Below are 57,671 nucleotides of genomic sequence, written 5' to 3'. Positions count from 1 at the left end.
CAATTGGTCTTCAGTAATGGTCGTATCAACCTTATCAGTCCACTTGGAATTAATATAGGGAGTCCAATCCAAAGAATACTTTCCTTCGTAATCGCCATGAACTAAATCAACAACCGCCTTACCTTTATCCAGCGTTTCTCTATAAGCATCAACTAACTTATCTACTTCTGTTTTAGTTAATAGATTGGCACCCACTAATTGTTCAGCATATTTCTCTCGTAAAGTAGGCATTGATTTAATTTTTTTATACATCGCCGGCTGGGTGACTGCGGGCTCATCTGCCTCATTGTGACCATGTCGTCTGTAACAAACAAGATCAATTACTATATCGCGTTTAAACTTCATTCTGAAATCAAACGCTATTTGGGTAGCGAAAACGACTGCTTCAGGATCATCTCCATTAACATGAATTACTGGTGCCTGAACCATTTTAGCAACATCAGTGCAATAGAGAGTTGAACGCGCATCCAGAGGATTACTCGTTGTAAATCCTATCTGGTTATTAATAACAATGTGAATTGTACCACCTGTACAGTAACCGCGTGCCTGAGAGAAATTAAAAGTTTCCATTACCACACCCTGACCAGCAAATGCTGCATCACCGTGGATAACTACGGGAACTACTTTATCTTTTTTGGCCAAATCATTGCGTCGACCCAATCGAGAACGTACAGAACCTTCAACTACAGGCCCAATAATTTCTAAATGAGATGGGTTGAACGCCAAAGCCAAATGCACAATAGCACCTGCTTCTGTTTTTATATCGGAAGAAAAACCCAGATGATACTTCACATCACCAGTTCGTTCGTATTTTATTTTTCCTTCGAACTCTTGAAACAACAGCCCGGGCTCCTTTCCTAGCACATTAACTAATACATTGAGGCGCCCTCTGTGTGCCATTCCTATTACAAGTTCTTTAACGTTCTCACTACCAGCTCTTCTAATGAGTTCTTTCATCATTGGGATTAAAGAATCTCCTCCTTCAAGAGAAAATCGCTTTTGACCAACATATCGTGTTCCAAGATAACGTTCCAAACCATCCGCTGCTATCAAATCCTTGAGTATATTTAGCTTTTCTTTAGCGCTGAATTCAGGACAACCACGAACGGACTCCATTCTATTCTGTAACCATTCTGTCACTTCAGTATCCGATATATGCATGTATTCTATACCTATACTACGACAGTATGTTTCACAAAGGGCAGTATATATTTCACCCAGAGTCATCTCTGGCCCATTAAGACTGGTACCAGCAAAAAAAGTACGGTTCACATCAACGTCTGCAAGATTATGATACGCTAACTCCAGGCGTGACACTGCCGGACGTTCGAGCATTTCCAATGGATCTAACTTTGCTGCAAGATGTCCTAATGCTCTGAAATCATTAATCAAACTCGCAACCTGATACTGCTGACTATCCGCTAACTGAATTACCTTATTGAGTTTTCTATCAGCATGCTGCAAAAAATAATTGCGAATGTCTCTATGAGATACTTCTTTAGGAGCCCCGTTTACTTTTGGCAAAGCTCTAAATACTTCTTTCCAATCCTCTGAAACTGAATCAGGGTCTGCGAGATAATCCTCATAAAGACTATCAACATACGCCATGCTTCCCCCAGACAAATAGGAAGAAGCCCATTCTTTTTGCAGATCAGAACTGCTCATTATCATTCTCTCCAAAGGGTTCACTCAGAAATTCTCTGAGTAACAAGAACTGATTTATCACGTTTCCTGCGTCAACATTTGCGTGCGAATCTTTGCAATCGCTTGCGTCGGATTGAGTCCCTTCGGGCATACATTCGTGCAATTCATAATAGTACGACAACGAAATACACTGAAAGGATCTTGTAATAAATCCAAACGATGCTGCGTTGCTTTATCACGACTGTCTGCTAAAAAACGCCTGGCTTGTAGAAGTCCAGCAGGGCCTACAAATTTATCAGGATTCCACCAAAATGAAGGGCATGAACTAGTACAACAAGCACATAAAATACACTCATATAATCCATCCAACTGTGCTCGCTCTTCAGGAGATTGCAGTCTCTCTCGAGCTGGTGCTACTTCATCATTCTGTAAATAAGGCTCAATGCGTTCATACTGTTGATAAAATTGCGTCATATCAACTACTAAATCACGAATCACCGGAAAACCAGGTAAAGGACGTATTACAATTTTATCAGTTTTTAACTGAGAAAGATGTGTAATACATGCTAAACCATTAGTTCCATTGATATTCATACCATCAGAACCACAAACTCCTTCTCGGCATGACCGCCTATAAGTAATAGAAGGGTCTTGCTCGGCCTTCAGACGCTCAAGCAAAGTCAGTAACATCGGATCACTTTTAGCCTGTATTTCTATCTCATAATCTTTCATGTAAGGTTTGGCATCCACCTCAGGATTATAGCGATAAATCGACAGGATCAAATTTTTACTATCAGCCATAAAATATCCTCTTTAGTAAATGCGTTCTTTCGGCTCAAAAGGCTCGACATGCTTAGGTGAGGTATTCACTGGACGATAATCGATTACCTCCCCCTCCTCAAAATACAATGTGTGTTTAATCCAGTTTGCATCATCCCGCTTTGGAAAATCCTCCCTGCTATGAGCTCCTCTGCTTTCAGTTCTCGCAATTGCAGATAAAGCCGTTGCATAAGCAGTCGCCATTAAATTATCCAACTCCAATGCTTCAACGCGTTCTGTATTAAAAATTTGACTTTTATCATCAAGTTTAGCATGAGCCAATCGGTCTCGAAGAGCTTGCAAACGTTTCAAGCCCGAAGCCATTACCTCACCAGTGCGGAATACTCCAAAATCTTCCTGCATTACTCTTTGCATTTCGTCTCGTATCACAGCATGGCTTTCACCATCTTTTGAGTTTTCCCAACGCTCATAACGAACCAAAGAGGCTGCTACCTCGTCTTCACCCACATAAGACATATCAGGTAATTGATTTGACTGCCATAATTCTTCAACATGTATCCCAGCAGCACGGCCAAACACAACCAAATCCAATAAGGAATTACCACCTAATCGATTGGCACCATGCACTGAAACGCAGGCACACTCCCCTACCGCATATAATCCTTCCACAATATGCTCTTTACCATTAGTTTTGGTTATAACCTGACCATGCATGTTGGTGGGTATTCCTCCCATGCTATAGTGGCATGTTGGAACAACTGGAATAGGCTCAACGATAGGGTCCACGCCAGCAAACTTCATTGATAATTCACGAATACCAGGCAAGCGTGACATGATCAAATCAGCCCCTAGATGATCAAGTTTTAATTTAACATGATCTACTCCTTTTGGATCAAATCCCTTACCGGCGCGAATTTCCAAAGCCATAGCGCGTGCTACCACATCACGAGATGCCAAATCCTTCACTCTGGGGGCATAACGCTCCATAAAGCGTTCACCATCTTTGTTAATTAAATAACCACCCTCACCTCGACAGCCCTCAGTAACCAAAACTCCTGCACCCGCTATACCAGTTGGATGAAATTGCCACATTTCCATATCTTGAAGAGGTATGCCTGCTCTTATAGCCATCCCAAAGCCATCGCCTGTATTGATAAAAGCGTTCGTTGTAGATTGAAAAATTCTACCTGCTCCCCCAGTCGCCAAAAGACAAACTCGGGTTTGAAAAAATACAATCTCGCCAGTCTCCATGCACATTGCAGTAACACCTGCAATTCTTCCTTGTGAGTTTTTTACCAGATCAAGAGCGTACCATTCACTAAATATATGAGTTTTAGCTTTTAAATTCTGTTGATAAAGAGTATGTAGCAAAGCATGCCCTGTTCTATCTGCCGCAGCACAAGTACGAGCAGCTTGTTCTCCACCAAAATGTTTTGACTGGCCACCAAACTGACGTTGATAAATTTTTCCATTATCCATTCGTGAAAAAGGGAGACCCATATGCTCAAGCTCATAAACTGCTTCAGGGCCAGTTTTACACAAATATTCAATACAATCCTGATCACCGATGTAATCAGCCCCTTTCACAGTATCATACATATGCCAGCGCCAATCGTCTTCGTCAGCATTTCCCAAGGCTGCAGTGATACCACCTTGAGCCGACACAGTATGCGAGCGGGTTGGAAATACTTTTGATAGCAACGCCACTTTTAAACCTGAATTTGTCATCTGGAGTGCAGCGCGCATTCCTGCACCGCCAGCGCCTATAATTACTGCATCAAATCTGTTACGTGCAACTGTCATGCTTATTGTCCCCAAATGATCGCAAGGCCCCAAATAAACTGGCCGAGGAGCCATAAAATAACTATTAACTGTACTGATAAACGAATAGCAGTACATTTCATATAATCTGTAGTTACCGTCCAAATACCTATCCAGGCATGTAATGTCAACGCAATAAGTCCAATTGCCGTTGCAATTTGAAAAATTGTGTTAGAAAACAAAGACTGCCATTGAGAAAAATTTAAATCGGGATTAGCAAGAATAAATCCAAACAAAAAAATTAAATAAGCTGCGAAATAGACGGCGGTAACTCTTTGAATTAACCAATCCTTTAACCCATTTCCTGTTAAACTGGTGACATTATTTACCATATCCAGATTCCTAGAAAAATTGTCAAAATAACTGCAAGAACTATAATTAAAACAGCTGACATACGACCAGCGTCAAGACTTTCACCAAATCCCATATCCATTATCAGGTGTCTTATTCCAGCGATCACATGATAAATCATAGAAGCGCCAAAAGCCCACAATACTAATTTATAGTAAGGATTAGTTAAAATCATTTTCGTCTGGGCAAAGGAATCTTCTGATTGCAAAGAATGGCTAAGAATAAATAATACGACAGGAAATAATAAAAATATAAGAACCCCTGAAATCCTATGTAATATAGACGCAATAGCCATAGGCGGGAATTTCAGACTACTTAAATCCAGATTTATCGGTCTTTTTTTGTTCACTATTAATTTCTTCCTCATAAGAAAATGTCATAAATATAGCTTCTTCTAAATAGAAATCTATTAAATTACTTCATCTTTGCCTTTCAGACTTATTTAGAAACTCAATTCTTAACTATTCTGCAACAACCGCTTTGAGAAATAAAAAATCAGGCCTCAAAAGAACTACTTAGAATGACTAAATTTCAATTCATGCCTGCAAAGTATAGCACTCTGTTTTTATCACGCAAAGTTCAGTTTATAAGGAAAATACATAGTCTATTAGCCAATTACAAAAACCCGTACTATGATTACATAATATGATTAAATGGAATACTTTATGATTGTCAAGAGACCAATATATAATCCTCAATTAAAATGCGTCGCCTTTGAAATATTATCATGTAACAATATAATGCTTAATGAAGAATTAACAAGCAAATTTTATGACCTTATCTATCATTCAGACACTCAATTACCTTTATTCATCCCTTTTACTTTAAAAAAATTACTGGAACAATTCCAAACTCCAATCAATAACCCAATTATTTTAAAACTATCAGCAGAAGACATTGAATCTACTTATTCTCTTGCTGAACTAGAAGAATCCATATTTTCGATCGCATTACTTATTAATACTCCTCAACAATTAGCCTGGTTAAATTTTGCCGAATACATCGGGCTAACAGAACAACTAATGAACCAATCTGATGTAACAAAAGTAGTAGAGTACAGTAAAGCAAAACACCGCAAGGTTATAGCTTACGGGCTTAACCAACAGGCCAGTTTTGAAAAATGTAAAACCATGACTATGGATTATTATTGCGGTGATTTCTTATTTAATTATATTGAAGAGGGGCAAACAGAAATTGCTGCAAATAAATTAAATGTGCTTCAACTTATCCAGGTTCTCCAAGAAGAAGATTGTGATTTAAATACAATTTCGCATATTATCCAATCCGATCCCTTACTAAGCTACCAGCTTCTGAAACTTGTAAATTCCGTTGGATTTTCTAACGGTCAATGCATAGAATCCATTGATCAGGCAGTAGCAAGACTTGGCATCATCAACCTAAAAAAATGGATTATGTTGTTTTCCATGAAAAACATTTCTAATAAACCCATAGAAATACTGGAATCAGGTCTCATTAGAGCTCATATGGCAGAAGAACTCGCCAAAAGCAGTTTAAATATTTATAGTCAAAGTGCCTATACTGCAGGATTGCTATCAATATTAGATTGTTTATTAAATAAGCCCATGCCCGAGTTGATCAAGCAAATTACCTTAGCTGATGAGATCAAAAACGCTCTGATAAATAAATCAGGACCTCTTGGACATCTGCTGTCTTTGGTAATTGCTTATGAAGAGGGGCATTGGGAAGAAGTTAACCAACATAACATTAACGGAATTGATTTAAGTAAATTATATATTGACAGCCTGGCTTTGGTAAGCCGAGGGACAAAAGCAATGCAAAGCTAATGACGCGTATGTTTAATCAAGATTCGTTTTATTTTTCTGTCTGTTAAGCATATATTTCTATTCGAGGAACAAAAAATTTATAATGTGTTTTCCTTAAATTATGGATATTCTGAATTTAGAATTCATAGTTGAAATTGGTATAAGGTAAATAAGAGTTATGTTTTTAATCAGATATATAGGCTCACTTATTTATGACTTAATCATTTTATTCATTTTATTTTTTGCCTACACCGCTGTACTTGTATTATTCACACATGGTAAAGCGATTCCACCAGCTACCCATTGGTATCAATTTTCGTTATTCAGTATTTCTTTTTTCTACTACTATAGGTCTATTCGAATTGCAGGGCAGACTATAGGGATGAGAGCCTGGCAATTAAAATTAACAACCGACTCTCAAAAAAAGCCATCAAAACAACAAATTATCGCTCGATTTTTTTATTTTATTCCTGCTAGCCTAATTGCCCCTTTTTGTTTAAAAGGGAACTATACGCTTTTACAGCAATGGACCAAAACCAGTTTAAAAATGAGCAGGCCAGGAGAATAACCAAATTATTTACTTCGCGCTGATGTCGAAGGTGTCATTGGAAAGTGTCTATAATTTTCTCTTGGAGACTCGGGGGGATACCCATAACCTTTCTCGGCCATTTGCTTCACATTTTGCAAATATTGTTCACCCCATGCACCAGGATCAAAATTAGTGATGACAACGTTATAAGATAAATTGATAATTGACTCAAAACCTTTTCTCTGTGCCAGTTCATGTCCAGCAAAAGCAACCTGAACTTCTGTTTCTTCACTCACGCCTCCTGATTTTAAACGGTCGATCAGGATATGAATCATTTTTTCGATAGTATAGAACAGCTTACACATTGACATACCGGCACTAAACATATCTTGACTTTTAGAGGTCGATAATTTATTGCCACTATCATGAATTGCATAAACAAATTCGCGCTCATTAGAACCTGCAAGAAGCTCTGGTTCAATGATTATTGCGGGAGTAATAGTATCAATATGTGGAGAAATAACATGAAGATGGAAATCAGCCCAATGCCACCATATGAGATATACTCGCTCTACTATCGATACTGGATTATTCAAATCGTCTAACATTGCCGATTTGCGATCTTCCAGGTTAGTTTCTACAATACCTGGTTTGCTTTCAATCTCAATTTCTGCCATTTGTATTGACCCAAATAGTAAGAATGTTACTGTTATATTAGCCCAAAATTAACAATTGAGCATTAATCATGTCTGAGACAAAAGTAAAAAAGCCGTAAAATCTCTATATAGTATAAAATTGACTTGGGTTGATTCATAAAAATCCAAGCTATCTCTATTGATATGGTTTATGTTAACTCATGTTAAAGAGCAGTTGTTTGCAAACCAAATATACGAACCAACAATAAATCGACGAATATACTAACTTCGAGTAAAATAAAGCAATGCACAGACTTGCAAAAAACCTCAAATTAATGGAATGAACTTTAAAACCAAAAACGGAGTGTAGCTCAGTTTGGTAGAGCACTGCCTTCGGGAGGCAGGGGTCGCAGGTTCAATTCCTGTCACTCCGACCATATAAATAAAGGGCTATAAGCATTTCTACAAGGGCGCATTCTAGATCCAAGTAATGAAAGGTCAGACAGTATCAGCCTAATTTAATGATTTGATATATCACCTTAACCAGCCGTTCATATTTCTTCATATAGTTTTCCTAAATAAAGGTTTTTAATCTGGTTTTTCAACAAGCAAAATAATCTGGATTCCCTGGTTCTTTAATGTGGTTGTTTATTTCAACTACTTGATCATATTATTTTCCAATAGTTAATATTTTGTTAATCTAGTGCGTAGTATATTAGTCCTGACCAAATAAACAATATTCATTGTTTTGCAGGTAGTGCGACCTATCTTCTCCCTAAGGATAGATGGAGGACTGGTGTCTTCACTTAGTTTTAATGACTAAACGGGTTCGTCGCTGAGGCAAAGAACAGATGAAATTGACCTCTTATAGGCTATTATTTTGTTTTAAAGCAAAGAGTAATCGTTTCGACGAGTAGTATGATTTACCATTAGTCCATCAGTACTACAGAAACTTTTACAATGCAGCTATAAAACAAAAATATAAGTCATACAAAGGTCTGATAAACACAAGATTCATTCTAGTGTAATTTCATGAGACTTTGATTCAGCGCAATCCTTTATTGCCAATCCCAGTCTCATATCTCTTCTGATCTAACGCCTCTATTTTAATCATCAAAGTGGTTATCAACTAATCTCCAAACAGTTGATGACTTTGTTACCTCATTTTGAATAAGGAGAATAATCGATGTATAGATTGAAATTATATCCATGGGATGACTGTGTTCTAAAATTAACTGCCATCAAAATTCCAGTGATTTCCCTTAATTTGGGATTAAATGGTTTGGGTAGAAAAGACAGTACTGAATTAACTCAGGCTTTTGCTGCCATCCCGATGAGTGTAGCTGAGCTTGATTTGAGATCAAATGGGTTATGTAGAAAAAACGGCGCTGAACTAGCTCAAGCTTTTTCTGCCCTCTCTACTAATATATTGTCACTTAATTTGCGCTGGAATAACTTGGGCAAAAGACGCGGCACTGAATTAGCCCAGGCTTTTTCCGCTATTCCTCTTAGTGTCACTATACTGGATTTGTGTGGTAATAACTTATATAAAAGAAACGGCAGTGAATTAACTGTAGCGTTTTCCGCTATCTCTGCCAACGTAACTTCTATTGATTTAAGCTTTAACAAATTATATAAATTATCAGTAAATCAATTAATTTTAATGAAAGATTCTCTCCAGCATGTGCAAACTATTCGTTTAGATTACAACTCGGTGAATTTAATGTCCACAGAGCAACGAGCTGCTTTGAAAAACGTATTTCCTAACGTGAAACAAATCATTTTAGTAGATAATTTTGGTAAAGAAGTAGCTCCAACAATAAAAACAACTAATATGGTAGGAGAATTAGGTGGAAAAACCGAGGTACCTTCCTTATTAAATCAATGCGCTTTTTTTGCCAGTAGAATAGGAATTAATCTGGCAGGAGCGAATATATCATCTGACCTGAAAGAACAAACTCAAGAGTTTTTAAAAACTACTGTTGGATAAAAAAATCCGTTGGCTGCTTATGCGGCCAACCACTTAACGCTGTATTCTTCAGCATTAGCATAGCAGCAACAAGAGTATCATAGCTTTTTAAAAATTCAATTGTTGTATTACCTTTTCCGAAAGATTGAGTGAACTAACAAGATTTTGTTTTACAGATAGAATAAATTGTTCATCACCAAAATTCATTTGTACATCATTAGGGGGAAACGAATCAACCACAGCTTGCAATATTCTTTCATTACTTATACGAGTATCCTCGAGTTCATTAATGATAGGAGGTAATAATCTATTGCCTAGATAACCAATACCAAAAGAAACAAGAGAGATTAGACTGACATAGCCCACACGCTCACTTATTACATTGAAATCATCTGAAAAAGTAGCAAAACGCAATACATCAAACAGTAAGTGAGTCAACCACGGTGAAGGTGACCCAAAAGAATAAATAAAAGAAAAAAATGCCCCAAAATAGGTTAAAGGATAGAGTAATGACACTTTAGGAAATACAGAAAAAAAAAGGTTGGTTGATTTTAAGATACGGGATTTGTATCTTAATGACATATTATTCATCCCATTGAGCCAGCCAAGTACATACTTGATATTAGCAATCTCGATATTACAGCTTATTACGGTAAGACGTCTTTGCAGTGAGTGAAGTAATTGAGTATTCCTTTCTGATATTGGCAAATTAGTTCTAACATATTCCATTAAATTTAACAAAAAATATCGAGTTATTTCTCGTTGAACAATGGTCTGATTAAATCCATTAACCACATCCATTCTTGTTTTACTTAGCATTTTCAAGGGATCTTTGATTTGCTCTTCATTGATTAAAAAGAAATAGCTAGATCTAATGACTTCGTCTTGTTTTAATTCGTTTATGCAACAAGATAATGCTTCAGTAAAAGACGCTTCTTCTTGAAGTGGTATTTTTTCTAAATAATTCAGTATTGTATCAAGTATTTTATAGACGGTTTTTAGCTGTAATTTTTTTTCTTTCTTATTTTTTGCCGTGCAAAAGTGGAAATTAAGGGCATTACGTATCAGTTCTTTATCTTCACTGCTTAAAAACATTATTTTTCTTCCAAAACTAAAGATTAGAAAGGCAGCCAAAGGACAGCAACGAAAATCGGGTTCGTTCCACTTCCACATGAATTATTTAGTTAATGTGAATTTTGATTCCAAATAATACTTTATAATCAAAATGTTGTCACCAATTATAAAAAAATGATAAGCTCTCGGCTACTAAAATTCTTTAACCCATTAAAGAATTTTAGTGAAAAAATTTATTACCTATTATTTAACTAAGGAATGAAACAATGCCCGGATTTTTTGGTAATTTAAGACAATATATTACTCTGAGAAATTTTTGTATCATATACAACGGCCTTACCAGTTTGGCAGTATTGTATGACTTGTGGAATAACCCAGATGCCGATCCTGCTGAATATTCTATTGATATCTCTATTCATGCACTTACTGCTGTCATTTTAATGTGTAAACAAGTACCTGAAACGGTTAAAACTGTTGTGACTGCACTAAATACTTATCGAGGATTTGATGCCTTATTTAAAGCCGTCACGTCACTTCCTTCCACAATTCCTGGTGCCGCAAATGGCATTGATGTTTTGAATCATTGGTTTAATCTAAAAGAGCTTGGGAAAGAAGAAAAAAGAGAATCAGAGGAAAACAGACAAGAAATACAATATTCAATGCAGTAAGTAATCATGAATGGATTCCTATGGATCCAATGTTTTAACTATAGAAAATAACTGTGAATACAGTTATTTTCTAAAATATTAATTAGCATGCAAATTGAACGGATAAGTTCCAATTTACTTAGAATGACTGTAGTGCTTTTTTGAATTTAGAGCGTGTTGACAATTCATCCCCCCGACAAATTAGGCTTAAAGTTATATGTCCTATGACACTCATTGCATTGCCTATCGGTATTGTTTTATTTACAATGATTACAAATTTATGATCGGTACGATTAGAGTTCCGCAACAGCACAAAGCCTTCAAAATTGCATCCAATAGCATAATGAGATTTTTCTAAAAGAAAAAATTAAGAAGATTATAAAATGAAAATTGTTATCAAAGTGGGGACCCAAAGCATATTGGCAGCGGATGGTAGCCCCATCGATTCCTTATTACTAAATCTTGTAGAACAAGTTACACACTTACAACGATCAGGACATCAGGTAATTATAGTCAGCTCAGGAGCTGTAGGTTCAGGTAGAAAGGTAGCAAGACATTTTTTGCAAAAAGAACACCGTAATACAGTGGGAGAAAAGCAGCTTTTAGCTTCTATAGGCCAACCTGAATTAATGAATATTTATTCCACTTTATTTAGAACTCAGAAAATTTTGGTTTCACAATTATTACTTACCAAACAAGATTTTCAAACAAGGCAACATTATTTGAATATTGCACGACTACTTCATGAATTATTAAAGCATTCTAATATTGTTCCAATTATTAATGAAAATGACTCTGTAGCTATTGAAGAATTAATGTTTACAGATAATGATGAGTTGGCAGGTCTCATAGCGGCACAAGTAAATGCTGATCGTCTGATTATTTTAACAAACGTGGATGGTGTATTTACAAGCCATCCAAATGATTCAGACTCAAAAATTATAAAAATAATTGACCCTAATAATGGCTGGCCAAGTGTGTCATCAGAAAAATCAGCGCTCGGTAGAGGTGGCATGCTTTCAAAACTGGCTACAGCACGTAAAATGTCTGATTTGGGTGTAGTAACGACTATTGCAAATATTAATATTCCTACTGTTATCATAGATATTATTAATAAAAAAGAAGTTGGAACAACTATTCTCGCACATAAGAAAAAATCGAATATCAAACGTTGGATTGCTTTTAATGGCAGTAAAAAATCAGGGTCAATTGCTATTAACGATAATTTGTTCTCTCTTTTAAAAGCTCAAAATCATGTTTTGAGTATCCTCCCGATTGGCATTGAGAAATTTGCTGGAGACTTTAAAAAAGGTGATTTAATAGATATCTTTAACTCAAAGAATGAAAAGGTAGGTATCGGTATTGCCAGATATGACTTTAAGAAATTGGATGAATACTTAGGCGAAAAAAACAAACCTGCTTTTATTCATTATGATCACTTACATGTTTTTTAGGAGTTAGAGCTAATGCATAACAAAATACTTTCTCATCTAAAACAAGTTAAAGAAGCGGCAAGAAACCTAAATTTTATAGAGGAAAATAAACGTTCTGCAATTTTAAAAGATCTTGCAATAAATCTGAGAAAACATTGTTCAGAATTAATCATGGAAAACCAGAAAGATTTAGATCTCATGGATGAAGGAGACCCAAGATATGATCGCCTATTACTAACTAAAGAAAGAATACATACGATTGCTGATGATGTCGAAAGTGTTGCTGATTTACCTAGTCCTTTAGGTAATATACTTTCTGAAAAAAAACAAACTAATGGATTGATTATTCAAAAAATTTCAGTTCCAATTGGTGTTGTTTCTGTAATCTATGAAGCAAGGCCCAATGTGACGGTCGATGTTTTTAGTTTGTGTTTTAAAACAGGAAATGCTTGTGTTTTAAAAGGTGGAAAAGAAGCTAATCAATCCAATCAATATTTAGTGTCTGTTATTCAAAATGTATTGAAATCACATAATTTAAATCCAGATATCATCTATTTATTACCGTCAGAACGAGAATTTACTTACACATTGCTTCAAGCAACAGATCTGGTCGATCTTTGTATTCCACGAGGTAGTCAAGCGCTTATTAATTTTGTAAGAAAGAATGCCCAAATTCCTGTTATAGAAACAGGCGCAGGCATTGTCCATACTTACTTTGATATAAGTGGAAACTTAGAGAAAGCCCGACTAATTGTAAATAATGCAAAGACAAGACGCGTGAGCGTGTGTAATGCACTGGACACTTTAATTATTCATCAAGCACGCTTAAGTGATTTACCAGAATTAGTTAAATTGCTGTCAGAAAAAAATGTGCAAATCTATGGTGATGAGTTGAGTTTTAATACTTTGAAAAACAATTATCCCGACTCTTTATTATTTCAAGCAAAACCAGAAAATTACGGGCAAGAATATCTTGATTATAAATTGTCGATTAAAACAGTTTCTTCGCTTGAAGAAGCAATTAAGCATATTCAATCTTTTACTTCTCATCACAGTGAGGCAATTATTGCGGAAGACCAAACCTCAATTGAAAGATTCCTAAAAGAAGTGGATGCTGCAGTTGTTTATGTCAATGCTTCAACAGCATTTACTGATGGCGGACAATTTGGTTTAGGAGCGGAAATTGGAATTAGTACACAAAAAATTCATGCCAGAGGTCCAATGGGATTGGATGCGCTAACTAGTTATAAATGGATTGTTCGTGGTGAAGGACAAATAAGAATTTAATATTATTTACAATTTCTTAGAGTAAAACGTCATCTGCCTTTTTGTTACAGGCTCTTTAATTAGGCAATTACAAACAGATAAATCTACTCAAAAGAATATGCCAGTTTTGATAAAGGATTATAAAAGAGGTTAGGCAGTTCATGGAAATTTACTAGGATATATAAGGGGAACAACAAGGCGGGATTGTGTTGGAACCGGGGGGCGACAAATGCGAATCCGATATTTCAACTATAGAAAATAGCTATTATTACAGCTATTTCCTTAAATATTAACAAATGGATAAGCTACAATATACTTGAAATTACTGATAGTACTTTGATTTGATTGATGTTCTACTATCTTCCCATTATGAGAAAAGGATTAAACTATGGATATCAGTATCCCGACTTTTATATACGGCACTGCCTGGAAAGAAGAGCGCACGAGTGAACTGGTAGAGCTTGCCTTAAGCTCTGGGTTTCGGGGTATAGATACTGCTAACCAAAGAAGACACTATTATGAAGAAGGTGTCGGATACGGCTTACAGCAAGCCTATAAAATGTTAGGAGTTTCGCGTGATGATATTTTTCTACAATCAAAATTCACCTATGCTCATGGACAGGATCATCGCAAGCCATATGACAATAAGGCAAACCTTAAGACTCAAGTAAAGCAATCCTTTGAAAGTAGCCTTGAACATTTAAAAACTGATTATTTGAATTCCTATATTTTGCATGGCCCTTATTATCAAAACCACTTTTCTGATGAAGATAAAGAAGTCTGGCACCAGATGGAAACTCTTTATAAAGAAGGAAAAGCCAAATACCTGGGCATATCTAATGTCAGCTATGAACAATTAACCGAACTCATCTCATTTGCTTCGATAATACCTAAATTTGTTCAAAACAGATGTTTTGCTCGGCAATTATGGGATAAACAAATTCGCACCTTTTGCCAATCCCATGGAATTATCTATCAAGGTTTCTCGTTATTAACAGCCAATCAATACGAATTGAAACATCCTCAACTTGAGAATATAAGTAATACACACAAGAAATCGATTGAGCAAATTATTTTTAGATTTTCTCAGCAAATCGGAATGCTCCCTTTAACAGGTACAACGAATGCCGACCATATGAAGAAAGATCTTACTACCAATGAATTCAGACTCACTGATGATGAAGTCAATTTCATTGAAAATATTGCCTTGATTTAATAAAACTATTTTTCAATGATTACTTTTAAATTAAGCTGTCTGTCTTAACTAAGGTATTTGTAACGTGATCTTTTGCAAGAATCGCATTTCCTAGCCAAAAAAAATGAACTTCATGAGGAATCCTTTCAGATGATTTTGATATTATCCAGTCTTGGACTTCCATAAATATTTCATTATTTAACTCCTGTTCATCCCTTTGCAAAAAAAATAAAATCAACCATTCAAACTCAATACTGTCTTTAGGTGGTAATTGAATAAATGTAGTTATTGACTCTTTTTGAAAGGGGATTTTCTGAGATAAAAGAACCGCTTCAACATCTTTTTCTGTGTAAAATTTCTCTGAATTATTCCCTATATAATCTTTAAATTGCGACTGAATTTCATAAATTCCAGTGCGCCCTCTAATTACAATTAAAGAAGAATCTCCTGCTTTATCAATTTGCTTAATCACTTGCGATAAATCGGGTGACCAATACAAGCATTGTGATGCAAAAATCCAGTCAAAACGTTCAAAACACGCTTCGAAATAATGTTCTGCAGTCCCAGAAAAGGTATTAACATGTACTGGAATTGAAAAATCAGTGTTGGCATACTCGCCAATTGCCTGTACGCTGGGATCCACTCCTGTAATAACGACGTCATCTGGCAGACGATCAGCATAAGTCGAAACAATTTTTTTCATCAATGCCCCATCATGACAACCCAAATCCAATATATTCATAGCATGAGAAGAAGGATGGAGCCGTTTGCCCAGCAAATCAATCAGAATGGGCTTCTCGCTTGCGCTTGAAAAATAGGTTTTGAAAAACTCGCTCTTATCGTACATAGACATTTATTTACCCCTCAATAATTCACTCAATTTAATGTTTAATATAAATACCGATTATTAGGATTTCTTAACCAGTTAGTCCCTGGATAATGAGTGGCATGCGTTTCAATAAATTGAAATGACAATGCCTTTCTTGAATAAGCAGAAGTATTGATTGGGCTGCAATGCACAAAATTACCGTGGAATAATAAAGCGTCTCCAGCCTTAATTTCTAACGGTGTATAACAATTATTTTCTGTAACAAAATCGGGAATATGTAATTCACTGATTTGCTCAAATTGACGAGTTTTGGCTTGATGATTTACCCTGGATACCCATTTCAATGGCCAATGATTACTGCCTAAAATTCCATACATGCACGCATTTTCAATTAATGCATCTTCCAGAGCCACCCACAAAACAACAACCGTTTGAGGTACTGTGTAGGCAAAAGTGGATTCCTGATGAGGTCTTACTTCACTCCCTGCCCCGTTAGGATATTTGGGAATATAAACACTGAGATGGCAAATTGGTTTTTTAAATCCAATCCCTTTTAACAATGCGATCAGTATTGGATTGTTATAAACAGCTTTCTGCATCATGGAATAACGATCGATGAGATGCATACCATGGCCTATTCGGTTCACTACCCGAATATTCTCTATCATTTCATAAAATACATGTGCTTTATCTCGGGAAGCTTGAAAATAAGGTTCGGTAACATATTCTTTATCATCCGGTTTCGTTCTCAAAGGGTTTTTGGAATAAAAATTAACCATTTGATTATTCCAGTTTGCAGACATGTCGTCTTCAGCATCTTGTTGAATTTTTACTAATTCATCAAGTAAACTTACCCTGCCTGATGGAGTAAGGTATTCATTAAGTCCAATAATGCCATTGTGTTTATAATACTCCAGTACTCCTCTCGGATTAGTGCGGATTTCACTCTCACTAAAAATGGTAAATTTTTTTTGATTCATTGAATTGATCATGACAACTCCAAATTGACAGAATAGTTAACTTGATTTTCAATTAGCAACAAAAGGGCAAATCACTTTAATCCCTAATTCAGGGTGAACTATTCGAAATACTGGATAAGTTAATGGAGTAATTGCAATTTCAATGGAAGCGCTTGCAAACGCATCTATGATATGGCCGCCAAAGACATTAAACTGATCATCTCCAATGGCAGCATGGATATGTAAAAAGCGATCTTCATTAGCAAAAGTAACATTTCCTGTCAGAGAGACCAATTCATAGGTACCACTGAATAATCGCTTACTGTGTTGTTGAGTATCACGATGAAAATATCCCATGGTAATATTAGACAACGCTCCTAAACCACTGAGAACCGCTGATTTTAAATTGGCTGCCTCAACGAATTGTAAAATGGCCTGGAATAAGTTATCGCCTTCTTGCAGACTTAAAATATAAGGGGAGTTTGATTTATCTAACATAGTAATGACCTCTTTAATTAAAGAATAAAGAAGTCATCACCAAAACCTAATGATGTGTTCGATCAGGATGACTAAAAGAGTATGGAACACTAAAGGATTTCTTGAGAAAAATTTACAAATATTTCTATTGTCTGTCAAGCCATTTTAGGTATCGCTGACTATACAAAAATGCGATACCTCTCCTCATTAATCTAAATGCAAATAGGTCATCAACATGGTTTTGGTATGTCAGGATCTGGCTCATCGTGTTCTGCTGCTTTTTTTTCTGATGGAGTATCTACAGGACCTGGATTTTTATCTTGAACTTTGGCTTCTCCCAAGGTATCAACCGGGCTACCTACCTGTGTATTGAGATACAGTTGTTTAATTTCTTCCTCAGTATCCACTGGATCATATTTATTCTCAAGTTTATTCTTAGCTTCAGATTGTTGTTTAATCTCATGCCATTTAGATTTTGGGGGTTGATTAGCCATAATAGATCCAAATAAAACCACTTAGTATAATTATAGATCACATTATTGTCGGAGGAAATAGCCTTGCGTATCGTTTCGTCTCACCGTTATTTTTCTTAAAAACATTCATGAGAATTTTTTGATGGTCTTGGTAAAGAATAAAGAATGATGTTTCGAAGTATTAGATCAATGCATCCACCTTCCCTGCAGGATTTAAGAAAAAATCCAATCTCTTCGTTAACAAAGTGTTTCGCAAATTTTGAGCTTTTGTATGAATTTATTAACTTTGTGCTAACTTTAAAATTTTTTTAACAAACTCGCTTTTCGCATTAGTATACTGTTCACGATCACAGGTATGTTGCTGAGCTAATTTGCTTTTTAACTGTTGATATTCTTCCGCTGCCTTTGGATGAGAAATCAAATAGTCTCTAAACAGTATTTTTCCTTGCCAATGTTTGGATGAAGTCTCAACCATATGGACATGGTGAGTTCTCTTTTCACCGAATGGTGGCATCCCCTTTACAAAGAACATGCGCTCCGGATCAGGATTATCCTCCCAATATTCGTAACCCAATTTCTGTAAGATAGGTACGGCAATCATTTTCATTTCTGCTAATGATTTGACTGCGATTTGAATATCAATGACAGGCTTTGATGACAAACCAGGTACTGCCGTACTGCCTACATGTTGAATATCAGTAATACTGCTTGAAGGAAGTGAGGCTCTCAATTTTGCGATTTCAGTCTCAGCCTGCTTTGGCCATTCTGAATTATAAGAAACGAGCACAATATGATCCTTTTCAAGTACATAACTATCATTTTTTATAAAATCTTCATACGTCATAGCCCAATGCTCATGACTTCGCCATTTTTCATTCACTCTTAGATAACGTGGAGAAAAACCCTCATAACGAAAACCATTTTTCTTTACAAACTGAATTGAACGGTTATTCTCAGGTTGGATGTTCGCTTCTAAACGATGCAATTCCATTTCTCTAAAAAACTTGGTTAATAGCAATTTCAAACCAGCACTCATATAACCTTTACCCGCATAATCAGCAACTGCATAAAAACCTAAATAGGCATTCTGAAAATAACCATGCACTATTTCGCTGATATTGAACACTCCGACGATATTATTGGACTGAAATACCAAATAGCTCTTTTGGTTTGGTTTTTGAGAGCGGTAAAAATATTCTTCAAATTCATCTGATGTTAAAGGAACATTAACCCAAGGGTGGTGTAATTTTTGGCTTCTTTTCACAGCAGAAAGAAAAGTTTCTTTATCTTCAAATTCTAATTCACGAAGGATGACTTCTCTCATTGGATTCTTAACTCCAAAATATTTTGTTAGTGATGGACCAACTTAGTCTTGATCATAACAGCAAGGGCTATCTATGACTTCCCTCTATATAGACTAATGAGAGCAAAATCATACTTTGACTACATAATGCAATATTTTTGTCATTCCTGCACATGCGGAAATGACAAAAATATGATCGAATCAGTGCATCATAACACCAATGCCATGCTCGAAATATTAACCTTATAGAGCAAATAAGGGCCAATTGCTCCCTTCATGATTTATTTTCAGGGAAGTTACCTAATTAAAAAAGTTCTCTTTTAGCATAAATAGTCATTGCTTCTATAATAAAATCAAGCAAATCCGGATGTAGGCTATCATAAAACCTTTTAAACTCTGGAGTATGATAAGTTTGACTTAAGGCAATGTAACCCTCATACGTAGGGTTCCAACCAACCCATCCATGGTGCCGTTTTATAATTGACTGGACTTCTAGAGAAGAAGGTTTAAACTTCTTTTTTATTGCGAGAATCAATGCCTCATTGATGTCTTGACCCTCCTGGATAAAGTTATCCTTGTCTTTCTGAGTCCATTGGTTTATTTTTACTTTATAACTGTCCATCCATTCTTGACTGACAACTCCCTCTTTTACTAATTCCTTTTCGTATTGTTTCTGTCTCTCTGAATCAAAACCGTAGTATAACTCTTCATTTTTCATTTTAGTTTTACCTTTTAAGTGCTCAATTGTTTTATCAATGGTCTTTAGTAACTGTTTTGTTTTTTCAAGACCTCCATTAAGAACATTCTTGTGAGAAATCAAAGCGTCCAATTTATCGAAATCATCACTCGTAATGATCCTTTGTATGTCACTGAGAGAGAAACCAAGCTCACGATAAAACAATATCTGCTGCAACATAAGAAGCTCTTCTTCTCCATAATAGCGATAGTGATTATCACCATAGTAAGCCGGTTTTAATAATCCAATCTCATCATAAAACCGAAGAGTACGAATACTAACCCCGGAGAGTTTTGCTAATTTTTTTACCGTATAAGCCATTTTCATTTCCTCTTGCGACTATTGACACAATAAGAGATTACGTTACGTGAGTGTCAAGACGTTCCCAAAAAAAACAAACCATCTTTTATCTGGTAATAGTTCTGCACATCTATTTTTTGTAAAAAATCTTCATCATGAGAAACAACAATCATTGCACCTGGATAATTTTTAAGGATACTTGTTACATATTGTAAAGACTCTAAATCCAGATTATTTGTGATTTCATCTAAAATTAATAATTTTGGTGTTTTTACTGCAATCAAAGCTAAAGATAGTCGGGCCTTCTCTCCTCCAGATAATTGACTGACCAGTGCTCCAACTTCTTCATTTTTACGAAATAAGAAATCATTCAAAAAAATTCTTATTTCAGCATACGATTGTCCAGGCATTAATTTAGCAATCGATTCATAAACGGTATCACTGTCTTTTAGAGTGCGATAATGTTGATCCAGATAGCCGATTTCCTCTGATTTTGGGACGTGCCAATGCCCAGTCCTGATAGTATTAGTATCCTGTAACAGAGCTTTAATAAAGGTTGATTTACCACTACCATTGACACCGTGGATGGCAACTCGCTCGGTTGCGTTTAAAGAAAAGCTAATCTTAGATAAGATAGAATTTTCCGCATTATACATCACCTCACCCGCAGTAATGGATACAACCATTTGGTTTCCAACTTCTGCTAAATTTATTGAAAATTTAGGAATTATGACTTCTGGAAGCTTTAATTCAGATAATTGTTCAAGAAGATTTTCTTTGTTATCCCGAATCGCCTTTTTCTTCCTGCCAGAGGTTCCAATTGCACGTCTTGCTTTTTCATCTGAAACTATCGTTGGCCATTTACGCTCACGTATTGATTTCTCCCCTCTTAAATTACTTTTTTTCGCTCTTTCCTGTTCTTTCATTAATGCTTTATGGATTTCTTTTGTTTGGCGATGCAATATTGATAGTTTCTGTTCCAGTTGATTTCTCTGCTTATAAGTTTCAGCGATGTAGTCATCATAGCTTCCACTAAACACATGAATTTTTCCATTCTCTATGTGCCAAAGAATATCTACTGAGCTACGCAATAGTTCAAGGTCATGCGAGGCAATGATGAGTGTTCCCGAGTATTTTTTGAGCATTCGCATTAAACTATTGCGGTTGTCTCTATCTAAATGATTTGTTGGCTCATCGAGAAGCAGAATGTTTGGATTTCGATTTAAGGCCGTGGTTAATGCTTTATTAAACCGTTGCCCACCGCTATAGGTATCATATGTTTCAATCACTTGAGGCACAGAGGCTAATCTCACATCGCCAGGACATTTGATTTCCCCACCGGTTGGCTCGCAGATCCCTTGTAGTATATTAAGTAATGTTGATTTTCCACTACCATTACGTCCAATGATACCAATACGGTTCGAATAGTGAACCTGGACACTAAATTCATCGAAGCAAATTTTATGTGGAAAAGAAAGGCTAAGGTGTTTAATTTGGATCGGCTTATGAGTCATAGGATATTTCTCTTAAAAGTATTTCAGGGCGATGTGTTTTAAACTCAAGGTCATTTACCTATCGTTTTCTGCCCTATTGACGGGCAACTTTTAAGAAGTAATATCCATGATTATGCGTAAACCTATATCAGTTAGTTTTAATATTAGTTAAAATTATCACATCGTCAATATGAATTTGTCAATGCTTTCCAAAACGAGCTCCTCAGAACCCTTTGCAACACAGCAATATAACAAAAGACACAGATTATACAAAAAGTCTATTGTGATGGTGCCTCATACTAAAATAATGTATTACATCGAGATAATATCCAAACCGCCCAAATAAGGCTTCAAAGCATCAGGTATATGGATATTCCCATGCTCATCCTGATAATTCTCCATTACAGCAACCAAAGTTCTTCCGACAGCCAGGCCTGAGCCATTTAGTGTATGTACTAATTTGATTTCATTGGTTTCTGGATCTCGAAATCGAGCTTTCATTCGACGAGCCTGAAAAGCTTCCATATTGGAACAAGAAGATATTTCCCGGTACGTGTTCTGACTAGGCAACCAAACTTCAAGATCATAAGTTTTAGCTGAGCCTGCGCCAATATCTCCAGTACACAAAGCAACCACTCGATAAGGTAAATTCAAACGTTGCAGAATCACTTCAGCATGTTGTGTAAGCTGTTCTAAGGCTTCATAAGAATTTTCCGGTTTAGTGATCCAAACTAACTCAACTTTCTCAAATTGGTGCTGCCTAATCATTCCTTTTGTATCTTTTCCGTAAGATCCAGCCTCACTGCGAAAGCAAGGAGAATGACAAACATGGCGAACAGGTAATTGATCAACTGATAATATCATTTCTCGAACGGTATTAGTCACTGGTATTTCTGACGTTGAAGTCAAATAGTACTCATTCTCTCCTGTTAATTTAAATAAATCAGCTTCGAACTTTGGCAGCTGCCCTGTTCCTAATAAACTATCTGAATTAACAATATAGGGTACATATATTTCTTGATAACCATGTTGTTGAGTATGGATATCCAGCATAAATTGGATTAAAGCTCGGTGTAGTCGTGCTAAATGTCCTTTCATCACTACAAAACGACTACCAGTAATTTTAGCGGCTAGTGCAAAATCCATTTGTCCGAGTGCTTCACCCAATTCATCATGAGACTTTACTGGGAAAGAAAAAGAAGGTACTTTTCCCCATGATCTGATTTCCTTATTGTCAAATTCGTCCTTACCCACAGGCACTGATTCATGAGGAATATTCGGCAATGATAAAGTAATTACCTCAATTTGCTTAAGAACCTCGTCAAGTTCTGCTTTTTGTTGCTCCAATTTTGCACCAAGTTTATTGACTTCCTCGCGCATAGGTTCTATGTTTTCGCCTCGTGATTTTGCTTCACCGATTGCTTTAGAGCGCAGATTTCTCTCGTTCTGCAGGGATTGTGTACTTACTTGCAATGCTTTGCGCTTTTCTTCCAACTTAGTGAAAGCAGCAATGTCAAATTGAAATCCACGCTTTAATAATTCCGATGCGACATATTGTGGATTCTCTCGAAGTAATTGATTATCTAACATAGGCAAACACTCTTACTTATTAATTTGGGTCCAAATACCCTAGCAATACGTACTTGGCAACTAACGATCCAATTAATACCATGGATAATGAACCAATATTATTAACTAATATATTTGTAATTAATTTCAACCAATAACCCTGTTCAAACATGAATAAGGATTCTGCAGCAAAACTCGAAAAAGTAGTAAAAGCACCTAAAAACCCGGTAAAAAGGAATAAACGGAATGACTCCTCGGCACTAAAACGACCAATCAATACAGTAAGAAAAAAACCAGCCAGGAAAGATCCTACTGTATTCACTATAAGAGTTCCATAAGGAAACTTTAATCCCCATATATTTTGAGTCATTATTATCACAACATAACGTGAAAATGCCCCCAAAGAGCCTCCAATAGCAACAGCTAAATATGGGGTAACAACCATTAATTACCTCACAATGCCTCGTGTTGATTGATTCAGGGCATCAATCATGGGAATAACTTCAGGGCACTCATTTTGAATTAGCTCTAGTTCAGTGACTGCTTGCTGAACTGTTAATCCTTTTCTGAAAATAATTTTATAAGCACGCCTCAAACAATCAATCGCTAACGAGGAAAATCCCCTCCTTCTTAAACCAACAGTATTGATTCCACAAGCAGAAGTAGTTTGTCCTGCAATCATCACATAAGGTAATACGTCTTTAGTGACATAAGTAGCCCGTGCAATAAAGGCATAAGCCCCCACTTGGCAAAATTGGTGTACTGCAGCGTAAGGACCAATAATAGCATAATCGTTAATAGTGACATGACCAGATAGAGCAGCGTAATTCACCATAATGATATAGTCTCCTACCATACAATCATGCCCTATATGTGAATAAGCCATTAAATAATTGTTATTTCCGATGCGGGTAACTCCTCCACCTTTCACAGTTCCTCGGCTAATCATGCAATATTCTCTAATTACATTATTATCACCCATTTCAAGACGAGTTGGTTCACCCTTATAAGTAATATCTTGTGGCTCATCTCCTACCGAAGCAAATTGAAATATTTTGTTGTTTTTTCCTATTACTGTGGGTCCCTCAATAACTACATGCGGGCCTATCCAAGTATTTTCACCAATCTCAACATCAGCACCTATCACTGTACCAGGGCCTACTGACACTCCATTTGCCAGCTTTGCCGATGGGTGAATCATTGCTCTTTCATCTATCACTTTTTAATTTCCTTTGATGCGCTTAATAAGTCTGCGGAACAAGCTAATTTATCTCCAACATAGGCTTCTCCGTGCATACGCCAAAAATCTCTTTTTTGCCCTGCCAGTTTCACTTCTAATCGTAATTGATCTCCAGGGGTAACAACTTGCTTAAATCGAGCATTATCAATACCAGCAAAAAAATGCAAAAACTCGTATCCTTCTTTAGGTTGTCGAGACAAATTTGCTAAAATACCACATGCCTGAGCCAGGGCTTCAAGCATTAATACTCCAGGCATAATGGGATTTCCTGGGAAATGCCCTGTAAAAAAATTCTCATTAATAGTCACATTTTTAACTGCTATCAAATATTCCATTACTTTATAATCTATTACTCTATCAACCAAAATAAATGGATAGCGGTGTGGTAACAAGTTAAAAATTTGATTTATTTCTATCGATTCGCTCATACCGTATTTCTCATTTAATCATCTAATTTATTAGAAAATGGTTCATTATCTTGCTTTAGCTCATTCTAATCAATTAGAAATTTCAAAAATATACTGTTTCAAGTTGGTGAAAGTATTTTATGAAAATATAATTAATTGTTATTATTCAATTTTTTCTCTATAGTTATCAGCTTTGTTATATAGTCATCCAAACGCTTAAATCGCGCTGTATTACGACGCCACCTGGAATGATCATGAACTGTTGTTCCTGAAGAATAAATTCCAGAACGAGTAATGGACTTTGTCACTGTGGACATCCCGCTTATTACTACATCATTAGTTAAATGAATATTAGCTGCAAGACAACTTGCTCCCCCTATAATGCAATCAGAGCCTATTTGCGCTAAGGCACCGATAGCAGCACAACCTGCAACGGCTGTATTTTTTCCTATATAAACATCATGTGCAATAAGCACTAAATTATCTACACACACTCCTTCGTCCAAATAAGTATCGCCAACAGAACCTCTATCAATTACTGTATTGGCACCAATTTGTGTTCCTTGGCAAATTACTACACCACCAATAACCAGTCCCTGTTGCCAGACACCATGATCCTTATAATGATTAAACGGAGCAGCACCAATAATACAACCAGAATCAATTATCACAGATTGACCTATCAGCGTTCCAGAATGAATTATCACACCAGATCCGATACGACTATTTTTACCAATACACACTGAAGACTCAATCGTTGTATTAGAACCGATTGTCACATCATCATTTAATTGTACCTTTTCGCCAATCACGCTATTAGCGCCCACAGAACTCCTCTGTCCTATTTGCACAGATCTGTGAATCTGAGCTGTAGGATGAATTCCAGTAGTATCGATATGATTAAGATTAGGTAAAAGCCTTGACACTTTAAACATTGCTTCTAACGGATCTGGGACGGCTATGCAGTTTACAGGACAACCGTTTACATGCTCTGATTTCAATAAAACAGCACCTGCTCTAGTGGAACTCAAAACAGACTGGAATAAAGGGTTATCAAAATAGGCAAGATCGTTCGAGGTAGCACGAGCCAAGGAAGATAAACTAAAAATGGCGTGATTGGCATTTCCATGCCAAACGCCATCTAGATGTTTCGCTAGTTCAACTAAGGTTAGCAACTCATTCGCCGAATTAATTAATCGCTTTAATAACTTTATCTGTTACATCAAGAGATTCGGTGCTGAAAGGTGTTGCATCTTTTTGAACAATAATATCGTACTTCTCATCTTTAGCAATTTTTGTAATTGCGGCTCGAACTTTATTATATAAACCTTCCATTGCTTCGTTATGAGCGGTACTCAATTCTTGTTGATATTGTTGTCCATCTCGTTCAAATTGTTGTTGTGCTGCAACAATTTTCTTTTCCAACTCTTTCTTTTGGCTGGCACTCAGGATAGCGCCATCACGCTTAAATTTTTCCATGTCGCTTTTCAAGCTTGATTCCATCGCGACTAACTTGTCTCGACGAGGTTTAAATTCTTTTTCCAATTTCTGTTGGATTTCTTTCATTTGACCAGATGTCTGCATGATTTTTTGCAAATCAACCACGCCTATCTTTGCCCAATCAGCAAATACTGTCGTGCCGAACAAACTAAAAACCAATGCGACCAGCACCGCACCCAAACGTTTCATAATTATCTCCTAAATTAAAGTTAGAAATGCTAGCACAATTCGAAAAAGGTTGCGATATGTACAGCATTTGTTTTTAACAATACCCAACCTACTCTGCTTAAAGCTTTCTTGTCCTCTCGATAAATTATCTAGAAACCTGAAGAAAGAGCAAATTGGAAAAATTGTGTTTCGTCTAATGGCTGTGGATTCAATGCTTTGGCGACGCTAAAGGCCAATGGACCAAAAGGGGAACGCCATTCTAATGAGACCCCAGCTGAATAGCGCATCGGGCCAGCAGGTGTTCCACGTAACGCAGGAGGTGTTCCTTGAGAAAATACATTCCCTGCATCAGCAAAAATGGTTGTTCTTACGCTGTCCCGACTTAATGGATAAGGTAATATAAGGCCAACACTACCATTGAGTAAGAAGTTGGCACCCATCGCATTTCCAAAATTATCCTGCGGTCCTAAAGAATAACTGTCATATCCACGCACCTGACCAGGTTGAGCAGTACCCCCGGCATAATAGTTTTCAAAAAATGGTAATCCTGTATTATTGAAAGCATTCCCATACCCTACATTCCCCAAGACAGAAAAAATCCAGCCGCGTGTTAGAGGATAATATAAATGCGCTTGATAAGAGCTCTTATAATAGGATAGAGATTGTGATGTTGCAGGCAAGGCCATCATTGCAATAGCTTGTTGATTAAATCCCTTATTAGGATAAGGCATTTGATCATAACTGTTTCTACTCCAACCAGAGGTCAATCTCACTTCCTGAAAATGATTTCCATTTAAAGCAACAAAATTGATAATTGGAAGTACCAAACCGACGGATCTGATGTTGACGTCTTGATAACCATATCCCAACTGAAAGCTGCTCTTTTCACCTAGAGGAAAGTTATAACTAATATCACCACCATAACGATTAGAACTATATGTACTGACATTTAAATTTTTAGGATCGATTCTGGAGTAGTATAAACTTGCCCCCCGACCTACACCAGTATCAGTATAAAATGGATTATAATAGTTGAATGAATAATCCTGTCCCCATTGGCTTGCATTAAAAGATGCCCCCATGGAACGGCCACTACCCATGAAATTGCGTTGGTTAACTGATGCATTAAATTGATAACCGTTTGTACCATATCCTACAGAAGCGCTTGCTTCTGCTGAAGGTGCTTCTTCCACATTCACATCCAGATCAACTTGATTGTTTGTTCCAGGCACTGGAGAAGTTTTAACATCAATGTTTTTTAAATAACCAAGCATGCGTAACTGGCGCTCAGATTCCTTTATATTATGTAGGGACAATAATCCCCCTTCATCCTGGCGAATAACATTTCGCAAAACGTAATCACCTGTCTTCGTATTACCATGAAAATTGATTCGTCGTACATAAACATGACGACCTGGTTGAACTATAAAAGTGATAAACACCGATTTATTATTTTCATCTATTCGAGGTTCAGCATTAATCGCAGGAAAACCATACCCCACATCTCCCAATGCTAAACCTATCGCAGAGATAGATTCAGTGACTTTCTTACGAGAAAAAACATCTCCTTTCTTAACTTGAATAAGTGAATCAACTTTTTCCCTTGGTATTACGGTTTTTCCAACCACATCGTAACCAGAAAAATGGTACTGAGGTCCTTCTTCTATATGAATATTAATATAGACATCTTTTCTATCGGGAGATAACAAGACTTGAGAAGAAACTACGTTAAATTTTAAGTATCCTCTGTCCAGATAAAATGAACGTAACGCTTCCAAAGAAGCATCCATCCCTGCTTTTGAGTATTGATCCTTTTTAGAAAAGTATGTAAACAAATTACTAGTACTTAACGCAAGCTCAGGCAGTAATTCATTAGCTTTAAAATCATTATTACCAATGATTTTTATTTCTTTAATCCTTGAGACCCGACCTTCGGACACTGTAATACTAATAGCTACTCTATTCTCCGTAAGGGAAGTAACTTTGGTTTCTATACGAGAATTATATTTTCCTCTAGCAGTATAGGCTTGTTTAAGTTCCTTCTCCAAACGCTCTAATGAGGACCTTTGAAATACTCTGCCTTTAACCAGACCCATTTCTTTAAGAAATGCCTTCATTTTATCAGAAGGAATTTCTTTGTTTCCTACAATGGTAACAGAGCCTATCGTTGCGCGTTCTATCACATTAACAATCAATATATTGCCTTGACGCTCAAGCGAAACTGACTGGAAAAATCCTGTGTCGTATAATGCACGGATAATTTGAGCTGTTGAGTTGGGACTTATTTCTTCGCCCACTTGAACAGGAATATAGTTTAATACTGTACCTGTCGAAACTCTCTGTAGCCCAGTCACTTTGATGCCTTTTACTACAAAGTTACTAGAAGAAAAAGATGGGGTTGACCAAGCTAAAAGAGTGGAGCAACAAACACCCAATATTAATTTATTACTGACTTTTTTCATTATTATTTTACGTCCAGTACTACGTGCACTTCTGAAATTAAAAAAATATTCAATTGTACAAAAAATTGAAACCCTTTTATAGGAAGTAGAAACCGCTGTCAAGTTTTCTTTATCGCTAAAATATTAATTCATTCATTTATCATACAGAAATTAGAACTACTCTCTATAAACTCCTAACCTGTTAATCTTGATATATCGTTACTAAGAGCAACAAACATTAAAGCAACCAACAATAATAATCCAAAATAGAGGCCGGCGGACTTAACTCCCTCTGACAATGGTTTTCGTCTTATAATTTCTAATACATAATACAAAAGATGCCCACCATCCAGCATAGGAATTGGCAATAAATTAAGTGCTCCCAAGCTAATACTGACTAAGGCCAAGAAAAACAAATAAGATACCAATCCCCCTCGCCCAGAATCCCCTGCCCCCTGTGCTATACCTACAGGGCCACTAATACTATTTAACCCCAGTTTTCCAGTCACCAACCTTCCCATTAAAATAAAGGTAGTGCCTGTTAGTTGTATTGTTTGCTTGAAAGCCGTCCCAAGTGCCAGAATTGGGGTCTGACGTTCCAGACGCAACCAATGTGCAGGCCAATCTACTTTTTGAGATCTTACCCCCAGATATCCTTCTAATTTCCCGTTATTCTCCTGGCTTCCAGTATATACTGCTATTTTCTGCGATTTGCCTTGTCTTTCAATCTCCAAATCTATTTTGGAGTCGGGTCTTTCCCTTACATAACCAACTAAATATAACCAATCATCGAAATGCTGACCATTAACCTTGATGATTTCATCACCTATTCTCAAGCCAGCTTTTTCAGCTGGGGAATCTGGTACAACTTCACCTATTACCGGTGGAATAGTAGGAACAAAGGGAACAATGCCCAAGCTTTTAATAGGGTCAGGTTTTTTGTCATCCATTTGCCAATTAGCCAAAGGTAACAACAGCTTGCTTTCTTGTCCATTGACCATTGACTTGACAGTCAAACTCACTGTTTCCTGTGAACCAATAAGAGGCATCATTGCGTATTGAAAATCTCGCCAACTATTAATATTTACCCCATTAAGTGCGATGATTTCCTGTTTAGAACCCAGCCCAGCTTGAGCGGCAATACTATTAGGCTTCACTGAGTCAATCATTGGCGCCAAGGAGTGCATTCCTATAACCAAAACTAACCATAATGCTATAAATGCAAAAATAAAATTAAATAAAGGACCAGCTACTACGATAGCTATCCTGACCAGGACAGATTGATTGTTGAATGCAAATGGCTTCTCTTGCTCAGGGACATCGCCCTCCGTTTCATCAAGCATTTTGACATAACCGCCCAGAGGAAATAAAGACCAAGCATACTCAGTCCCTTTCTTATCATAGAAACGCGCAAGAATTTTTCCGAAACCGAATGAAAAGCGCAACACTTTCACGCCACACCAACGTGCGACTTGAAAGTGGCCATATTCATGTATAGTTACCAACAATACCAATGCTAATAAAAAATACAGCAACGTTGAAAGCATATCGCTATCCAAAAATTGATACGACCGAAAATTAAATTCCCAGCGGTATGTAGGTTAATCCAAAATAAAACAATGGTAACGCAGCATTTAGACTATCTAGTCGGTCTAATATACCTCCATGGCCTGGAATAATGTTTCCAGTGTCTTTTAATTGGCAACGTCGTTTCAAAATACTGATATATAAATCGCCAAATATTGAAATCACAACCGTAAATAATGCTAACCCAAACCAGATAGAAATTGAGTAAGGCATAAAGTAATAATAGCCCACACCAGCAACTGTCATAGCTAAAATTAGTCCCCCTGTAACACCCTCCCAAGATTTACCTGGACTAACTTGAGGAATTAATTTATGTCTTCCCCATTGTTTACCTGTGAGATAAGCACCAATATCAGAAGCCCAAATTAAAAAAAGCAAGTACACAAACAATCCTTTTCCTTGTGGTAAAGAATAAACACGAATGAGACTTTGGATAAATAAAGGCAATAATATGAAACTGGCTATGGCAACAATTATAGGATAACCCCAATAATTTTGTGAGCGTGGATAAGTGAGAACAGCTAAACAATTTAATATCCAAACAAACAACCCTACACTTAACCAATAAGAATATAAATAACCACATGCCCAAAAGCACGTAAATAATAAAATCAAAAAACCGGCCTGAATGACTAAATTATCAATAGGAATCAACTTGAAACATTCTATTCCTGCAAGCAGAAGTATAAGCAAAAGTACACCCCATAAAATCCAAGAGGGGGCATAAAAAATGACAAGCAAAACCAAAGGCGCTAGAATTAATGATGTAATCAATCGTTGCATAAACATGGTTTTACCTTTATTCAGATAGTGAAATTTGCCCAAATCTTCTTGCCCTCTTACGGAAAGAAGCTAACGCCAATTCAAGTTCCTGTTCGTTGAAATCAGGCCAATGAACTTCTGTAAAATAAAGTTCAGTGTATGCCATTTGCCAAAGAAAAAAATTACTAATTCTTAATTCACCACTAGTTCGGATAAACAAATCAGGTTCTGGCAAACCATTGGTATCAAGAAATTGGGTAAATACTGTTTCATTAATTTCTTCCAATGCCAACTTGTTCTCAGAAACAGCATGAAACATTTTTTTAGCTGCCGTCACTATATCCCATTTCCCACCATAATTAACTACTACATTTAGAATTAAATGTTGATTGTCCCTAGTCAAAACTTCGGCGTCTCGCATTTGACTTTGCAAAACTTGGGATAAAGGTTGCCTATCTCCTGTAAACCTTACCCGTATTCCATGATGATTTAAATCGTTTATTTCCTTACGTAAGGCTTCCAAAAACAACTCCATAAGAAAATTGACTTCGGCCATCGGCCTGGACCAATTTTCAGAACTGAATGCAAATAAGCTCAAACAAGGGATTTTCTTTTCCAAACAACAATTGATAATCTTTTTAACCGATTCAAGGCCCGCTTTATGCCCTTCTACACGAGGCAGGCCACGATTTTCAGCCCAACGCCCGTTTCCATCCATAACAATGGCAATGTGCTGTGGCAGCTTATAATTCAAAACAACTTATCCTACTAATCGAAATGACGCATAGTCTAACCTCTTTGAAATAAAAATTTAAGTACTACCTTAAGAAATCAATTGACCTTATCCTTGAAACCCCTCATTATTAAATCTATCAATGGACATGCGAAACAAATTGCCACTTTTCGTCATTAATACTCAGAAAGGAGATAGTTATAATGACTTTTAGTGCTCTACGTCGTTTTTGGCCACTATTACTGATACGAATTCTGTCATTTTTTCTGTATTATCTCAGGATGGGCAAACACATAAATTTTTCAACCCTAAAGTTGCATCATAAACCATTCATCACATGGACTAATGATCATTTCTTGTTTATGAGGACATAATGAAAAAATCTATTATTCGATTCATGAGACCCCAATTGTTAGTAATGTGCATAAGCTTGTTGATTTTTTCTTCTATAACTTATGGCGAATCGACTGGTAGTTTTGCTTTGTCTGAGCATTGGTCTATGGGACAGCAAATCAAATTAAGATTTGATCTCAATGAAGTGCCTCAAGCCGGAATTGTATTACATTTAAAAAATGGTTTGGCACTAACAGCTGGCGACATTATGAGTTTAGGTGATCTCTATGGAATCGTGGGTAAACCAATTAGCCACGGCTTAACAAAACTAGAAAAACAAGCTCGTTTTAAAGAAGTTTTTAATAGTTTTGCCAAACATATTATTGCAGTCAATGAGGTAGAAGATCTTAACTCCATAATCAGGGCTGAGATGCGTGAAGTAGAATCAGGAATTGCGAAAGGAGAAAGTCCCGAAGCCATTTATAAACGAATTGGGAATGAAGTCGGTCGTCAAATTAACTGTGTCACTGGAGGCGGTTGTAATAGTCTTACGTGGTGGCTAAACCCTGGCAGATATCTAAAATTGGCCATGGAAAATTATGATCACTTTACACCGAATAACCTAATAGTTTATAAAAATGGTCACCAGGTTGCTTTGCAACAAGCATTAAAAGCAAAACAAACAGGTAAACGCTCAGATTTGGAAATGGCTTATGCGATGGAGGCCTTTGCTAGCCACTATTTGTCTGATCATTTTGCTGCGGGCCACTTACGAACTCCACGAGAAGAGTTATCGGCTATAATCACACCAGCTGTCCTTGGCGCTTTACTGTCAAATTATATGCATAATGAAGAAAATAAATATGGGATTCATGTGAATAACAATCTAGGCGAACAATGGTTAGTTTATGGTGATTATTCCTACTTTAATCCTTTTAATCAAACAAATCAGCAAATGCTCCTAAAAACCTTGCAAGCTTCCGCTGATGAAATATTTGAAGCCTACTACTCTGGATCTTTACCAGAAAGAAATCAAATTGAGGAAATGGTTCCACACATCACACAATTAAATGATGAAAATAACATGGATATTGCCCCTATGTTCTATTGGGATGATCAAAACAAACAACTCTTGCGAAGAACCAATATAGCGAACCCTTATGACAGGCATTGGACAAACAGCTGGTGGGGTTGGAGCACCCTATTGTTGTTAAAAACACAATATGGTGTTACCTCTACTGTACAGTTGAGTTTAAGTAAATATTTATCACAATACGTCCCTGAAGAATTAAAGGATAACGCTCTGGTATAGAAGCAAAAGCATAATAAGCAACTATACTCTAATTATCTCATAATGTTGGGCACGAATAAAAAGGAGTTGATTATGAGAAGGAATACTACTAGTCTGATTTTCAAAACAATTTTTTTATTTATCAGTTTAACCGTCTTCGTAAACCAGGCCGCAGCCATTAATTTTTTCGGAATAGGTCCAAATCCGAGATATCTACCTAAAGACAATGAAGAAAGAGCGACTTTTAACCATTGTAAATCCTGTGATAAATCAACCACGCCTTCTTTAGTTATCACGACCCCAGTACCCATTATTTATTATCCAGGATGCCGACCAATTCAATCCTGTGATTCCTATGGTAATTGTGTACAGAAAGAGGACTGCTATTAATACAGACAGTATCTACGGAAACTATGTACCTCTCACATTTGCAAAGGTATAATTACTATTTTAGCCTTTTAAGTGTGCGAATTAGGATTTAACCCATGTCCAATAATGCTCCCCTGGTACTCATGATTCTTGATGGCTGGGGCTATAATGAAAATGATAAATATAATGCCATTGCAAAAGCACATACTCCCCAATGGGATGAATGGTGGCAAACTTGCCCCCATATTCTTCTGCAAGCCTCCGGATTACCTGTTGGTTTACCTGATGAGCAAATGGGTAATTCAGAAGTTGGACATATGCATATTGGTGCTGGTCGTGTCATACAACAAGATTTTACTCGAATAAACGAAGCAATAAACAAAGGGGAATTCGCTAAAAACGCAGTTTTCCATGAAGTGATTGACGAGTTACAGAAAACCGGGAAATCTCTTCACATTATGGGACTGCTCTCTCCTGGCGGTGTTCACAGTCATGAGCAACATTTATTTGCATTACTCGCGCTTTGTAATCAAAAAAAATTTAACTCTGTCCATCTGCATTTGTTTCTTGATGGCAGAGATACCCCCCCACAAAGCGCTCTTGATAGCCTAAAGCACCTGAATAAGGAACTTGCCACCCACTCTGTTGCAACAATTGATTCAATTTGCGGTCGATATTATGCCATGGATAGGGATAAACGTTGGGAGCGTGTGGAGCCTGTATATAATTTACTAACGCAAGGCAAAAGCGAACACCAGTTTGCTGATGCGGAAGCCGCAATACATTATTATTACCAAAATAAACTTTCTGATGAGTTTGTTCCACCTACCCTTATAGGGAAAACTCATCCCATACAAGATGGTGATGCCATCCTATTTTTCAATTTTCGAGCTGATAGAGCAAGACAATTAACTTATGCCTTTCTAGATCCATTGTTTAAAGGATTTAAAAGAAAAACACTGCCTGAACTATCTTACTTTGTCACCATGACACAATACGATAAAAATTTATCCACCACCATGGCATTTCCACCTATTCCTTTAAATAATACCATGGGAGAAGTATTGTCTTCTCACGGACTCAGTCAATTACGTATCGCTGAAACTGAAAAATACGCTCATGTTACCTTCTTCTTCAACGGTGGCTGTGAAAGTATTTTTGCGAATGAAGAACGAATTATGATCCCTTCTCCTCAAGTGGCAACTTATGATCTGCAACCGGAAATGAGTGCACCTGAACTCACTAATACCCTGATAGCTGCTATTAACAGCCGGGACTATAACGTCATTATCTGCAATTATGCCAATGCCGACATGGTAGGACACACTGGAAATTTTGATGCAACTGTACATGCTATAGAATGCCTTGACCAATGCATGGGGCGTGTCTGGAAAGCCCTTAAAAATCAGGGGGGGAAATTATTAATTACTGCCGATCATGGTAATGCCGAAGAAATGTTTAATGAATCTACTCATCAAGCCCATACCGCGCATACCAGCGAGCCAGTACCCTTTATCTATGTTGGTGGAGATTGGCATTTTACCCGTTCCGAAGGAAGTTTAATTGATATAGCACCAACGTTGCTGACATTATTAGGTATAAAACCTCCTCCAGAGATGACTGGGCATGTTCTTTTGGAAAACAACCATGCGCTGGCCTAAACAATTTTGCTGTTTTTCAATAACGCCACTTACCTTAGGAGTAATTTTTAACCTATTTTTTTGTATTGAGCTTGAGGCAAAAACCTCTCCAACAACAATAGCTGAAACACAAACAAAATTAAAACAGTTAGATGTTCAAATTATAAAACTTAAACAAACTTTAGCGAGTGCTCATGATAAACAAGCTGTCTTGAATCAAGAGCTATCAAAAACAGAAAAACAAATTGGTGAAGGGGTCCATAAGCTCAGAATTATTCAAAATCAAATGTTTGCAAAAGAAGGAAAAATTGCAGAGCTACAGGGAAAAATAGGTCAATTAAATAAGCAGTTAACAACTCAGCAGGAATTGCTGGCAAGTCATGTTCGTGCCCGCTATCAGATGGGTGAATATCAACCGATGAAATGGCTTCTTAACCAAGATGATCCATTTAAAATCAGTCGAATCTTGACTTATTATCAGTACATTATTAAATCTCGCCAACAATTGATAATTGAAATTGATCTAACTCGAAAAAATCTTAATGAAAATAAAAATAAACTTGATAATGAACTTGCAGAAAATAAACAGCTTAAATATAAGTTAACACTGCATCAACAACAGTTGGAGCAAAACAAAAAATACCACAGTAGCCTAATTCAATCGATTAATACTGATATTCAGAATAATCAGCATGAATTACAAGATTTTCAAAAAGATAAAGATAATTTATCGCGTTTGCTAAATTCACTGTCTCAACAGAGTGTCATCAAAATTGGCAAACCGTTCATTCAAATGCGCAAAAAATTGCCGTTACCAATTCAAACCACGCAAAGATCCTTACGTAGAATGAATCAAGGAGTGACATTTTTTGCCGATGAAGGCTCTATGGTTACTGCAGTTTACCCCGGTAAGATCGTATTTAGTGACTGGCTAAAGGGTTATGGTTTACTTCTAATTATTGACCACGGCCAAGGATTCATGACTTTATACGCACACAATCAATCTCTCTTCAAACGCAAAGGACAAACTGTCCATCAAAACGAGCAAATCGCCAGTGTAGGCCATAGCGGAGGAATAAAGCAAAACGGTCTATACTTTGAGATAAGACAAAGAGGAAAGGCGGTTAATCCGTTAGACTGGTTGTCTTAAAATTTAGCCGCTGGCATCTAAATTGCATTATAAAAAATACAGTAAGGTGGCTTATTTTATGGCCTTGCATCCGAGGAGATCGCTATGGTTATTAAGAAATTTTTTTCCAGTACTTTAGCATTAGTTTATGCCCTAACTCTGATGCTCCCTTTAACTGCGTTCTCGGCTGAAGAGTCTAACTCCGTTAATTCTAATACGAAACGAATCCCATTAGAAGATGTGCAACGATTTTCTAATGCTATTGGTGAAATAAAGAAATATTATGTTAAGCCCGTTGATGACAAGGAATTGTTTGACAATGCAATCCGCGGAATGCTTACTGGCCTTGATCCCCACTCCAGCTATCTGAGTGAAGAAGAATTCAAGGAATTACAAACATCAACCAGTGGTGAATTTGGTGGATTAGGTATTGAAGTCACCATGGAGGATGGAATTGTTAAAGTAATTACTCCTCTTGTAGATACTCCTGCATTTAAAGCTGGAATCAAATCAGGAGATTACATCATTAAATTGGGTAAAGAATCCGTTCAAGGTCTTACTCTAAAGGATGCTGTTAATTTGATGCGTGGCAAACCTGGTACCACAATAGAATTAACTGTATTAAGAAAAGGAGTAAACAAACCATTAACATTCGACTTAATCCGCGAAATCATTCAAATAAAAAGTGTAAAAAGTAAAATGCTAAATGAAGGATATGGTTATATTCGCTTAACTCAATTCCAAGCTTTAACTGCTAAAGACATGATTAAAGCTATTGAACAATTAAAACAACAATCAGGTGGCAAATTAAAAGGACTTATATTGGATCTAAGAAACAATCCAGGGGGATTGCTTGATTCAGCTATCCAAGTATCAGATGCTTTTCTTGGCAATGACAAAACTGGTAAACAAGAAATGATAGTATACACTGAAGGCAGACTGCCTGGTTCTAAATTTACTGCCTTGGCTAACCCTGGAGATGTATTGGATAATGCTCCGATTGTTGTCTTAATTAATAATGGTTCAGCTTCTGCTTCAGAGATTGTAGCTGGTGCATTAAAGGACAATAAAAGAGCTATAATTCTTGGCACAAAAAGCTTTGGAAAAGGATCTGTTCAAACTGTCTTGCCTCTTGATAGCAAAACAGGAATAAAATTAACAACAGCACTCTACTACACACCATCAGGAGTTTCTATTCAAGCGAAAGGAATCATTCCTGATATCATTGTAGAAGAAGTTGATGTTCCCAAAAATTCCGTCAAAAAAGACACCTTGGCAGGTTTTACTGAAGCAGATCTTAATGGGCACTTAATTAACAAGGATAATTCAGAAAACACCCAATCTAAAAACAACGAAAATCAAGCCGGAGATTTAATACACGAGGATTATCAATTATATGCCGCTCTAACAGTATTAGAAGGAATGGCATTGGCTAATAGATAGAAACTCTAAATAACCTGAAATTAACAGTTCATTAAAAACTGGTGATTTCAGGTTTTATTTTTGCTAGGCAGTATGTATTGCACCATTTTTTACGGTTTTAACTTCTGATTTAGTGAATAAAGAACCTTTATCATCCAAAATCATAGTCCCCATTATTCCAGTTCCTTTGGCAATATCATGAATTTGATGAGCAATTTCTTCACTTGTAACAGAACCTTGAGTCTTTATAGACATTACTATACTTTTATTCAAAATCTGAAATAAATCGAATGCATAACCTGCCTCAGTTACTGGATAATTTAAATATTCTTGCTTAAATTGATTAATAAACTCAGGGTGCATCTCATGGGAATCAATATACCATTGCCCCTCAAATACCTTCACCACTTCGGGAGTAACTCTCTCCACTATACTGGTGATAGGTCTATTCAACTTATCGATTTTCATTTGCTGATGTATTAATTCAATATCCTCAGGCGGTGCCATCACAAAATACATATCCGCATTTTTTCTTTTAATCCTATTGGTCAATCCTGAAAAGTCCTTAGTCCCAGGCTCAAAAGACTCCAACACAGCAACATCAATTAAAGAATCAATCTGTAATTGCTTTATGACACTGTGAGTCAAAATAGTTGATGAAGGTTCATTAGCTGTAATAATACCTAGATGATGTACCTGCTTTCGTTTCAATTCATTAACTAAAACTGTGGCTTGTTCATACGCCGGACTCCAGGCAAGAAAATTATTCTTTCCATCGGCAATGACTGGATTGTTCGTCATACTGAAATGAATCAAATTATTTTTCTTGGCGATAGGTGCTGCTTCTATACCATTTTTTTTCCCACCAGTTACTAATACATTAATATGATGGGTGTCAATAAATTTTTGAAGAATAGAACTAGCATTCCTATTTTTGGGCAGTTGATCCAAGGTGTAAAAAGAATAGTGAATTTCAGGAGACTTTAATCGTCCACTTCCCATCTCCATGGCAGCTAAAATATTTCTTCCAATAAAAGCAAATTTATTAGAAAAAGGGGCGTAGATACCTATATGAATCTCTATTATGTTTTTATCTTTAGAGTCTGTCTGGGGAGCCATGGCATAAGCAAAACCTGCAGGAATCAGTGTAATAATAAACAAAAGATATAAAGAAAAAGATCTTAGCAGGGAATAGGGCATTTTTTCCATCCATGTTTTAAACCTTAAAAATATTCTGCTATGAACAATAAAAAAATACAATCATTATTCTTCTTACTTTCTGCAGCGAAAACAGCAATAGACTAAAAATAGTATTTTGGAGTTTCTTGGAAATGTGTAATCTTTTAACGGATTCCTTAATAAAAACCGATATTCTATTGGGAATCCAGAAAAACTTATGAGATAATACTGCTCAATTAATAGGCAATAAATCATGATGAACATTACTAAAACAATATTATCTCTACTTGGTCTTTTCCTTTTGTCCCCAATTTATGCGAATGTTGATTCCTATTTCCATAATATCAATAAAGATCCCCATGCTCTTTATTCATTTTTTAAAATTATGCCTAAGGGTGGGGAACTGCATTATCACCTGGCAGGTGGAGCTTATCCTGAAACCATGCTCGAGCTTGCTGCCAATAGTAACTACTGTTTGGATAAAAATACATTCGCGGTAAGCAAGGACTCCTTTCATTGTGAAGGAGTTAATATCAAAGAAGTTTTTAATAACTCCGAGCTGTATTCCAATATAATAAAAGACTGGTCTATGAAAGATTTCATACCAGGTCAAGAATCAGGACATGACCATTTCTTCAATGGATTTATCAAATACATGCCAATCGTGATTGACTATAGACCTCAATTGCTTGCTGATATCATTCAACGCGCTGCTCAGCAAAAAGAGCAATATCTAGAGATAATGACAATCCCAGATAACGCTCACTCGTTAAGCTATGGGGATTTAATAAAAAATATTCCATCCTACGATAAAAAGAGGCAAATATTACTGGCAAATAAAGATTTTCAAAGCAATATAAAAAATACTGTTCTGGAAAGTGATAGAATTTCAACCGAAGCCTCTCAAGAATTAGGCTGCAAAACCAACCCGACTTCCGATTCCTGTCATGTAAAAATCAAATTTATTTATTATGTCCTTAGAGAGCAACCTCTTGATAACGTTTTTGCGCAAGCCCTAAATGCTTTTGAAGCAGTCTCTCAATCAAAAGGCAATTTAATTGGAGTAAACCTGGTTCAGCCGGAAGATGGGATTGTCTCCTTGCGTGATTATCACAAGCATATGTTAATCTTTGAATATCTTCATCAAATATACCCTAATGTCCCTATTAGCTTACATGCAGGAGAGCTGTCTCCTCAAGCAGTAACACCAGACAATCTGAGTAACCACATTCGAGACGCTGTGCTGACTGGACACGCCCGAAGAATTGGTCATGGAGTAGATATTGGTTATGAAAACAATGCCGAAGATACATTAAAACATATGGCCAGTAATCACATACCTGTTGAAATAAACTTAATTAGTAATTTAAAAATTCTGAATATATCTGGACGCAATCATCCTCTTAATTATTATCTTTCTCATAAAGTACCGGTGGTCTTGTCTACCGATGATGAAGGAGTCTTAAGAACTGACTTAACACGACAATATGTGGAAGCAGCGATGGAACATGGGCTTAATTATCAACAATTAAAACAAATTAACAGAAACACTTTAACCTATTCCTTTCTGCCTGGGAAAAGCATATGGGCTGATGCTGATAAGGCAGAATTAATTCCTGATTGTCATGACCTGGGCAGCCAAAGTTGTCAAAAATTCATAAAAGATAATGAAAAAGCAAAATTACAATGGAATCTGGAACAGAAATTAATCGCTTTTGAAAATAATTATTAAGTTAATTTGGAAGAATACAAAGTATAGTAGTCCGTATTAGACGAAGCCGTAATATGGAAAACTTGAAATCCCATATTACGTTGTACTAAAACGGATTACAGTACTGAAGATCTATTGATCTAAAAACAACATCAAGGCTTTTTGCACATGCATTCTATTTTCGCTTTGCGTGAAAATTATAGACGATGAGCTGTCGGGTAAGGTAAAAGAAACCTCTTTTCCCCTTTCCATAGGCATACAATGCATAAATACCGCGTTTGGTTTTGCATAGGACATCAAAGATTCATTAACCTGAAATCCTTGAAAAATCTTGTCCGCATCCTGATTTTCGAATCCCATACTCGTCCATACATCAGTATAAACCGCATCTGCGTTGTTTACTGCTTCTTCCGGTTTGTCAAAGCAATAAATCATTGGATTCTCTATCTTCTCATGAGCTTGCTCTACAATAGATTTATCAGGTTGATTTGATTTAGGACAGCAATAATGAATAGTGACGCCTAACTGGGGCGCTAACAACATCAAACTATGCAGAACATTATTACCATCACCTATATAAGCTAAAGTTAACCCTTCCAAAACACCAAATTGTTCTTTAAGACTCAATAAATCAGCAAGAATTTGACAAGGGTGATGTAATGCGGAAAGACCATTAATAAGAGGCACTTTTGAATACTCAGCCATTTCTTGCAAAAGATAATCTTCATGCGTTCTAACCATTACAAAATCAGCATAGCCATTTAAAACTCGCGCCATATCTGCTGGTGTCTCGTGTTTTCTTGAGTTACTTATACTTTCAATAGCAATTCCACCCATACTCTGAATGGCCAAAGCAAAACTCAAACGAGTCCTAAATGAAGGTTTCTCAAAAATCATCACCAAACTTTTATGGGCAAGTGCTTGACTATACAAACCAGGATTTTGTTTTATGGATTTGGCTTTATTTAAAATAAACGTGATTTCGTCACTTGATAACTCTGTCCCGGTAAGAAAATGCTTTGGCCTATCACCAGTATCCAATTGAGTATGCTCCATGTTATCTTGAGAAACGGAGGCAACCAATTCGCTACTTGTTTCCAAACCAAAAATGGCTTGTTGAAGATTAATGACAAAAGTATTCGTCATCACTTCGTTAATTGCCGATTGATCATTCGGAGATTCTTTTTTATCGAGGTCAGCATCCTGATTCTCAATAGTATTCATGTTAACTGGAGTGGAAAAAGACATTTTTAGCCTCCTTTAATAATTCTGTAAGTGAGCATTGCTTTTCCATAGCTTCCGCAATCCATAAGCCAACTTGATGATGAGCATCACGAAAAGGCATACCATTCATCACTAATGACTCCAAAATGGCTGTTGCATCAAGGTAACCAGTTTGTGCCCTGACGCGCATTAACTGAGTATTAAAAGTTAAGCTTTGCAGAAAAGGAGTTATTATTTGTAAGCAAGCTACTATTGTATTAATCGTATCAAACAAGCCCTCCTTGTCTTCTTGCATGTCTTTGTTATAGGCAAGTGGCAGGGCTTTCATTACAGTGAAAATAGCCATCAGATGGCCATAAACTCGTCCTGTTTTACCACGAATTAATTCAGGAATATCTGGGTTTTTCTTATTAGGCATTAGTGAAGAGCCTGTAGCAAAGGCATCATCTAAAGTAACAAAATTAAATTCCTGAGTAGACCATAAAATGAAATCTTCACATAATCTGGAGAGATGCATCATAATCATTGCAGCAACACTACATAGTTCAATCACAAAATCTCTATCACTCACCGCATCGAGAGTATTAGGAATAGCACCCGTAAATCCCAGCGCATTAGCCACCCACTCCCTATCCAGAGGCAGGATACTTCCAGCTAAAGCTCCAGCACCCAGTGGCGAATAATTCATACGCTTAAACCAATCATCCAACCTGCTTTTATCGCGGGCAAACATCGATTGATAGGCATTAAAATAAGAGCCTAGAGTGATAGGTTGTGCCTGTTGCAAATGGGTATATCCCGGCATTAAATCCTGTTGATGTTTACTGGCTAAATCATCAAGGCAATGGATAAGTTTTGTTAAAAGTTCTTTAATCAAATAGCCTTTATCTCGAGCGTATAAACGCAGATCCAAAGCCACTTGATCATTACGACTTCGTCCTGTATGCAATTTCTTCCCCAAATCTCCCAATTTTTGAATCAGCAATTGTTCAATAAACATATGTATGTCTTCTTCATCACTTTCATTAAAAGAACAGTGACCTTGCTGTATTTCATATCTAATTTCTTCGAGGGCAGCAAAAATCGCCTGACTTTCATCTTCTGTGATGATCTTTTGTTTTGCTAATTGTTTGACATGGATCTGACTACCGGTGATGTCATATTCAAAAAGTACATGATCAAAAGACAATGAAGAATTGAATTGGTTTACCCGATTGTCTAAGGGTTTTTTAAAGCGTCCACCCCAGGTTTTATTAGTCATATTTACCTCCTTGGTGTACCTGACTGTACACTTTAGCGGATAAAGAAAAGAGATTAATAAATCCTTCAGCATCCTTTTGATTGTACACACTATCCTCCTCAAAAGTAGCCAATTCTGTATTATGCAAACTGTAAGGCGACTGCATACCATCTGGAATAATATTCCCTTTAAATAACTTTAACTTAATTCGTCCAGTGATATGTTCTTGAGTGACATCAATCAATGCATCCAGTGCTTGCTTCGTTTGGGAAAACCAACGTCCTTCATAAACCAAATTGGCATAAGTTTGCTGTAAAGATTGCTTCAAATGTAAAGTTGAACGGGTAAGACATAAACTCTCTAACAATTTGTGTGCTTTATAGAGCACAGCGGCTGCAGGCGCTTCATAAATACCTCGTATTTTCATCCCAACCAATCGATTTTCAACAATATCCGCGACACCAATACCATGTGCACCTGCTTTTTTATTTAATACATTTAGGAGTTCAACAGGAGAAAGTTCCTGTTCATTTAATGCAACAGGGATCCCTTCCTTAAAATCGAGGATAATAATTTCCTCTTCATCAGGTGTCTGAGAAATAGGGGCTGTCATTAACAGCACCTCGTCAGGCATCCCTTGAGACGGGTCTTCAAGTACACCCCCTTCATGGGAAATATACCAAATATTATGATCTCGTGAATAAGGTGATTTGGGAGTCACCGGCACATCAATACCATGTTCCTGAGCATATATAATGGCCTCCTGTCTTGATTTAATATCCCAACTTCTCCAGGGAGCAATAATCTTGAGTTCTGGAGCAAGTGCTTTAATAGAATATTCAAAACGGACTTGATCATTTCCCTTGCCAGTTGCGCCGTGGGCAACAGCGTCTACTTGTTCTGACAAAGCAATTTCGACTAGCTTTTGAGCAATTAAAGGTCTTGAAATAGTCCCTAAAATGTATTGATCTTCGTACAAAGCGCCTGATTTTACCAAAGGCCAAAGATAATGAATCACGAACTCATTTTTCACATCCACAACATAAGCTTTCGATGCACCACTTTTGAGCGCTTTATTTTTTATGGCAATAAGATCTTCTTCTTGTCCTAAATCACAAATAACAGCTATCACTTCAGCATGATCATAGTGCTCTTGAAGCCAAGGGATCATGATGGAGGTATCAAGTCCACCTGAATAAGCTAATGCAATTTTATTAATAACTTTTTTCATAATGTTTCCCCTTGGTAAAACTGCTGTACATATAAAATCGGATCACACACATCAGTTGTTTTAAAATCAGCGATCAATTTTCCTTGCTTAACAACCAGCAATCGCTCTGCAATATGAGTTAAGAAAAGCAAATCATGCGATGCAATAAGCATAGTAATTTGCAAAGATTTAACAGTATTTAGTAAAGCAACAACGTCATTGGTTGTAGCCATATCAAGGCCAGAAGTTGGCTCATCACAAAGCAGTAAATCAGGTTTCATCATTAAGCTTCTAGCCAAAGCAACGCGTTGCTTTTGCCCTCCTGATAATCCTTGTGGATAGGCTTGTGCTTTATCAGACAGACCAAGCATGTTAAGCAAGCCAAGTGCATTCTCCTTATGGTCAACGGTTTTATCATGTAGATTCGGTGCATAAATTAGGTTTTCAAGTACCGTCATGTGGGGAAATAGTTGAAAATCTTGAAACATAAAACCACTGTTTCCTTTGAAATCAATAAAACCTGAATCCAGTAACTCCAATTGTTGTATGCATCTTAGCAATGTCGTCTTTCCACTACCGGAGGGACCAACCAAACCGACAATACTATTAGGCTGAATCGTCAAATTAATCTGATTGAGAACCAGAGTATTATCAATTTTTTTAGATGCGTTAGTAACTTGCAACATAATGCCCTCTTTTTTCAATTTTTTTACCTAATGATTCGATCAGTAGTACCAAACTGTAGTAATAGAAGCCGGCAATACATAACGGCATAAAGTAGGTAAATTGTTGTGCAGCCAATGATTGAGCTTGGCGCATTAAATCCATACCTCCAATAGTCGAAATTAAAGCGGTTTCTTTTAATAAAGCGATCATTTCATTTACAATCGCCGGAAAAATATTTCTTGTTACTTGGGGCAAAATAATATCTTTCCAAAGGTAAAACGTTGGAATTCGCAAGGTGACCGCTGCTTCAAATTGACCCTTGGGTAAGCTTTCAATTCCTGATCTTAGAATTTCGGCAAAATAAGCAGAACTATTCAATCCAAAAGCAATAATTCCTGCTGCTAAAATACTTGGTCGCATCCCCAGAACAACGGGTGCAGAAAAATAGATGAAACTTAATTGTAAAATTAATGGTGTTCCTCGCATTATTGATATGAATCTGTTTATAAAAAAGCATGCTATTCCACGATGTCTGCAAATTGACCAAAAAGTTCCCAGGACAATACCTATTAATAGGCCTCCGATTAGTAACTGCATGGTCAAGGCTATTCCTTTGCCAATAAAGAGCAGATTTTGAATTAGTTCTGTCATATTGACTCCTTCAACCAAATGGATTCCAATTTTTGAATTTCACCCTTCGCTTTGAGCTTTTCTAATGCCAAATTAATTTCATCGGTTAAAGGAGAGCCTTTTTTCAAAACAAAACCATAACCTTCATTCGCCTTGGCGATTACTGAATAAGATAATCCGGGATGTTTCTTGCTATAAACGCCTCCTTGAGCACCATCCATTAGCACCACATCAACATGACCCGCAATTAAGGCTTCTATCGCTTGATTGTTATTATCCAACACTGTAATTTCAGCGTTCGGATAATGTTGATGAAGCCAAATTTCCATCACACTACCAAGTTGTACTGCTATCCTTTTTCCAGTTATTTGCGAAGGTTTAACCACCGGGTGTGAGGCATCAAATACTGCTGCCATACCCTCAAAATAGTAAGGTTCAGAAAAATCAAAATTTTTCTTACGCTCTTCAGTAATGGTAATTGTGGCAATTGCTGCATTGTCTTGACCTGAATTCACCGCAGGCAAAACACTGCTGAACTGCATGTTGTCAAAAACTGCTTCTTTACCTAATTCTTTGGCTACCAATTTTGCCAGATCAATATCAAAACCTTTCATTTCTCCATGCTCAATGAATTCAAAAGGTGGGTATTCAGCCGAAGTTGAAAAATGCAAAGTATTTTTATTGTCTTGCTCACTGCATCCAGAAAGGCAAAAAATAGAACTCATAACTAATACACTATAAATCTTATACATCTGAATATATATCCAAAATTTATTCATTTTTTGAATATACATGATTGCCGTTTGAATTGTCAACAAAAAATGAATATAATTTCAAATTTAAGATTGTGTATTCAGATATATGTTATCCGGGGGGAGACAAATTGACTCACGATTCGCTATTAGATGATTTGATTTTATCGATAGTTCAAACTGAAAACATTGCAGAACAAAGTGATTTACAGCAAAGTTTAAAAAAAAGAGGATATGATATCCCTCAAGCGACACTTTCACGTCGTTTAAAAAAGATGAAAATAGCGAAGGTGTCAGGTTATTACAAAATTATTGATTACAATCAACCTGGATTACCTCTGGTTCTAAATATCCAGATTTCTGATTTTGGTTTAATCATTTTGCAAACCCATCCTGGAAATGCAAACAGTCTTGCTTATTATCTAGATCGTAAATATGTCTCATTCAGTATAAAGGAATCATCAAATTCAGGTATTTTAGGAACTATCGCTGGTGATGACACAGTATTGCTCATTGTCAAAAGTAAATCTGAACAGCAACAAGTATATGATCTTTTAAGGAAAGAATTCCCGTATTTATTTACTACATAGTTATAATTTTAATTTCGAATCCACAGCTATCAAGTTGATTGGGACACTAATGGCTATCATACCAATCTAACTATAATTTACCATAAATGGTTGTATTAAATTGTTAACAGGATCGTATTGATGGCGGCCTGTATAATTCAAATTTTTCCCATAAACATGGAGTGAAATCGCCGTCTCTCCTGATTCATTAATTACACTATGTATATCATCAGGTAAAAAGCTGATTAGTCCGCCGGCAGGACGTATAATAGCGGCTTTCTCTCGCATGATCTCTGCGTACCCAGGCCTTGTACCATCATCCACTCTTTTCCAAAAATAGTTCTTTTCAACACCCACTACACTACCTACAACACCCCAAGTTTGATGATCATGCGGAATAATTTCTCGTCCAGATTGCCAGGCAACGATATTAACCGCCAAAGAATGATCTTTTTCTTCATAAATTAACCAGGAACTAAACCCAATATTTGGATCAACATAATAATATCTTTCATCTAACCAATCTTTATGCACAATCCAGCGAGCCAAAATTTCTGATACGTTAACAATGTTAGTGTTATCATCATGGTGTTGAATATTAACTGCTTTGAGTTCCGTTATAAAAGGAATTAACCCGGGGGGAATCGTGAATTCCATAATTCACCATTTTTACTAAGTAAATGTCTGAATAATTTATCTGTTATATCACTAACTTTAGCACAGAATATAATCTAGTGATAAAAGGGACCTCATGTAGTAGCTGAAAGATTTCGCATTAACTCAAAAAATTTTGAGCCTATCTTAAGTCACTACCTAAAAAACGATGTGTGTCTTACTAAAAACCCTTTTGTATAATACTGCTTATATCAATTATTCTTATCAATTAAAGCAAGGTATCATGCAAGTAATTGTCAAATTACTCTAAATTCCAGCTAATAAATCTGCTTCCTTGCATATTTCAGATTTGAGTTCTATATCACACAATTTATCAGACCAGAAACTCTATTCTAATACTTCATAATAGATATTATGAATACTTACTTACTAACTTAAGAATAGCCTGGTATCAAAAAAGGCCTCTTTAATTGAACTCATATTAACTACATTTTTTTCTCATAAGAATTATTATTTATTAATATTTCTGTTAATTGACTTCCAATATATTCATTGTCTAACCATGGATTAACAACTTTACCTAGCTCTCCTGTAGTTAATATAGATCGTTCCTTATCACTTAATTCTGGTGCCTCTTTATCCTCAAGGCGTTGAAATAGCTTTGTAATAGCTGTTAATTTTTCAGTTTTGCTGTAACCACATACTCCATGATAACCGAATAGTGTTTCAACACCACTCCCAAAATAACCAAGAAGTGATCCAGCTTTCCCATAATGATATTCACCTTCTCTGTCATGAGTAGTTTCAATATAAGGTTGTAGCGCTTTTTTAAATTCCTCTATAGCATTGATGTTTGTATTTGTTTTTGGGGCTATTGAATCGATATCTTCTGAATCTGAGGTTTCATCAAAAGAAACAATATCTTCTCCCCTTTCGTAATATTGATTCGTGGTATTGAATTTAGAATACTCAGATATTTCAGGTGTTCTGTCATTTACTTCTAAATGGTATTCAAGTGTCCGTGCCTTAGCTTTCAAATCTTCTATTTTTCCAGGTAAGGTTTTTGCGATTTTTATGAGTCTTGCTGTCACACCAAATTCTTGGGCTAAAACCATGAGGCTACTCTCAGTATGTTCGTATTTTATTAATTCAGATGCATTAAATTTACTCAATGCTTCTTGTTTTTCTACTATAGATTCGCTTCGAATAGCCTCAACGAGAATCTTATCTAAATTTTCATATTCTTTTTCAAGCTCTAATAATTTGTGCATAACTTTACTCCATGATCAATAGTTTTTTACTGATTAATTTAGGTAATTTTAGCACACAATGATTAAAATAATATTAAGTCGAAATTATTAATAACACAACAAATTGTGCAAAATTACCTATTACTTTAGAGAGAGAAACCAAAATAGAGAGGAAAAAAATAGGATAAAGGGGCTTTGTATAATTCCAGGAAAATTTCTTACTAAGACTCGAAATGGAAAGGTTCGAAAAACTTGGGATTTATCTTATGAAGATAAATCCCAACAAAACGATCAGGCTAATAATCAAGAACATCTTTGTAGAAAAATTGTAATGTTATAGCCAATCTCCATGCTTATCAATCAAAGAAAAGGATCATGCAAAGTAATTGTTGAATCTCTCTCAGGTCCTGTTGATAACATATCGATAGGAATACCTAATATCTCTTCTATTCGCTTTAGATAAGTCCGGGCATTAGCTGGTAAATCGCTCACATTGGTCACATCAGCAGTAGATTCCTGCCAACCTGGAAGTTCTTCATACACTGGCAGCAAATTATTAAAATCATCAGCAGCCTGAGGTGGCCGTGACAATAAATTACCCTGACTATCTTTATAAGCTACGGCAATACGCAGTACATCCAAACCATCAAGAACATCCAATTTAGTAACACATAATCCTGATATACTATTTAACTCAATGGATCGTTTTAATAAGACAGCATCAAACCACCCACAACGTCTAGGTCTACCAGTCACAGCACCAAACTCCTGACCTCGTTCAGCAATGCGTTTTCCAATTTCATCAAGCAGCTCAGTTGGAAAGGGGCCACCACCAACACGAGTTGTATAGGCCTTGGTAATACCTAATACATAATCAATATACCTGGGGCCAAACCCAGCTCCATTTATTACTGATCCCACACAAGTATTTGACGAGGTAACATAAGGGTAAGTTCCATGATCAACATCCAAATAAACACCCTGGGCTCCTTCAAACAAAATGTTTTCACCTTTTTTTCTATGCTCATGTAAACAGGCAGAAACATCACAAACCATAGGTTTCAATTCCTCAGCCCATTGCGATGCTTCATCCAATAGAGGCTGTAAATCGACAGCAGGTTGTTTGAAATATTGTGTTAAAACAAAATTATGATAATCCAATAATTCCGCTAATTTATTAGCAAATCGATCTTGATGAAATAAATCACTCACCCTTAAAGCACGCCGAGCGACTTTGTCCTCATAAGCAGGTCCTATTCCACGACCAGTTGTCCCAATCGCAGATTTACCCATATGCGTTTCACGAGCTTTATCCAATGCGATGTGATAAGGAAGAATAAGTGGACACGCCAGGCTAATACGTAATCGATCCCTTACATTTATGCCATTATCCTCAAGCTCCTTAATTTCGTTAAGTAATGCCTGAGGTGATAGCACCACACCATTTGCAATATAGCAGGTTACATTAGGGCGAAGCATCCCGGAAGGGATTAAACGAAGAACCGTTTTTACGCCATTAATTTTTAATGTATGGCCTGCATTGTGGCCTCCTTGATAACGGACAACCACTTGAGCATCTTGTGTCAGCAAATCAACGATTTTGCCTTTACCTTCATCACCCCATTGTGTACCCAAAACAACAACATTCTTACCCATGATTTACTCTTTGTTTGCATACCTTTAAAAATTAAAAATGCAGTTGTATTCTATTAGAAACTCAACTGCATTGTTTTAGATGATGCTATTAAATATCGACTCTGATTACAGCAAAATTTTACATTATAATTACTTTTTAGTAGCTGTACCATCATTTTTTGGCATAGCGTGCTTGAAATAATCAAAAAATGAACTACTTTGATCCAATACTAAAATATCCTTTTTACTATGAAAACTGGCTTCATAGGCTAACAAGCTTTTATATAAAGCAAAAAAATCTCTGTTTTGACTATAAGCCTTAGAATAAATTGCAGCAGCTTCAGCCTCACCAACCGCTCTGGTTCGTTGAGCGTTGCTTTTAGTTTTAGCCAGCAAAACTGTCACATCTGCGTCGGCTTTAGCCTGAATCTGCTCCGCCGCGGCTTGACCATCTGCTCTATGTCTGTTTGCAATTTTTTGCATATCAGCTCTCATCCTCTGATAAATGGCATTACTGGTATTTGAAGGCAGTTCAATGCCTTTAATACGAACATCGACTACTTTTATACCCAACTCACCGGCTTGCTTTTCAGCGGCGTTACGTAGAATTTCCATGACATCGTCGCGTCCACCTGAAACAGCATCAGAGATAGTACGCTTACCAAATTGTGCTCGGAGTAAGGTATTTAGCTGTTGTTCCAGCAAAGTTTCGGCTTTAAATTCATTACCACCTGTCGATTTAAAATATTGTGCTAAATCTGAAATTCTCCATTTAACGTAGTAGTCAACCATGACATCCTTCTTCTCTTTAGTCACAATGCGAGTAGACTTAATATCCATGGTTTGAATACGAGTATCGAAAATTCTCACACTTTCAATAAAAGGAGTTTTAAAGTGAAGGCCCGGATTTAATATTTTAACTTTATCAGTTTGGAGGTCTTTTACTAAACGCCCCAATCGTAAAATAATACCTTGTTGCCCTTGTGTCACCGTAAATACGCTGGTAAACAAAAGTAGTAATACTAAAAAGATTAAGATACCCAAAGTTGTTTTAAATGCGTTCATTCTTAATCTCTCCCCTGACTATAGGTAGGTCTTGTGAGATCTCTTCCAGAAAGAATCAAACTGTCGTCCTCCTCATTACTACCATTCGTAACGCTTTTTGCAGTCTTTAAATTTTCAGGTTGTGAACTATATTGATTACCAAGTAACTTATCCAGTGGCAAATACAATAAATTTCCTGCCTTGCTATCAACAATAATAGTGCTGCTCTTGTTCAATACCTTTTGCATAGTCTCAAGGTACATACGTTCTGCAGTAACCTGGGGTGCTGCATTGTATTGAGGAAGTAATGCCAAAAATTCTGCCACTTGCCCCTGAGCGGTTAACACAACTTGCTTCGAATAGGCTTCAGCCTCCTGTTGAATACGACTGGCCCTACCTTCCGCAATAGGAACTACCTTAGCAGCATAAGCATACGCCTGTTCTTTAAAGCGTTTTTCATCTTCTTGGGCTTTGATTGCATCATCAAAGGCATCCTGGACACTTTCTGGCGCTCTGGCAGGTTGAGGAGACACATTAACAATTAAAATTCCGGTTTTATAGCCGTCTAATGTTTTCACCAGAGTATCTTGTACACTACTCCCCCATACTTCTCGTCCTTCAGTTATTATTTGGTCTAAAGTAGTCGTACCAACAACCTGTCTTAAAGCACTGGAAGTTGCCTGCTGTAAGCTTTCCTCAGGATTTGCCACGTTAAATAAATATTCCTGTAAATCATTAATTCGATACTGCACGGCCAAGGAAACTGCCACTAAATTTTCATCACTGGTAAGCATTTGAGCAGAATACGAGTAATCCAATACTCTGTCTACATTCATGACAACTTTAGATGATATAAAACGGGGAATCCAATGAGGGCCAGGACCAACAGTTTCCATATACTTACCAAAACGAAGTATAACAGCCTGCTCTGCGGGATCAACGATAAAAATACCTGAAAGAGCCCAAAGAATAAATGCTATTAATAATGCGGTTATAGCAAGCAATCCACCACTAGAACCGCCAGATGAATTATTATTCGATTTGCCTGAACCTCCAAAAAATGTCTTTTTCAATTTTTCTTGGATCCGTTTAAGAGCCTCATCCAAATCCGGAGGTTGATTTTTACCCGACCATGGATCTTTGCCCTTTTCTGGCTCATTCCACCCCATGCACTACTCCTAGCAATTTAAAATGAATTTAGAATTTTATGGGGTATATGAAGTTTAAGCAAGTAGATACTTATCTGAATATTCACTGATTAAATAACAATTCATTCTGTATTAGGCAATTATTTGGAAATATTGAAAGTGTTTTATAAACCTTCGAAAACATCAAAGGTACTTCTCGAAGGTTTATAACAACATGAGATAACTGAAATATCGATACCAATTATTTTATATTACATTTCTTACAGGATTATGTTGAGTATCGATATCGTCATGTACCCTGGGTATCGGGTTAAACATTTCATTCAATACTATCCGGGTACGGCTAGTAGGATGATTTCTAGAATAACGAACAACTGTATCCCAATCACAGTTACCCTCTGCAATCATCCAACGCATAGTACTCCAACGATTAGTAATCATTTGGCTGTCATACGCTTGAGTATATCGTCTAACAAATTCTGCATAGAGTTTTAGTGGGTTTTTCTCTGATTGCAGATTTTCCGTGGCAGTAGTTGCTAATGAGGAAACATTTTCATGCACATAGGAAGGATCACTGTATTTTCTCGTTACCAATTCTTCAACTATAAAGGCTGCTTCACTAGGAGTACCGAACAGATGACGAATGGAGCTACCCCACGAATGATCAGCATAGACTATATTATGTAAAGCACTTTCTCTGAGATGACAACGATTTACAAAAGCATCCACCAATTGCGGTTTGTCAACTAAGTAATTACTTACTGCTTTCAAGAAGGACACCCTCTCACTTCTTAACAAGTTTCGCATTTTTTCATTACGAGGTGGTTCGGCACCACGACATATCAGCATTGCAATCCCTCGAAGAGCTTCCGCTTTGTCTTTATCATTGACCATCCGCTCGCATAATTCTTCCACTGCGTTATGACCAGTTTGTTTGTCTTCGAACAAATGATTGTTCTCCGCGTCAAGAGACAAACGCTCTACTGGTAATGCTAATAATGCTTCTAATGCATTTATTTTTCCTAAACGGGCGGCCAAAATGACTGGAGTATCTTTCATACTGCCTAGAGGATTTGTCAATTGAGCACCCATGCCAGCTAATAAAGTAATCCCTTCGGGATAATCTAAAACAACAGCCTGATGGATAGGCTGAAATGCAACATGTGCGGAAGTACGTAAAATTCTGGCGTGTATAATAGGTTTCCTTGCTAAAATTGCAATCAATAATTCAGTACGCTTAGTATCTAATGACAAAGAGAGCAAAGTACGTCCATGATCATCTCGCCTATCCATATCAAAAAAATACCCTTTTAAATTTTCTAAAGTCTTTTCGATTTTTTTTCTTACTTTAGACAAAACGCCCAAAACATCTGTTTTTTCATCCTCTTTGTGAGTAAAACTACTTTCATCTACTCCTAGTAAATGAAGTGCCAAGTGAATTTTTCTGGCAGCAATCGCTTGATGTATTGGCTCACCAACATTGGCATCCTTAGCGGAGTTAACGACAAAATCTATTTTGGCAATCAGATCTATGTCTGGTTCCATACCTTCCTTAGGCTCTTGATATTGTTCAATCAAACCATTTAAAACCGTCATTTGAGAACCATTAGGTAACCAAAATAACTCCTCTAAATAATTCTCATTTTTTTCCAATTTTTTTTGAATAAACTGTTTAAATTCATCTAATTCCAACCTTAGAATTTTATTCATTTCACTTACAAAATCCATAATAATATTTCCTTTATTTTGTGCTCACTCACGATCATTAGAACACCAATACTACACAATGGACAATACAGGATCAAAGTATTGCTAACTCTTTTTAATCTTATCAACCACATCCTGATTTAAATTCTCAGCAATCAACATCAATCAAGCTTGCTAAAAACGGCATTTCTGCTGCTGACGTCAATAAAGAAAAAAACAATCCAAAGAGAAGAATTAACTGCTTAATCATATTGAACTTCCTTATTTTTTGATAAAAATTAAATCCCATACTCCATGACCTAAGCGCTCACCCCGTTGCTCAAATTTAGTTAGTGGTCTTGAATCAGGACGAGGCGAATACCCACCTTTTGTATGTTGGTTATATAAAGCAGACTCCGAAGATAAAATATTTAAAATATGTTCTGCATACTCCTGCCAATCAGTTGCACAATGAATAAAACCTGCTGGTTTGATTTTTTTTACTAGCATACTAATAAATTCGGATTGAATCAGACGTCGTTTATGATGGCGTTTTTTATGCCATGGATCAGGAAAAAAGATTTGAACTCCAGCGAGCGAATTGTCTTGTATTTTTGTTTGTAATACTTCTACTGCATCATGGGCTACCACACGAACATTCGATATTTGATGATCGTGCAAATCTGCAACCAGACTACCTACTCCTGCTTTATGCACTTCTATACCAATGTAATTGCATTGAGGATTATTGATTGCCATAGTAAACAAGGAATTACCCATACCAAAACCAATCTCAACAATGGTATCCGCATCATCCCGACCAAATTCTTTTGCAAAGTTCCAGGGAATAGAATTGTCGAACTTTAATTCATAATCTTCAAGCCAAAGCTCCAATCCTTGTTGCTGTCTACTACTGATTCGCCCAGCGCGCAAGACGTAACTTTTAATCTTACGTTGCATAACAATAACTCAGTTTAAAAGCTGAGGATTATACTGATTTTGATTAAATATTCTACTTATACCGTTACACTGTGTTAACATAAGCTATGAAATACCAATTTTGAATGAAAACAAAGTAAAAATATTGCAATATTTGAGTTTTTTTGTTATAAAACCGCTCTTGTATTTCACATCTGTTTATTTTTATAACGAAAGCCCCCGAATTTAATAAATACTTTTTAGGACGGTAAGGGCTGTTGAAATTTTTTTTATCTTGGAGTAACACAATGTCTAGAGTATGTCAGGTAACTGGCAAGCGACCCATGGTTGGTCATAAAGTGTCGCACGCTAATAATAAAACTAAAAGACGCTTCCTGCCTAACATTCAGAATCACAAATTCTGGGTTGAAGAAGAAAATCGATTTGTCACATTAAGATTAAGTACCAAAGGTATGAGAATCATTGACAAATTAGGTATAAAAGCAGTTCTGGATAAAATCAGAGCTAAAGGTGAAAAAGTATAACAAGGGGATAAGCCATGGCAGCTGTTACAATAAAGGTGAAAATGGAATCCACAGCGGGAACTGGATACTATAAAACCACCACCAAAAACCCACGTAACCATCCTGAAAAGATGGAATTGATGATGTACGATCCTAGAGTACGTAAACACGTTCTTTTTAAAGAGAAAAAAGTAAAATAAACAGATTGGCCCCTTTTTTTGGGGCTAACTTCTTTTTATTATTCAATTAAACAATCAATTTGTTACATTCCAAAACAAGATCTTCATTTTATTAAAAATAAAAAAATTCTATCCGCGTTAAATTCAAATTAACGCCCGTAAACACTGGATAATCCTCGTGGATCGTTTAAACTGATAAGTAAAGGCAGCGAAAACAAAGAGGATTTGAATGAAGCCGACATTGCAGATTGGTATTGGTCAACATCTCACGCTAACCCCTCAATTACAACAGGCTATAAGATTGTTGCAACTGTCTACTTTCGATTTACAACAAGAAATTCAACTTGTTGTTGAATCAAATCCAATGCTCGAAGCAACGCCTGTTGAAGAAAAAGAAGACCAACAAACTAATTCAAATCAAAACGATGACGAATATTCAGACCTCCAATGGTCGCAACTTTATAATAACTTGAACAAACGCAATAATTTTGAAGACAACGATTATAATTTTGATAATCTGCATTGTACAACTACCAATTTACAAGACCATCTCCATTGGCAACTTGACCTGACACCGATGAGTGATATTGACAGGGTTATCGCTACAACAATTATTGATGCAATTAATGATGATGGCTTTCTGACTATACCTGTAACTGAGATACATACCAGCCTAAATAGTGATGATTTTCCTCTTGATATAGAAGAAATTGAAGCAGTAAGGCACCGACTTCAATTGTTTGACCCTGTCGGGTGTGCCTCTATTAATTTAGCTGAGACGCTAGTTGTTCAATTAGAACAGCTTCCATTGGACCCTCACCTTTTAGCTATTGCTAAGAAAATCATTCTTGAAGACATTGAGTTATTAGGACAACATAACTATCGACAACTAATGAAAAATCATCTAATAAATGAAAAAACAGTTAATGAAATATTACAAATTATCCATAAATTAAACCCAAAACCAGGAAGCTTGATTCATCAAGAGAATACCGAATATATTATTCCTGACTTAACTGTTAAAAAGATAGATAATCAATGGAAAGTTTTTCTGAACCAAAATATACTTCCACGTTTAAGCATCAATAGCCAGTATGTGGCTTTAATTCAACGCGCAGATAATAGTCTTGATAATCAATTCTTAAAAAATAATTTACAAGAAGCACGCTGGTTTTTAAAAAGTATTCAAAGTCGCCAAGAAA

Annotated in this window: 55 protein-coding genes and 1 tRNA gene (2 of these 56 running past the window's edge); 18 read left to right on the top strand and 38 right to left on the bottom strand. The window is 36.5% G+C overall.

Annotated features, from left to right (window positions below; all coding sequences use genetic code 11):
- The 5 genes in view from ACZ5EK_RS02810 to sdhC are tightly spaced (at most 57 nt apart) and all read right to left on the bottom strand, a layout consistent with a single transcriptional unit that may run on beyond the window.
- Positions 1-1,665, bottom strand: partial view of a 2-oxoglutarate dehydrogenase E1 component gene (locus ACZ5EK_RS02810; RefSeq protein WP_464431301.1) — the 5' portion only. 1,146 nt of this gene lie to the left of the window's left edge; the window shows 1,665 of its 2,811 coding nt (coding positions 1-1,665); its start codon is at positions 1,663-1,665; its stop codon lies off the left edge, out of view.
- 57 nt (positions 1,666-1,722) lie between these two features.
- Positions 1,723-2,445 (bottom strand): succinate dehydrogenase iron-sulfur subunit, encoded by a 723-nt coding sequence (locus tag ACZ5EK_RS02805; protein WP_464431300.1) that lies wholly within the window; start codon positions 2,443-2,445, stop codon positions 1,723-1,725.
- 12 nt (positions 2,446-2,457) lie between these two features.
- Positions 2,458-4,227 carry a succinate dehydrogenase flavoprotein subunit gene (gene sdhA, locus ACZ5EK_RS02800; protein WP_464431299.1) on the bottom strand — a complete coding sequence of 590 codons (1,770 nt, stop codon included), beginning with the start codon at positions 4,225-4,227 and terminating at the stop codon, positions 2,458-2,460.
- Between the two features lie 2 nt (positions 4,228-4,229).
- A complete protein-coding gene (gene sdhD, locus ACZ5EK_RS02795; protein ID WP_464426421.1) occupies positions 4,230-4,577 on the bottom strand; it encodes a succinate dehydrogenase, hydrophobic membrane anchor protein in 348 nt (115 codons plus the stop codon).
- A complete protein-coding gene (gene sdhC, locus ACZ5EK_RS02790) occupies positions 4,571-4,945 on the bottom strand; it encodes a succinate dehydrogenase, cytochrome b556 subunit (RefSeq protein ID WP_464431298.1) in 375 nt (124 codons plus the stop codon). Before sdhC ends, sdhD begins: the two co-directional genes overlap by 7 nt.
- A 316-nt stretch (positions 4,946-5,261) precedes the next feature.
- Here sdhC and ACZ5EK_RS02785 point away from each other — a divergent pair, with 316 nt between their 5' ends.
- Together ACZ5EK_RS02785 and ACZ5EK_RS02780 are read left to right on the top strand one after the other, a co-directional pair.
- Entirely contained in the window at positions 5,262-6,401 is a 1,140-nt protein-coding gene (locus tag ACZ5EK_RS02785; protein ID WP_464431297.1) for an EAL and HDOD domain-containing protein, read from the top strand.
- 157 nt (positions 6,402-6,558) lie between these two features.
- Entirely contained in the window at positions 6,559-6,948 is a 390-nt protein-coding gene (locus ACZ5EK_RS02780; RefSeq protein ID WP_464431296.1) for an RDD family protein, read from the top strand.
- A gap of 5 nt (positions 6,949-6,953) precedes the next feature.
- Here the strand turns inward: ACZ5EK_RS02780 and ACZ5EK_RS02775 are convergent, their stop codons facing one another.
- A complete protein-coding gene (locus ACZ5EK_RS02775; RefSeq protein WP_464431295.1) occupies positions 6,954-7,586 on the bottom strand; it encodes a virulence factor in 633 nt (210 codons plus the stop codon).
- 318 nt (positions 7,587-7,904) lie between these two features.
- Between ACZ5EK_RS02775 and ACZ5EK_RS02770 the strand changes: the two genes are divergently transcribed.
- Both ACZ5EK_RS02770 and ACZ5EK_RS02765 read left to right on the top strand, forming a co-directional pair.
- Positions 7,905-7,981: transfer RNA gene (locus ACZ5EK_RS02770), tRNA-Pro, on the top strand.
- A 749-nt stretch (positions 7,982-8,730) separates the two neighbouring features.
- Entirely contained in the window at positions 8,731-9,534 is an 804-nt protein-coding gene (locus ACZ5EK_RS02765) for a leucine-rich repeat domain-containing protein (RefSeq protein ID WP_464431294.1), read from the top strand.
- Positions 9,535-9,621: 87 nt separating this feature from the next.
- On the opposite strand, the gene ACZ5EK_RS02760 is transcribed toward ACZ5EK_RS02765, so the two are convergent.
- Positions 9,622-10,608: a hypothetical protein gene (locus tag ACZ5EK_RS02760; RefSeq protein WP_464431293.1), complete on the bottom strand. Its 987-nt coding sequence runs from the start codon at positions 10,606-10,608 to the stop codon at positions 9,622-9,624.
- Between the two features lie 245 nt (positions 10,609-10,853).
- Here ACZ5EK_RS02760 and ACZ5EK_RS02755 point away from each other — a divergent pair, with 245 nt between their 5' ends.
- The 4 genes from ACZ5EK_RS02755 (at position 10,854) to ACZ5EK_RS02740 (ending at position 15,149) form a co-directional block, all read left to right on the top strand.
- Entirely contained in the window at positions 10,854-11,255 is a 402-nt protein-coding gene (locus ACZ5EK_RS02755) for a hypothetical protein (RefSeq protein ID WP_464431292.1), read from the top strand.
- Between the two features lie 362 nt (positions 11,256-11,617).
- Positions 11,618-12,688, top strand: a complete 1,071-nt coding sequence (gene proB, locus ACZ5EK_RS02750; RefSeq protein WP_464431291.1) for a glutamate 5-kinase — start codon at positions 11,618-11,620, stop codon at positions 12,686-12,688.
- 12 nt (positions 12,689-12,700) lie between these two features.
- Entirely contained in the window at positions 12,701-13,954 is a 1,254-nt protein-coding gene (locus tag ACZ5EK_RS02745; RefSeq protein WP_464431290.1) for a glutamate-5-semialdehyde dehydrogenase, read from the top strand.
- A gap of 367 nt (positions 13,955-14,321) precedes the next feature.
- Positions 14,322-15,149, top strand: a complete 828-nt coding sequence (locus tag ACZ5EK_RS02740; protein WP_464431289.1) for an aldo/keto reductase family protein — start codon at positions 14,322-14,324, stop codon at positions 15,147-15,149.
- A gap of 25 nt (positions 15,150-15,174) precedes the next feature.
- On the opposite strand, the gene ACZ5EK_RS02735 is transcribed toward ACZ5EK_RS02740, so the two are convergent.
- From ACZ5EK_RS02735 to uppS, 17 genes are all read right to left on the bottom strand, one after another.
- Positions 15,175-15,981 carry a class I SAM-dependent methyltransferase gene (locus tag ACZ5EK_RS02735; protein ID WP_464431288.1) on the bottom strand — a complete coding sequence of 269 codons (807 nt, stop codon included), beginning with the start codon at positions 15,979-15,981 and terminating at the stop codon, positions 15,175-15,177.
- Positions 15,982-16,016: 35 nt separating this feature from the next.
- Positions 16,017-16,949: a phytanoyl-CoA dioxygenase family protein gene (locus tag ACZ5EK_RS02730; RefSeq protein ID WP_464431287.1), complete on the bottom strand. Its 933-nt coding sequence runs from the start codon at positions 16,947-16,949 to the stop codon at positions 16,017-16,019.
- Between the two features lie 36 nt (positions 16,950-16,985).
- Positions 16,986-17,414: a PPC domain-containing DNA-binding protein gene (locus tag ACZ5EK_RS02725; protein ID WP_464431286.1), complete on the bottom strand. Its 429-nt coding sequence runs from the start codon at positions 17,412-17,414 to the stop codon at positions 16,986-16,988.
- Between the two features lie 209 nt (positions 17,415-17,623).
- Positions 17,624-17,887 carry a hypothetical protein gene (locus tag ACZ5EK_RS02720; RefSeq protein WP_464431285.1) on the bottom strand — a complete coding sequence of 88 codons (264 nt, stop codon included), beginning with the start codon at positions 17,885-17,887 and terminating at the stop codon, positions 17,624-17,626.
- A 259-nt stretch (positions 17,888-18,146) separates the two neighbouring features.
- Positions 18,147-19,190 carry a GNAT family N-acetyltransferase gene (locus ACZ5EK_RS02715; protein ID WP_464431284.1) on the bottom strand — a complete coding sequence of 348 codons (1,044 nt, stop codon included), beginning with the start codon at positions 19,188-19,190 and terminating at the stop codon, positions 18,147-18,149.
- 283 nt (positions 19,191-19,473) lie between these two features.
- Positions 19,474-20,226: a MerR family transcriptional regulator gene (locus tag ACZ5EK_RS02710; protein WP_464431283.1), complete on the bottom strand. Its 753-nt coding sequence runs from the start codon at positions 20,224-20,226 to the stop codon at positions 19,474-19,476.
- A 53-nt stretch (positions 20,227-20,279) separates the two neighbouring features.
- Complete coding sequence (locus ACZ5EK_RS02705) at positions 20,280-21,719, bottom strand: ABC-F family ATP-binding cassette domain-containing protein (protein ID WP_464431282.1); 1,440 nt, start codon at positions 21,717-21,719, stop codon at positions 20,280-20,282.
- A gap of 291 nt (positions 21,720-22,010) precedes the next feature.
- Entirely contained in the window at positions 22,011-23,288 is a 1,278-nt protein-coding gene (serS, locus tag ACZ5EK_RS02700) for a serine--tRNA ligase (RefSeq protein ID WP_464431281.1), read from the bottom strand.
- A gap of 19 nt (positions 23,289-23,307) precedes the next feature.
- Positions 23,308-23,712 (bottom strand): fluoride efflux transporter CrcB, encoded by a 405-nt coding sequence (crcB, locus tag ACZ5EK_RS02695; protein ID WP_464431280.1) that lies wholly within the window; start codon positions 23,710-23,712, stop codon positions 23,308-23,310.
- A gap of 3 nt (positions 23,713-23,715) precedes the next feature.
- A complete protein-coding gene (lpxA, locus tag ACZ5EK_RS02690) occupies positions 23,716-24,486 on the bottom strand; it encodes an acyl-ACP--UDP-N-acetylglucosamine O-acyltransferase (protein WP_464431279.1) in 771 nt (256 codons plus the stop codon).
- Positions 24,483-24,935, bottom strand: coding sequence for a 3-hydroxyacyl-ACP dehydratase FabZ (gene fabZ, locus ACZ5EK_RS02685; protein WP_464431278.1), 453 nt, complete (start codon positions 24,933-24,935; stop codon positions 24,483-24,485). Before fabZ ends, lpxA begins: the two co-directional genes overlap by 4 nt.
- A gap of 131 nt (positions 24,936-25,066) precedes the next feature.
- Complete coding sequence (gene lpxD, locus ACZ5EK_RS02680) at positions 25,067-26,089, bottom strand: UDP-3-O-(3-hydroxymyristoyl)glucosamine N-acyltransferase (protein WP_464431277.1); 1,023 nt, start codon at positions 26,087-26,089, stop codon at positions 25,067-25,069.
- Between the two features lie 13 nt (positions 26,090-26,102).
- On the bottom strand, positions 26,103-26,603 hold the full coding sequence (locus ACZ5EK_RS02675; RefSeq protein WP_464431276.1) for an OmpH/Skp family outer membrane protein: 501 nt from the start codon (positions 26,601-26,603) through the stop codon (positions 26,103-26,105).
- 128 nt (positions 26,604-26,731) lie between these two features.
- Positions 26,732-29,044, bottom strand: a complete 2,313-nt coding sequence (gene bamA, locus ACZ5EK_RS02670; protein ID WP_464431275.1) for an outer membrane protein assembly factor BamA — start codon at positions 29,042-29,044, stop codon at positions 26,732-26,734.
- A gap of 173 nt (positions 29,045-29,217) precedes the next feature.
- Positions 29,218-30,570, bottom strand: a complete 1,353-nt coding sequence (gene rseP, locus ACZ5EK_RS02665; protein WP_464431274.1) for an RIP metalloprotease RseP — start codon at positions 30,568-30,570, stop codon at positions 29,218-29,220.
- Positions 30,571-30,601: 31 nt separating this feature from the next.
- Positions 30,602-31,399 carry a phosphatidate cytidylyltransferase gene (locus tag ACZ5EK_RS02660; RefSeq protein WP_464431273.1) on the bottom strand — a complete coding sequence of 266 codons (798 nt, stop codon included), beginning with the start codon at positions 31,397-31,399 and terminating at the stop codon, positions 30,602-30,604.
- Between the two features lie 10 nt (positions 31,400-31,409).
- The gene (gene uppS / locus ACZ5EK_RS02655; protein ID WP_464426394.1) at positions 31,410-32,126 is read right to left on the bottom strand and encodes a polyprenyl diphosphate synthase; all 717 of its coding nucleotides are present in this window, start codon (positions 32,124-32,126) and stop codon (positions 31,410-31,412) included.
- A 352-nt stretch (positions 32,127-32,478) separates the two neighbouring features.
- On the opposite strand from uppS, the gene ACZ5EK_RS02650 reads away from it, so the two are divergent.
- The 5 genes from ACZ5EK_RS02650 to ACZ5EK_RS02630 all read left to right on the top strand — a co-directional run bounded on the left by ACZ5EK_RS02650 (position 32,479) and on the right by ACZ5EK_RS02630 (position 38,310).
- Positions 32,479-33,750, top strand: coding sequence for a phospholipase (locus ACZ5EK_RS02650; RefSeq protein WP_464431272.1), 1,272 nt, complete (start codon positions 32,479-32,481; stop codon positions 33,748-33,750).
- Between the two features lie 72 nt (positions 33,751-33,822).
- Positions 33,823-34,119: a hypothetical protein gene (locus ACZ5EK_RS02645; protein ID WP_464431271.1), complete on the top strand. Its 297-nt coding sequence runs from the start codon at positions 33,823-33,825 to the stop codon at positions 34,117-34,119.
- 95 nt (positions 34,120-34,214) lie between these two features.
- Positions 34,215-35,759 carry a 2,3-bisphosphoglycerate-independent phosphoglycerate mutase gene (gene gpmI, locus ACZ5EK_RS02640; protein ID WP_464431270.1) on the top strand — a complete coding sequence of 515 codons (1,545 nt, stop codon included), beginning with the start codon at positions 34,215-34,217 and terminating at the stop codon, positions 35,757-35,759.
- Positions 35,725-36,888, top strand: a complete 1,164-nt coding sequence (locus tag ACZ5EK_RS02635) for a murein hydrolase activator EnvC family protein (protein WP_464431269.1) — start codon at positions 35,725-35,727, stop codon at positions 36,886-36,888. The genes gpmI and ACZ5EK_RS02635 overlap by 35 nt, the downstream gene beginning before the upstream one ends.
- A gap of 84 nt (positions 36,889-36,972) precedes the next feature.
- Positions 36,973-38,310 (top strand): S41 family peptidase, encoded by a 1,338-nt coding sequence (locus ACZ5EK_RS02630; RefSeq protein WP_464431268.1) that lies wholly within the window; start codon positions 36,973-36,975, stop codon positions 38,308-38,310.
- A 63-nt stretch (positions 38,311-38,373) separates the two neighbouring features.
- Here ACZ5EK_RS02630 and ACZ5EK_RS02625 read toward each other — a convergent pair whose 3' ends face one another.
- Positions 38,374-39,489 (bottom strand): ABC transporter substrate-binding protein, encoded by a 1,116-nt coding sequence (locus ACZ5EK_RS02625; RefSeq protein ID WP_464431267.1) that lies wholly within the window; start codon positions 39,487-39,489, stop codon positions 38,374-38,376.
- A gap of 235 nt (positions 39,490-39,724) precedes the next feature.
- Between ACZ5EK_RS02625 and ACZ5EK_RS02620 the strand changes: the two genes are divergently transcribed.
- Complete coding sequence (locus ACZ5EK_RS02620; RefSeq protein ID WP_464432437.1) at positions 39,725-41,200, top strand: adenosine deaminase family protein; 1,476 nt, start codon at positions 39,725-39,727, stop codon at positions 41,198-41,200.
- Between the two features lie 111 nt (positions 41,201-41,311).
- Here ACZ5EK_RS02620 and argF read toward each other — a convergent pair whose 3' ends face one another.
- Genes argF through ACZ5EK_RS02590 form a run of 6 tightly spaced genes read right to left on the bottom strand, consistent with a single transcriptional unit; the run spans position 41,312 to position 46,901 of the window.
- On the bottom strand, positions 41,312-42,427 hold the full coding sequence (gene argF, locus ACZ5EK_RS02615) for an ornithine carbamoyltransferase (RefSeq protein ID WP_464431266.1): 1,116 nt from the start codon (positions 42,425-42,427) through the stop codon (positions 41,312-41,314).
- Positions 42,405-43,664, bottom strand: a complete 1,260-nt coding sequence (argH, locus tag ACZ5EK_RS02610; protein ID WP_464431265.1) for an argininosuccinate lyase — start codon at positions 43,662-43,664, stop codon at positions 42,405-42,407. Before argH ends, argF begins: the two co-directional genes overlap by 23 nt.
- On the bottom strand, positions 43,657-44,874 hold the full coding sequence (locus ACZ5EK_RS02605) for an argininosuccinate synthase (protein WP_464431264.1): 1,218 nt from the start codon (positions 44,872-44,874) through the stop codon (positions 43,657-43,659). Before ACZ5EK_RS02605 ends, argH begins: the two co-directional genes overlap by 8 nt.
- Positions 44,871-45,539, bottom strand: coding sequence for an ATP-binding cassette domain-containing protein (locus tag ACZ5EK_RS02600; protein ID WP_464431263.1), 669 nt, complete (start codon positions 45,537-45,539; stop codon positions 44,871-44,873). The genes ACZ5EK_RS02605 and ACZ5EK_RS02600 overlap by 4 nt, the downstream gene beginning before the upstream one ends.
- A complete protein-coding gene (locus ACZ5EK_RS02595) occupies positions 45,523-46,170 on the bottom strand; it encodes an amino acid ABC transporter permease (protein WP_464431262.1) in 648 nt (215 codons plus the stop codon). The genes ACZ5EK_RS02600 and ACZ5EK_RS02595 overlap by 17 nt, the downstream gene beginning before the upstream one ends.
- Positions 46,167-46,901 (bottom strand): ABC transporter substrate-binding protein, encoded by a 735-nt coding sequence (locus ACZ5EK_RS02590; RefSeq protein ID WP_464431261.1) that lies wholly within the window; start codon positions 46,899-46,901, stop codon positions 46,167-46,169. The genes ACZ5EK_RS02595 and ACZ5EK_RS02590 overlap by 4 nt, the downstream gene beginning before the upstream one ends.
- 131 nt (positions 46,902-47,032) lie before the next feature.
- On the opposite strand from ACZ5EK_RS02590, the gene ACZ5EK_RS02585 reads away from it, so the two are divergent.
- A complete protein-coding gene (locus ACZ5EK_RS02585; protein ID WP_464431260.1) occupies positions 47,033-47,491 on the top strand; it encodes an arginine repressor in 459 nt (152 codons plus the stop codon).
- A 66-nt stretch (positions 47,492-47,557) separates the two neighbouring features.
- Here ACZ5EK_RS02585 and ACZ5EK_RS02580 read toward each other — a convergent pair whose 3' ends face one another.
- The 7 genes from ACZ5EK_RS02580 to trmB form a co-directional block, all read right to left on the bottom strand.
- Positions 47,558-48,127, bottom strand: a complete 570-nt coding sequence (locus tag ACZ5EK_RS02580) for a cysteine dioxygenase family protein (protein WP_464431259.1) — start codon at positions 48,125-48,127, stop codon at positions 47,558-47,560.
- A gap of 443 nt (positions 48,128-48,570) precedes the next feature.
- Positions 48,571-49,356 carry a hypothetical protein gene (locus ACZ5EK_RS02575; RefSeq protein WP_464431258.1) on the bottom strand — a complete coding sequence of 262 codons (786 nt, stop codon included), beginning with the start codon at positions 49,354-49,356 and terminating at the stop codon, positions 48,571-48,573.
- Between the two features lie 339 nt (positions 49,357-49,695).
- The gene (locus tag ACZ5EK_RS02570; protein WP_464431257.1) at positions 49,696-50,991 is read right to left on the bottom strand and encodes an adenylosuccinate synthase; all 1,296 of its coding nucleotides are present in this window, start codon (positions 50,989-50,991) and stop codon (positions 49,696-49,698) included.
- Positions 50,992-51,120: 129 nt separating this feature from the next.
- Positions 51,121-52,035: a protease modulator HflC gene (gene hflC, locus ACZ5EK_RS02565; protein ID WP_464431256.1), complete on the bottom strand. Its 915-nt coding sequence runs from the start codon at positions 52,033-52,035 to the stop codon at positions 51,121-51,123.
- Between the two features lie 2 nt (positions 52,036-52,037).
- The gene (gene hflK / locus ACZ5EK_RS02560; protein WP_464431255.1) at positions 52,038-53,183 is read right to left on the bottom strand and encodes an FtsH protease activity modulator HflK; all 1,146 of its coding nucleotides are present in this window, start codon (positions 53,181-53,183) and stop codon (positions 52,038-52,040) included.
- 225 nt (positions 53,184-53,408) lie between these two features.
- Positions 53,409-54,890 carry a Dot/Icm T4SS effector AnkC/LegA12 gene (gene ankC / locus ACZ5EK_RS02555; protein WP_464431254.1) on the bottom strand — a complete coding sequence of 494 codons (1,482 nt, stop codon included), beginning with the start codon at positions 54,888-54,890 and terminating at the stop codon, positions 53,409-53,411.
- Positions 54,891-55,130: 240 nt separating this feature from the next.
- Positions 55,131-55,808, bottom strand: a complete 678-nt coding sequence (trmB, locus tag ACZ5EK_RS02550) for a tRNA (guanosine(46)-N7)-methyltransferase TrmB (protein WP_464431253.1) — start codon at positions 55,806-55,808, stop codon at positions 55,131-55,133.
- Between the two features lie 266 nt (positions 55,809-56,074).
- Between trmB and rpmB the strand changes: the two genes are divergently transcribed.
- The 3 genes from rpmB to ACZ5EK_RS02535 all read left to right on the top strand — a co-directional run.
- The gene (gene rpmB, locus ACZ5EK_RS02545) at positions 56,075-56,311 is read left to right on the top strand and encodes a 50S ribosomal protein L28 (protein WP_464431252.1); all 237 of its coding nucleotides are present in this window, start codon (positions 56,075-56,077) and stop codon (positions 56,309-56,311) included.
- Between the two features lie 14 nt (positions 56,312-56,325).
- Positions 56,326-56,490, top strand: coding sequence for a 50S ribosomal protein L33 (gene rpmG, locus ACZ5EK_RS02540; RefSeq protein ID WP_464431251.1), 165 nt, complete (start codon positions 56,326-56,328; stop codon positions 56,488-56,490).
- Between the two features lie 208 nt (positions 56,491-56,698).
- Positions 56,699-57,671, top strand: partial view of an RNA polymerase factor sigma-54 gene (locus ACZ5EK_RS02535; RefSeq protein ID WP_464431250.1) — the 5' portion only. The gene runs 422 nt beyond the window's last position; the window shows 973 of its 1,395 coding nt (coding positions 1-973); its start codon is at positions 56,699-56,701; its stop codon lies off the right edge, out of view.

Source organism: Legionella sp. JM-2024 (assembly GCF_055389095.1).
Note: the sequence above shows the minus strand (reverse complement) of the source record. Positions and strands in the feature narration are given on the sequence as shown.

Coding starts and splice junctions, on each gene's coding strand:
- ACZ5EK_RS02595 (WP_464431262.1), bottom strand. CDS start 46,170: ATGACAGAACTAATTCAAAATCTGCTCTTTATTGGCAAAGGAATAGCC.
- rpmB (WP_464431252.1), top strand. CDS start 56,075: ATGTCTAGAGTATGTCAGGTAACTGGCAAGCGACCCATGGTTGGTCAT.
- ACZ5EK_RS02720 (WP_464431285.1), bottom strand. CDS start 17,887: ATGGCTAATCAACCCCCAAAATCTAAATGGCATGAGATTAAACAACAA.
- serS (WP_464431281.1), bottom strand. CDS start 23,288: ATGTTAGATAATCAATTACTTCGAGAGAATCCACAATATGTCGCATCG.
- trmB (WP_464431253.1), bottom strand. CDS start 55,808: ATGCAACGTAAGATTAAAAGTTACGTCTTGCGCGCTGGGCGAATCAGT.
- ACZ5EK_RS02765 (WP_464431294.1), top strand. CDS start 8,731: ATGTATAGATTGAAATTATATCCATGGGATGACTGTGTTCTAAAATTA.
- argF (WP_464431266.1), bottom strand. CDS start 42,427: ATGTCTTTTTCCACTCCAGTTAACATGAATACTATTGAGAATCAGGAT.
- ACZ5EK_RS02755 (WP_464431292.1), top strand. CDS start 10,854: ATGCCCGGATTTTTTGGTAATTTAAGACAATATATTACTCTGAGAAAT.
- ACZ5EK_RS02645 (WP_464431271.1), top strand. CDS start 33,823: ATGAGAAGGAATACTACTAGTCTGATTTTCAAAACAATTTTTTTATTT.
- ACZ5EK_RS02590 (WP_464431261.1), bottom strand. CDS start 46,901: ATGTATAAGATTTATAGTGTATTAGTTATGAGTTCTATTTTTTGCCTT.
- rseP (WP_464431274.1), bottom strand. CDS start 30,570: ATGCTTTCAACGTTGCTGTATTTTTTATTAGCATTGGTATTGTTGGTA.
- bamA (WP_464431275.1), bottom strand. CDS start 29,044: ATGAAAAAAGTCAGTAATAAATTAATATTGGGTGTTTGTTGCTCCACT.
- ACZ5EK_RS02635 (WP_464431269.1), top strand. CDS start 35,725: ATGTTCTTTTGGAAAACAACCATGCGCTGGCCTAAACAATTTTGCTGT.
- argH (WP_464431265.1), bottom strand. CDS start 43,664: ATGACTAATAAAACCTGGGGTGGACGCTTTAAAAAACCCTTAGACAAT.
- ACZ5EK_RS02775 (WP_464431295.1), bottom strand. CDS start 7,586: ATGGCAGAAATTGAGATTGAAAGCAAACCAGGTATTGTAGAAACTAAC.
- ACZ5EK_RS02575 (WP_464431258.1), bottom strand. CDS start 49,356: ATGCACAAATTATTAGAGCTTGAAAAAGAATATGAAAATTTAGATAAG.
- ACZ5EK_RS02675 (WP_464431276.1), bottom strand. CDS start 26,603: ATGAAACGTTTGGGTGCGGTGCTGGTCGCATTGGTTTTTAGTTTGTTC.
- ACZ5EK_RS02760 (WP_464431293.1), bottom strand. CDS start 10,608: ATGTTTTTAAGCAGTGAAGATAAAGAACTGATACGTAATGCCCTTAAT.
- ACZ5EK_RS02650 (WP_464431272.1), top strand. CDS start 32,479: ATGAAAAAATCTATTATTCGATTCATGAGACCCCAATTGTTAGTAATG.
- sdhD (WP_464426421.1), bottom strand. CDS start 4,577: ATGGTAAATAATGTCACCAGTTTAACAGGAAATGGGTTAAAGGATTGG.
- ACZ5EK_RS02735 (WP_464431288.1), bottom strand. CDS start 15,981: ATGTCTATGTACGATAAGAGCGAGTTTTTCAAAACCTATTTTTCAAGC.
- fabZ (WP_464431278.1), bottom strand. CDS start 24,935: ATGAGCGAATCGATAGAAATAAATCAAATTTTTAACTTGTTACCACAC.
- hflK (WP_464431255.1), bottom strand. CDS start 53,183: ATGGGGTGGAATGAGCCAGAAAAGGGCAAAGATCCATGGTCGGGTAAA.
- ACZ5EK_RS02600 (WP_464431263.1), bottom strand. CDS start 45,539: ATGTTGCAAGTTACTAACGCATCTAAAAAAATTGATAATACTCTGGTT.
- ACZ5EK_RS02625 (WP_464431267.1), bottom strand. CDS start 39,489: ATGCCCTATTCCCTGCTAAGATCTTTTTCTTTATATCTTTTGTTTATT.
- ACZ5EK_RS02710 (WP_464431283.1), bottom strand. CDS start 20,226: ATGGCTTATACGGTAAAAAAATTAGCAAAACTCTCCGGGGTTAGTATT.
- crcB (WP_464431280.1), bottom strand. CDS start 23,712: ATGGTTGTTACCCCATATTTAGCTGTTGCTATTGGAGGCTCTTTGGGG.
- rpmG (WP_464431251.1), top strand. CDS start 56,326: ATGGCAGCTGTTACAATAAAGGTGAAAATGGAATCCACAGCGGGAACT.
- ACZ5EK_RS02580 (WP_464431259.1), bottom strand. CDS start 48,127: ATGGAATTCACGATTCCCCCCGGGTTAATTCCTTTTATAACGGAACTC.
- ACZ5EK_RS02630 (WP_464431268.1), top strand. CDS start 36,973: ATGGTTATTAAGAAATTTTTTTCCAGTACTTTAGCATTAGTTTATGCC.
- gpmI (WP_464431270.1), top strand. CDS start 34,215: ATGTCCAATAATGCTCCCCTGGTACTCATGATTCTTGATGGCTGGGGC.
- ACZ5EK_RS02780 (WP_464431296.1), top strand. CDS start 6,559: ATGTTTTTAATCAGATATATAGGCTCACTTATTTATGACTTAATCATT.
- ACZ5EK_RS02740 (WP_464431289.1), top strand. CDS start 14,322: ATGGATATCAGTATCCCGACTTTTATATACGGCACTGCCTGGAAAGAA.
- ACZ5EK_RS02730 (WP_464431287.1), bottom strand. CDS start 16,949: ATGATCAATTCAATGAATCAAAAAAAATTTACCATTTTTAGTGAGAGT.
- ACZ5EK_RS02605 (WP_464431264.1), bottom strand. CDS start 44,874: ATGAAAAAAGTTATTAATAAAATTGCATTAGCTTATTCAGGTGGACTT.
- ACZ5EK_RS02620 (WP_464432437.1), top strand. CDS start 39,725: ATGAACATTACTAAAACAATATTATCTCTACTTGGTCTTTTCCTTTTG.
- ACZ5EK_RS02785 (WP_464431297.1), top strand. CDS start 5,262: ATGATTGTCAAGAGACCAATATATAATCCTCAATTAAAATGCGTCGCC.
- hflC (WP_464431256.1), bottom strand. CDS start 52,035: ATGAACGCATTTAAAACAACTTTGGGTATCTTAATCTTTTTAGTATTA.
- ACZ5EK_RS02705 (WP_464431282.1), bottom strand. CDS start 21,719: ATGACTCATAAGCCGATCCAAATTAAACACCTTAGCCTTTCTTTTCCA.
- ACZ5EK_RS02745 (WP_464431290.1), top strand. CDS start 12,701: ATGCATAACAAAATACTTTCTCATCTAAAACAAGTTAAAGAAGCGGCA.
- sdhA (WP_464431299.1), bottom strand. CDS start 4,227: ATGACAGTTGCACGTAACAGATTTGATGCAGTAATTATAGGCGCTGGC.
- ACZ5EK_RS02725 (WP_464431286.1), bottom strand. CDS start 17,414: ATGTTAGATAAATCAAACTCCCCTTATATTTTAAGTCTGCAAGAAGGC.
- ACZ5EK_RS02570 (WP_464431257.1), bottom strand. CDS start 50,991: ATGGGTAAGAATGTTGTTGTTTTGGGTACACAATGGGGTGATGAAGGT.
- ACZ5EK_RS02660 (WP_464431273.1), bottom strand. CDS start 31,399: ATGTTTATGCAACGATTGATTACATCATTAATTCTAGCGCCTTTGGTT.
- ACZ5EK_RS02805 (WP_464431300.1), bottom strand. CDS start 2,445: ATGGCTGATAGTAAAAATTTGATCCTGTCGATTTATCGCTATAATCCT.
- ankC (WP_464431254.1), bottom strand. CDS start 54,890: ATGGATTTTGTAAGTGAAATGAATAAAATTCTAAGGTTGGAATTAGAT.
- ACZ5EK_RS02715 (WP_464431284.1), bottom strand. CDS start 19,190: ATGAGAGAAGTCATCCTTCGTGAATTAGAATTTGAAGATAAAGAAACT.
- proB (WP_464431291.1), top strand. CDS start 11,618: ATGAAAATTGTTATCAAAGTGGGGACCCAAAGCATATTGGCAGCGGAT.